Here is a 56,037-nt window from a genome sequence, read left to right as displayed (position 1 = left end):
TCGTGCAGTCTGGTGGCCGCCCCGTCTCGAGCGTCGATCAACGCCTCGACCACCGCTCGTCCACTCACAATTTCGTCGCCGCTGAATCCGGTGACGAACGTTCCGTGGCTGATCGCGACGCCGGTCTCCTCGTCGAAGTAGAGATCGTGCCCTGCGTGCGCTCCCGTCTCGACCGACTCTTCGTTCTCGGCCGCGTTAGCGGACTCCGCCCGCAGTTCGGTCGCGTCGAATCCGCCGAAGACGGCGACGCCGGATGCACCGCCGGGCCCCGGTCCGTGATTGACGGCGACGGCGCCGTCGACGTCGATTCCGTACTCGTCGATCATCGGCGGGACGTACTCGCCGATCAATTCCGTCGCCTTGTCGGCGATAAGTGGACTCGAGTGCAACCCGTACTCCATCGGGTTCACGAGCGCATCGCCGTCGACGTAGGCATACGTGTACGCGTTGCCCGCCGCGCCGGTCGCCGCCGGCGCGTACAGCCAGCGGTGAAACGACGGGAGGGGATCCCGCTCGTTGCTCTCGCGGTCCTCTTCGTCGGAACTAAGGACGGTGTCGAGACAGCCGGACAGCCCCACCAGCCCCCCGACTGCGATCGTTCCACCCCCCGAGAGAAACGCCCGTCGACTCGTGTCGTACATCTCTTCTTATGTCTTCTTACTGTGAATATAAATATTGTAGATAGTGACTATTACAGCGACCGGACTCGGTGGCGGCCGGTACGCGCTCGGTCGAGAACGATCCCTCGGCCGCAACGCAGGACAATTGTGAGAGCCATTCACTCACGCAAATTGGACAGTCTGGTGTTCGAACCGTGAAATACGACGGATTTCGTCCGGGACGAAACACTACCCTTTTGACCCCGCTACCGGTATTGGGGCGTATATGGGCCGACGCAAGAAAATCGTACAGGAGTGTGAACGGCTGATGGACAAACCGGAGAACATCCGGAACATCGCCATCGCCGCCCACGTCGACCACGGCAAGACGACCCTCTCGGACAACCTGCTCGCTGGCGCGGGCATGATCTCCGAGCAGACCGCCGGTGAACAGCTCGCGATGGACACCGAAGAGGACGAGCAGGAACGCGGGATCACCATCGACGCGGCGAACGTCTCGATGACCCACGAATACGAGGGAACGAACCACCTCATCAACCTCATCGACACGCCGGGCCACGTCGACTTCGGTGGCGACGTGACGCGTGCGATGCGCGCCGTCGACGGTGCGCTCGTCGTCGTCGACGCCGTCGAGGGCGCGATGCCCCAGACCGAAACCGTGCTGCGCCAGGCGCTTCGCGAGGGCGTCAAGCCGGCGCTTTTCATCAACAAGGTCGACCGCCTCATCTCCGAACTCCAGGAGGGCCCCGAGGAGATGCAACAGCGTCTCCTGAAGGTCATCCAGGACGTCAACGAACTCATCCGCGGGATGACCGAGGACATGGACGACGTCGAAGACTGGACCGTCTCCGTCGAAGAGGGCACCGTCGGCTTCGGCTCCGCCCTCTACAAGTGGGGCGTCTCGATGCCGTCGATGCAGCGCACCGGGATGGACTTCGGCGACATCATGGACCTCGAGCGTTCGGACAAGCGCCAGGAGCTCCACGAGCGAACGCCGCTTTCGGACGTCGTCCTGGACATGGTCTGTGAGCACTTCCCCGACCCGCTCGAGGCCCAGCCCCGTCGTATCCCCCGTATCTGGCGCGGTGACGACGAGTCCGACCTCGCAGAGCAGATGCGCGTCGTCGACGAAGACGGCGAGGTCGTCCTGATGGTCACCGACATCGAACTCGACCCCCACGCAGGCGAGGTCGCTATCGGCCGCGTCTTCTCCGGAACCGTCGAGAAGGGCCAGGAGCTGTACGTCTCCGGGACCGCGGGCCAAAACCGCGTCCAGAGCGTCGGCATCTACATGGGTGGCGAGCGCGAGGACGTCGAGCAGGTCCCCGCAGGTAACATCGCCGCCGTCACCGGCCTGCGCGACGCCATCGCCGGCTCGACCGTCTCGAGCATCGAGATGACGCCGTTCGAGTCGATCGAGCACATCTCCGAGCCGGTCATCACGAAGTCCGTCGAGGCTCAGAGCATGGACGACCTGCCGAAGCTCATCGAGACGCTCCGACAGGTCTCCAAAGAGGACCCGACGATCCAGATCAACATCAACGAGGACACCGGCGAACACCTGATCTCCGGGCAGGGTGAACTCCACCTCGAGGTCATCACCCAGCGCATCCAGAAGAACCAGGGCATCCCGGTCAACACCGGTGAACCGATCGTCGTCTACCGTGAGGCCGTCCAGCGTGCAAGCGACACGGTCGAGGGCATCTCGCCCAACCGCCACAACCGCTTCTACATCTCCGCCGACCCCCTCTCGGACGAAATCGTCGAGACGATCAAGATGGGCGAGGCGTCGATGGACATGCCCGAACAGGAGCGCCGCGAGGCGCTGCAGGAGGCGGGCATGGAGAAAGAAGACTCCCAGAACGTCGAGCAAATCCACGGGACCAACGTCCTCGTCGACGATACGAAAGGTATCCAGCACCTAAACGAGACGATGGAACTCGTCATCGAGGGGCTTGAGGAAGCACTCGACAACGGTCCGCTCGCCAACGAGCCGACCCAGGGGACGCTCATCCGCCTGCACGACGCGAAGCTCCACGAGGACACCATCCACCGCGGTCCCGCCCAGGTCATCCCGGCAACCCGCGAGGCCGTCCACAAGTCGCTGATCGACGGGCAGATCAAGCTGCTCGAGCCGATGCAGGACGTCCGCATCGACGTGCCCAACGACCACATGGGCGCCGCATCCGGCGAGATCCAGGGCCGCCGTGGCCGCGTCGACGACATGTACCAGGAAGGAGACCTGATGGTCGTCGAGGGCATCGCACCGGTCGAGGAGATGATCGGGTTCGCAAGCGACATCCGCAGCGCCACGGAGGGTCGTGCCTCCTGGAACACCGAGAACGCCGGCTTCGAGGTCATGTCCGACTCGCTCCAGCGTGAGAAGATCATGGAGATCCGCGAGCGCAAGGGCATGAAGCTCGAACTGCCGCAGTCGATCGACTACATCTAGACGCGTTTCTCTCTACTCTCACTTCTCACGCCGTTACCTGCACGCGAGACATATCTGTGCCGGTCGGTCTATTTTCGCGAGTGTCCTGATACGGACCGCCGTCCGTCCGTCCCGCAGCGACCGCCCGACGGGACGCGGTCGCTGCGGAAACTCGGGACAGCAGACCGTACGACGTCCCGAGCGTGGCCACTGCTCGAGCGTCGGAGAGTGAGAGAATTCGACCGGAAACCCCCTAGCGTCCGAGTTTCTCGCGCCCGATCCGGACGCCCGTCGGCGTGATGATGATCTGGTCGTCGCCTTTCTGGACGATGTCGCCGTCGACCTCCTGGGCGACCTGCCGGAGTTCGTCGATGATGTGCTCGGCCGTGCTGTCTTTCGTGCGCAGCCGGGTGATGTCTGCGATGACGACGTCACCGTCGTAGACGGCGTCTTTGATGTCGATCGCCGACGCCTGTCCGTCGATTTCCGCGATGTGGACGGACATCGCCGCCTCGCTGGCGCTCTCGCTGACGTCGTCGAGGTCGAGTTCGACGTAGTCCTCGGTGCTCCGTGACTGCGTGCCGCCGAGGATTTTGTTCATGAAGCCCATAGCCGACAGAGTCCGTCGCTGTGAGTATAGTTCTTACGTCAGACGGAATGTCCAGTCGTCGTAACTCTCACTCGAACCGTGAAGTGTCGGCGAGCGGATGCGAGAACGGCGAGTCGCTGGCAGTCGCCGATGGTCGCTCTTTTTATTCCGTAGACCTTGCACTCGAGACAGATGACGTTCAGCATCTGCGTCAGAGAGGAGTACGAGGACGACGCGGGAGAGTCACAGCGGCGGTTCGGCGTCGCGGTCACGACTCGCCTCGCGGGCGTCGGCACGCTCTGTCCGTTCGCCAGCGAGAACGGCGCGATCGCGACCCAGAGTCTCGTCAACGTCGACCTCGGCCGGCGGGGGATCCGGTACGTCGACGAGGGACTCGCCGTCGAGGACGCCGTACAGTCGCTTTTGAACGCCGACGAGGGCGCGCCGAGCCGGCAGGTCCACGGCGTCGACGCCGACGGCTCGTTTACCTTCTCCGGGGAGGAGTGTCGGGGCTGGTACGGCCACCTCGAGGGCGACGGCTACACTGTCGCCGGCAACCTCCTGACGGGCGAGTCGGTGATCGAGGCGACTGCGGCGAGCTACGAGGCGAGCGACCGCGACGAACCGCTCGCGAAGCGACTGATCGACGCCCTCGAGGCCGGTGACGCGGAAGGCGGGGACAAACGCGAGGAGCTATCGGTGCAAAGCGCCGCCGTCGTGGTCCGGACGACCGAAGAACGCGACCTCGAACCGCCCTACGACGACCTCCGCGTGGACGCGACCGAGACGCCGATAGCAGACCTCCGGGAGACGTACGAACTCGCCAGGCAGGGTCACGAGGACGCGATGGCGCGGTACGAGGACGCCTACGACGAGGACGACCTCGAGTCGGTCGAGGAGTAGCACTCGCGTGCGCCACCGCCGGTAACACGCCGGTCGAGTGGACGCGGTTCGATCGACCGACTCCCACACAATCAAATACCCCGACTCTGTACGGTCGTGGCACGTGCACGCACGAACCAGGGCGCTCGTCGTCACCTCCGTCGCGTTGTTCCTGTCGATTCTCGTGTGGTTCAACTACTCGGCGGTCCTCCCGCTGATCGTCGACGAGTGGGGATTGACGGGCACTCGAGCGGGAATCATCTTCGGCGTCTTCCAGGCGGGCTACCTCCTCGCGATCCTCCCCGCCGGGTGGCTGTCGGATCGATACTCGCCGCGGTGGGTGATCAGCGTCGGCGCGGCGGGAACCGGTCTCTTCAGCCTCGGATTCGCGCTGTTCGCGACGGGCTTTCTCTCCGGGACGGCGTTTCGATTTCTTTCTGGGCTGTTCATCGCGGGCGTCTACGTCCCCGGCATGCGCTTCGTCAGCGACTGGTATCCCGCCGACGTTCGCGGTCGGGCGATGGGGATCTACGTCGGCACCTTCTCGCTGAGCAGCGGCCTCTCGTTCGTCGCGGCGACCGTCGTCGCCGACGCGATCGACTGGCGGACCGCCGTCGCCGCGACGAGCGTCGGCGCGCTAGCCGTTCCCCCGTTGATGCTCGGACTGGCCGAGGACAGATCCGGGCGTAGCGCGCGTTCGATCGGTGGATTCGACCGATCGCTACTGAGCAACCGCGCCTACCTCGCCAGCGTGAGCATCTACTCGTGGCACAACTGGGAGCTGTTCGGCGTTCGAAACTGGCTGCTGGCGTTCCTGCTCGCGACGCCCGCGTTCGCCGCGGTCGACTCGGCTGGTGCGTTCGGAGTCGGTGCCGCAACCCTCGCCGGAGTGCTCGTCGGTGCCGTCACCGCGATGAGCGGCGTCGGGAATCTCGCGGGCGGCGAACTCTCCGATCGGATCGGTCGCTCGAGAACGATCGGTCTCGGACTCGGCGGCAGCGCCGTTTGCAGCGCGCTCCTGGGTGTCCTCGGCTGGCTTCCACTCCCGGCGCTCGTCGCGCTGTTGCTCGTCTACGGAACGCTACTGAGCGTCGACAGCGCGCCTACCTCGACGCTGGTCACCGAGGTCGTGGACGATTCCCAGGTCGGGACGGCGCTGTCGATCCAGTCGTTCGTCGGGTTCTCGACGACGGTCGTCTCGCCAGTCGTCTTCGGGCTGGCGCTCGACGTCGGCGGCTACGCTCTCGCGTGGCCGACGCTTGCTGCCGGCGCGCTGGCTGGCCTCGCCTCCGTCGCCGTGCTGGAACGAACTCTGTCGCGACAGCGGCCGTCGCGGACCGACCCGATCAGCCGGTGAACTCGTAGAGGTCGTCGCCGACGTGGTGCAGCGAGTCGACGACTTTCCCTTCGTCGCCGACCATCTCCGTTCCGTCGGCCCGGGCCCGCCCGACCGCCAGGACCTTTCCGTGGGTCTCCTCGGCGATCACGACCAGATCGCCAGTCTCGATGTCTTCGCTGGCCTCGGTGATGCCGGGTCGCATCACGTCCGCGCCGTCGCTGACGAACGAGATCGCGCCGGCGTCGACGGTGACGAGTCGCCGTTCGGGATCGTGGGCGTTTGCGCCCCGGACCGTGAGAAACTCCTCGTCGTCGAAGGTGGCGACCTGTGGCTCGCCGTCGACGAGGATCACCTCGAGGTCTTCGTCCTCGAACTCGACGCGCTCGTAGGTGTCCGCCTCGAGGTCGACGCCGAGTCCCTCGGAAATCCGCTCCTCGAGTGCAGCGACGGCGTCGCTGCGGAGGTGGTGTCTTGACTTGACCTGCATGTCCGGGAGGACGACCGGTCAGTGCATAAAACGACCGTTCTCCGGACCGGTCGGGGTCCGTGACGGTTCCGCCCGACGATGGGTGTGGTAATCGCTAAGTAGGTACACACCGACCGACGTACTATGTGGCCCTCCCGACGGCGCAAGGCGACGGTGACGTGTATCGCCTGTGGGACGTCGGTCGAGCGCGACCAGGCGCGCGAGTACGACAAACACGGCGATCGGTGGGACCGCGACGGCAAGGAGTTCGAGTACCTCTGTAAGCCCTGCGATCGCGACCTCTGTCATCACCCTCGCGGGGAACTCGAGGAGTTACTCGTCGAGATCGGAACCGGCGATCGAACGCAAGCGGAGTTTCTCTCGTGGTACGTCGCGCTGGTCGAGGAACGGTACGGCCCGCTCGAGGAGACCTGATACCAGCGCACGTCCGTCGGTATCGATGTAGCCGCGCTCGTCGCGTGAGTGCGTCGGAACACGCTCACGTCCGGTAGTACGAGTCGATCTAGAGGTCGCTGCGTTTGAACCGCAGGTAGCCGACCACTGGCGCGAAACACGTCCAGCAGACGAGTACCGCGAGCGCGTAGAGCGGTTCGACGACGCTTCCCTGCTCGAGGACGTACGCCTCGGCGACCTGTTCGTAGGCGACGCTCGGCGACAGCGCCCGCACGTAGGGGAGCCAGGACGGTTCCGTCGGGGGAACCTCGAAGCCGTGTACCAGGTAGGCGACGCCGCCGGGGACGAGTCGCCAGAGGAAAATAAAGAGCATGAAGGCACCGAACGCGCACACGGCGGCCCACGTCGTCGAGCGGACCGACGCCGACACCGCGATCCCGATTGCGACGTAGGCGACGCCGAGGATCGCGGTCGCGAGTGCGAACTCGCCGAGTGCGACGGTCGGGACCGTCGCGCCGAACAGCGCCGTGGCGGCTGCCGTGGCGACGACGCCGCCGACCAGCGAGATCGTCAGCGTCGTCACGCGACCCGCGTATGTCCCGGCGACGAGGTCGAGTCGGGAGTGGGGGAGTCCGAGCAAGAGCGCGTACTCGCCGCTCGTTCGCGGTTTGACGATCGCCTCGTGGGCGAGCATCAATCCCGTCGCGGGGACGAGCACGGTGGCGACGACGAGCAGTACCCGAACGATGTCGAGTGGGTCGGCGAACCCACGGCCGGCCTGTCTCGCGTGTGTCCACGCGAGCGCGACGCCCGTCACCCCGAACAGCACACAGAGGACGTACAGCTGTCTGCTCCGGATCGAGTCGCGGACGTCCTTTCCGGCGACGAGGCCCCAGTTCATCGTGACCTCCGGGTGTAGGCCACGAACAGGTCCTCGAGCGAGGCGTCGGCCGTGGTGAAGTCGGTGATCGTGCCGCCGGCAGCGCGAACCTCGTCGAGCACCGCGAGTTTCGTCCCGGCGCTGCAGGCGACGGTGAGTCCGCCGTCGCGGGTCTCGACCGTCGAGACGCCGTCGATTCGTTCGACGACGCCGCGTACCTCGTCGGGATCGTCCGCGAGGTCGACCCGGATCGTCCCGTCCGCGCCGACCGTCTCGCGCAGTCCCTCGATACTGTCGACCGCGACGAGTCGCCCGTCGTTCATGATGCCGACGCGGTCACAGACGGCCTCGACCTGCTCCAGGATGTGACTCGAGAAGAAGACGGTCGTCCCCTCGTCGACGGCCTCTCGGATGATCTCGCGCATCCGACGGACGCCGTGGGGATCCAGGCCGGTCGAGGGTTCGTCGAGGACGAGCAGGTCGGGATCGCCGACCAGCGCCATCGCGAGGGCGAGTCGCTGGGCCATCCCCTTCGAGTAGCCACTCGCGGGCCGGCTCGCGGCCTCGAGCAGGTCGACCTGCTCGAGGAGGGCCTCGGGATCGTCGTCTGCGTCCGTCGCCGCGATCGCGTACTCGACGTGCTGGCGGCCGGTCATCGTCCCGAGCGGACTGAAGCCTTCGGGGAGGAGGCCGACTCGCTGTCGGATCGCGACGGGATCGGCGACGGCGTCGTACCCGAGCACCTCGATCGTCCCGGCGGTGGGATAGCGGTGGTTCACCAGGAGGTCGATCGTCGTCGACTTGCCGGCCCCGTTCGGGCCGAGGAAGCCGAACACCTCGCCTCGCTCGACCTCGAGGTCGATTCCGCGGAGGGCTGGGACGTCGCCGAATCGCTTCTCGACGTCCCTGAGTTCGATAGCGGACATGTCCTCGAATCTGTAACGTCTGAAATATATAACTGTACCTGAATACCACGGGCCGTCGTCCCGACACGTCTTTGACGCTCTCGTTCGTAGGCCACGGTATGAGCGACGACGCACAGGCCGAAGCCGGGACGGCCGAAGGGCAGGGCCCAGTCGAAATCTCGGAGGACCTCGCCCGTCACCTCGAGAACAAACGCGAGGAACTGTTCGAGAAGTTCGAGATCCGCGACGAGTTCCCTGCCGAAGTGATGGCCGAGGCAAAAGAGCGCACAGAAGACGTCGGGTCGGAGATCGACGCGGAGATCGACGAACGGACCGATCTGCGTCACCTCACGACGTGGACGACGGACCCGATCGACGCCCAGGACTTCGACGACGCGCTCTCGGTCGAAGAGCGCGACGACGAGTACGTCCTCTGGGTCCACATCGCCGACGTCACCCACTACGTCAACCCCGACACGTCGATGTGGGACGAGGCCGTCGAGCGCGGGAACACCGTCTATCTACCTGGTTACACGATCCACATGCTCCCGCCGGTGCTCGCCGAGACGGTCTGTTCGCTCGTCCCCAACGAGGAACGACTCGCCCACACCGTCGAGATGCACCTCGACAAGGAGACGCTGGGGTACGAGTCGATCGACATCTACAAGTCCGTCATCGAGTCCGACGAGCGCCTGACCTACTCCCAGGCCGAAAACCGGCTGGACGACCCCGACGCGCCCCTCCACGAGGAGAACGCGCTCGTGTACGAACTCGCCGATCGGATGCACGAACAGCGCAAGGAAGACGGCTCGCTCGTCTTGAACCCGAGTCGCGACCGCGCACACACCATCATCGAGGAGTGCATGCTGAAGGCGAACAAGGCCGTCACGCACGAACTCATGTGGTCTCGGGGCGTCGAGGCGATGTACCGCGTCCACCCCCAGCCCAGTCCCGACGAGTGGTCCGAAGCCCTCCAGGAGATCCAGGACCTGGACGGCGTCTCGATTCCCGGCGACTCCTGGGACGACCCCCGGAAGGCCGTCAACGCAACCCTCGAGGAGGCCCCCGGCCGGCAACTCGACAAGATCCAGTGGGCCGTCATGAAGGTGATGCCCCGGGCACGGTACATGAACGATCCCTTCGGCGGCCACCACGCGCTCAACTTCGAGATCTACGGCCACTTCACGAGCCCCATCCGCCGTCTGTCCGACCTGATCAACCACTGGATCGTCTACAAGAACGACGTCCCGGAAACCCTCGTCGAGCTCTGCGATCGCGCGAGTGACAAGCAGAAGGCCGCGGAGCAGTGCGAACGTGAGTACAAGAACTTCCTCCAGGAGGTCGGTCTCGACCCGATGGCGGTCAACAACCGCGGTATCGAAGTGGTCGAGGAAGAAGAAGCCGAGAAGACGCTCTAGCTACGTTTTCGCACTCGCATCTCGAGACGTCCCGGATCGAGGGTGACCCCTACCGACGGGGAGAGCGACGCCGTGACGCGATCGAACTCGAGTCGGCGGGCGAGCGTCGCGAGCGCGAGCTTAAGTTCCATCGTCGCAAAGCGCATTCCGAGACAGTGGCGCGGCCCGCCGCCGAACGGGAAGTAGGCATACTCGGGTCGGTCGCGCTCCTCGAGCCAGCGTGTTGGCCGGAACGCCTCGGGGTCGTCCCACCACTGCCCGTCGCGGTGAATTCCGTAGGTCGAGAGCTGAACGGTCGTGCCGGCCGGGATTCGGTAGCCGCCGAGCGTGATCGTCTCGAGCGGTTCGCGGTAGAGCCCCACTACCGGCGGATAGAGCCGCATCGCCTCGCTGACGATCGCCTCCGTGAACGTGAGGTCGGAGAGATCCGCGAACGTCGGATCGCGGTCCTCGAGGACGGTCTCGAGTTCGCAATCCAGCCGACTGCGAACGCTCGAGTCGCCCGCCAGCAGCCAGCAGGCGAACGTAAGCGCGGTCGCGCTCGTCTCGTGGCCGGCAAAGAGGAACGTAACGAGTTGGTCTCTGACGGTCTCTGGTGACATTCGCGTTCCGTCGGGGTACTCCGCGGTGGCCAGCAGCGAGAGGAGGTCGTCGCCCGTCTCACTCGCCGCGCGGCGGTCGGCGACCAGTTCCGAGACGAGCGCCGAGAGGTCGGCCATCGCCCGTTCGTACTCGCGTTCGGATCGCATCGGCACCCACGAGGGGAGAATCGAGCGGAGCGCGAACCCGCTGGGGTCGGCGCTCGACGAGATCGCGCGGGTGGCCCGCCTGACGGTTTCGGCCCGGTCGTCGTCGATCGTGAGATCGAACAGCGTCCGGGTCAGCACGCGAAGGGTGAACGTCGACAGCGTCTCGCGGAGGTCGACGACCTCGCCATCGGCCCACCCGTCGGCGAGCCTCGCCGTCTCCGCGACAACCTCGTCGGCGTACGACTGGATTCGGTCCGGCGTGAACGACGTCTGTAGGAGCGTTCGCTGGCGACGCCACCGCTCGCCCTCGGTGAACGCCACGCCCTCGGAGGCGACGAGCTCGCCGAACTCGGTCTCGAACTCACCTTTGTGGAACGCGTCGCTTCGTGAGACCAGCACCTGTTCGACGATTTCGGGATCGAAGACCGCGACGAACTCGGTGCCGAACGCCTCGTAGGCGACGACGTCGCCGTACTCGCGTACCGTCTCGGCGAATCCGAGCGGGTCGCGGGCGATCGAGAGTGTGCTCCCGACGATCGGAATCCCACTCGGTCCGGGGGGCTTTGCCTCGAGTGTCGAATCCGTCGCTGTCGTCGACTCTGTGTCGCTCATACTCGAACAGACGGTCGGAAGTAACGTCGCCGTTTTCGCGAAGCACTGAACTTCTTTATGTTGGACGTCCGAATGTTCGGACGTGCAGTCGGCAGACCTGACGCTCCGACTCCCGCCATCGATGCAGCTCCCGGTTCCAGACCCCGGCGAGGCGGACGTCCACCGCGAGGAGTTACTCTCCTGGCACGTCGATCCCGGGTCGGAAACGGTGCACTTTCTCTCGCTTTTCGTCGGCGACCTCGAGTCGGTTCGCGCCGCTGCTTCCGACCTCGATGTCGTCCGACGGTTCGACCTCGTCCCCGTCGACGACGACACGTTCTACGGCTACGCCGTGATGGACGTTCGCAACGCCGACGCCGCCCTGATGGGCGCGTTCGACGAACCGGGTCTCGTCGTCGTTCCGCCGATCGTCTACACCGATCGGGCGACCGTCCGCGTCACCGTCCTCGGCGAACCCGACGCGCTCTCCGGGCTGCTCGAGCAGTTTCCGGCCGACGTCGACGTCGAGGTCAAACGCGTCAGCGATCACCAGCGCCGCATGGAGACCCTCGCCGGCAGACTGACGGCCCGCCAGTTCGAGGCGCTCGAGTCGGCACGAGAGCTCGGCTACTACGACGTGCCCCGGACTGCGTCGCTTTCGGCGGTCGCCGACGAACTCGACTGCTCGGAGAGCGCGGCCTCGACGCTGCTTCGCACCGCCGAGACGGCACTCGTCGACGCTGCGCTTGGCCGATGAGCGCTCACAGCAATTTTTCGTAGACGTACTCCTCGAGTCCCTCGTCCAGCCCGCTTTCTCGCGTCTCGACGCGCTCGAACCCCGTCGCCTCGTAGAAGGAGACGCCGACGTCGTTGTCCGCGAGGACGACCAGCCGCAGTCGGTCGAACGCGCTCTCGAGGTCGGCCTCGAGACGCTCGAGCAGGCGGTGTCCGATCCCCTCGTCCCACAGGTCCGGTCTGACGTAGATCCGGATCAGGTACGCGACCGCTGGATCGTCCTGCCACGGCTTCGCGTGGGCGAACCCGACGACGCCCTCGTCGGCGTCGTCGGCGACGAGGAAGGTCGCGTCCGCGCGCTCGCGTGCCTCGACGATCGACCGCTCGAGGTCGTCGACGGCGTACCAGTCGTCGACCGTCTTCGCGATCGTCTCGCGGTCGAGAACCTCGTCGTAGGTGGCGTGCCAGCTCTCGCGGGCGACCTCGCGGATCGACGCAGCGTCCGCCGGGACCACCTGTCTGACGTCGAGTGTCACGACTCGAGACGTCTCCGCCCACCGACGTAATACCCGGTGATCGAACAGCTATTTCGGCCTCCTCGACGTATTCGCGGCCGATGCTCGAACTCGACGGCGCAGCGGCCGGCGGGCAGTTCGTCAGGACGGCCCTCGCCCTCTCGGCGCTGGAAGACGAACCGATTCGCCTCGAAAACGTCCGCGGCGGGCGGTCGACGCCTGGGCTCCGACCACAGCATCTCGCGGCACTCGAAACGATGGCCGAGGTCTGTGCTGCCGACGTCGCCGGCGACGAGGTCGGCGCGGAGACGGTCGAGTTCGATCCCGACGGCATTGCGGGCGGCCACTACGCCGTTGACATCGGAACCGCCGGGAGCACGACGCTGCTGTTCGATACGCTGCTCCCGCTGGCGACGCGACTCGAGTCCCGACTCGCCGTGACCGTCTCGGGTGGGACGGACGTGAAGTGGTCGCCGCCGCTCGACTACGTCCGGCACGTCAAACTCCCGCTGTTGCGCCGCTACGGGCTCGACGCCGCCATCGATCTCGAGCGGCGGGGGTTCTACCCGAGCGGCGGCGGTCGGGCGACGCTCTCGATCGCACCCTCGACCCTCGAGTCGATCCACCTCGAGTCCCGAAGCGACGTCCGCGGCGTCCGGGTCTACTCGACGGAGGCGGCGGCGCTCGCCGACAGCGACGTCGCGACCCGACAGGCGGCGGGCGCACTCGAGCGACTCCAGCCCGCGGATCGCGACCTCGAGGTGCGCGAACGCGTCGAGACGACGGCGGCGAGCGACTGTCCCGGCTCTGCCGTCGTGATCCGACTCGACTGCATCGAAGACGAGCAGCGCCGGCCGGCGCTCGCGGGATTCTCGGCGCTCGGCGAGCGGGGGACGCCCGCAGAACGCGTCGGCGAGGACGCCGCCGACGCCGCGATCCGGTTTCTCGAGCGCGAGGCGGCGGTCGACCGGCACATGGCCGACCAGTTGCTCGTCTTCCTCGCGCTGGCTGGCGGCAGGGTGCAGATACCGGCCGTCACCGACCACGTCGAGACGAGCCTCGAGTTGCTCGAGTCGTTCGGCCTCGCGGTCGAACTCGAAGAGCGGCCCGCGCCGACGGTGGTCGGACGGTCGTCGTGACACATCATACGGACCGCTGTCTGTCCGTCCCGCAGCGACCGCGTCCCGTCGGGCGGTCGCTGCGGAAACGAGGAACAGCAGACCGTACAGGCGACCCTTGCTCGCGTGCTGGTGGCGCTTGAATCGACCGACGACGTCGCTGGGACTGCTTGTGGGCTCCGACTAACTACACCACTTATACCGTTCCGTTCCGTCTCGTGACGTATGACCGAGACTTTCGATACCGGACGACACGGCGTTCGGTGGTGGCACTCGTGAGCGACCTCGTCACCTTCGGCGAGACGATGCTTCGTCTCTCTCCGCCGGGGAACGAGCGCATCGAGTCCGCAAGCGAGTTCGAGGTCCGCGCTGCGGGTGCAGAGAGCAACGTCGCCGTCGCCGCCGAGCGACTGGGGGCCGTCTCGACGTGGACCTCGAAACTGCCAGATTCGCCTCTCGGACGGCGCGTCGTCGGCGAACTCCGCCAGTACGGGATCGACACGGACGTCGTCTGGAGCCAGTCGGGACGGCAGGGGACCTACTACCTCGAGCACGGCGGCAAACCTCGCGGGACGAACGTCGTCTACGACCGCGAAGACGCCGCCATCACGACGGCCAAAGCCGAGGAGTTCGACGTCGACCTGATCCAGGACGCCCGCGTCTTCTTCACGTCGGGGATCACGCCGGCCCTCTCGTCGACCCTGCGGGAGACGACGGTGAACATGCTGAAAGCGGCCAGAGAGGCCGAGACGACGACGGCGTTCGACGTCAACTACCGTCGCAAGCTCTGGTCGCCCGAGGAAGCACGAGAGACGCTTCTCAAACTCTTCCCGGGGATCGACATCCTGCTGATCGCCGCCCGCGACGCCCGCACGGTGCTCGGCTACGAGGGCGACCCGCGACAGCTCGCACACAAACTCGCCTCGCAGTTCGACTTCACCACCGTCGTCGTCACGCGCGGCGACCAGGGCGCACTCGCCTGGCACGACAACGTCGTCCACGACCACGAGGTCTACGACACCGAAACCGTCGACCCCATCGGCACCGGCGACGCCTTCACCGGCGCGTTCATCGCCCGCCGACTCGCCGGCGACGACGTCCCGAAGGCACTCGAGTACGCCTCCGCGACGGCGGCGCTCAAGCGCACCGTTCCCGGCGACGTCGCACTGGTCACCAAAGAAGAGGTCGACGCGGTCGTCTCCGATCGGACCGAAGACATCTCGAGGTAGCTCGAGCGCGCCGTTCTGTCGAACGAGTTCGGCCGAGAGACGGCCCACGAGAGGGAAGAGTCGGCGTCATCCGAGGAGGTACCGGGTCCACGGATAGCGCTCGACGAGCGGCTGGCCGTCGACCTCGTACCGTTCGATGTAGGCGTCGAGGCCGAGAATTCGACCGGCACCGAACGCGGCGACCGACAGGAAGACGAGCATGTAGGCGAAGTCGCCGTTGATGTATCCGTGGGCGACGTCCCAGTTTCCGAGGTAGAACAGGAGCATCATGAACGCGCCCCAGAACGCGGCGAGTCGCGTCAGCGCACCGAAGATGAGCCCGAGTCCGATGAGCACCTCCCCCCACGGGACCGCGATGTTCACGAAATCGACGAACCACGGCGTGTTCCCCATCGCGACGAACAGATCCGCGGCAGGGCTTCGGTTGCTCGGAACTGCCTGCGTCAGATAGCCGCCAGCACTGAAGTCCCCTGCGAGGACTTTGTCGAGCCCGCTCTGGAAGAACGCGATCCCCATCATCAACCGGAGTGCGAGGATGAACCAGACGCTGAGCGTGTGGAGTTTCCCGGTCGCGGTGTACCCGGCGACGGTACTCTCGAGCGTTACCTCTCGTGAAGCCATTCCGACCTAGTAGGACACAATATATCATGAAATCTTCCCTGATACGGGATTTGAAACGTTACTACTGCGATCGTGCTGTGGCTCGCGCTGTCCGGCGATCGATCACCCCGGTGCGCGAAACGCTTTGAGCCGGAACTGCAAGACAACCGGTTCGAGAACCTCCTCCTGGCCCGTCCACCTCACCGTGACTTCGGTGAGCCGGTACGACGGCCCCACGGGGACCTTCCGTGCCGAGAGTCGGGCCCGCCACTCGTCTCCGGCGATCTCGGTATCACTGGCTCGTTCGCCGCCGAGGTTCTCGAGATAGCCCATCGCCTGCTCCAGCGTCAGGCCACGAAACCGCCGTGTCACGCGCAAGACGCCGTTCTCGACCGAACGTTCTACCGGTGGAATCGCGTCCAGGGCTGCTCGCTGTTTTTGCATCTGCGGCGTGAGTCCGGATCGAGTCATAGTCGGGCTCCTTACCGCCGTTCTCCGCTGGCTGTGGGGATAACCGTTTGTTCGCCCACACGAGACCGTTCTTCGGCGATCGAGCGAACCCTCGCGGTCTCGCTCGCCTCGAGTCACCCGTGTCCGGGATAGTCGCGCTCGAACCGCTCCTCGAGTTCGCGTTCGTCGAGTCGGACGATCACCGGCCGGCCGTGCGGACAGGAGTAGGGGTTCTCGCAGTCGTCGAGGGCGGCCAGGAGGTCGACGACCGACCCCTCCGTCAGCGACGTGTTGCCCGTGATCGAGGGGTAACACGCGAGATCCGCGAGGAACTCGTCGGCGAGCGCGTCGACCGTTTCGGCACCCGACTCGCGGTCACCCTCGACGAACGACGCGAGGACGTCGCGGAGTCGATCCGGTTCGAGTGTCTCCTCTACGACGGCCGGCACCGTCGTCACCGCCACGGTGCGTTCGTCGACCCGGTCGGCGTAGAAGCCGAGCCTCGAGAGCGCCTCGCGGTAGCCCTCGAACGCCTCCGCCTCGGCGGCGGTGAGTTCGAGTTCGACCGGGGAGGCGAGCGCCTGCGCCGTGGAATCGCTCGCGAACGCGTCCCGGAGCCGCTCGTAGTTCACGCGCTCGTCGGCGGCGTGCTGGTCGATCAGCGCCAGGCCGTCGGGCGTCTCGCAGACGACGTAGGTGTCGTGCAGTTGCCCGAGGACGCGAAGCGGCGGCAGCGAGTCGAAGCGTGTCCCGTCGCCCGTCGCAGCCTCGCCCTCGAGGGTTCGCTGTTCGGTCGCCGCAGTGAACTTGCGGTCGGTCTCGCGCTCGCTGTGTGCGGCGGGAGCGCCGACGCCTCCCCGGTCGGGCGCTTCTCGACCGTGGATCGGCCTCTCGGAACTCGAGTCCGACTCTCGGGCCGTCTCGCGTTCCGGCGGTTCCGCCGTCGACGTCGACCCGCTCGAGGCGGCCGTCCCGTCGGGACTCGAGTCGGCGGCGGTCGCCGTCTCGGCGTCCGCCGCTCCGTCGTCTGACGTCGTCGACCGCTCGTCGTCGGTCGGCGTCGTGCGACTCGTGGCACTGTCGGGACCCGTTTCGTTCGTCGTCGACGCGTCGGCCGCGTCGCGCTCGAGCGTCGATTCCCTCCCGGCGGTCGGCCGTCGGCGCTCGTCTGCGTCCCCCCCGCCGGGTTCGATCCGGGCCTCGCCGGGTGCCGACCGGCCCCGCGGCGCTCGCGAGCGCAACAGACCGTGCTCGAGCAACGCCGCCTCCACCGCCGCGTCGACCTGGCGACGGACGGCGTCGTCGTCGTCGAACCTGACCTCGCGCTTGCGCGGGTGGACGTTCACGTCGACGGCGTCGCCCGGGGCCTCCAGAAATGCGACGACGAACGGGTAGCGGTCGCCGCCCAGCTGGTTGCCGTAGGCCCCCATGATCCCCTCGCGGATCGGATCGGAGCTGACTGCCCGGCTGTTGACGTACGTCGCGAGGTACTCGCGACTCGAGCGGTTGGTCTCTGGGTGGGAGACGAGTCCGGAGACCGACTCGAGTGGACCCGGCGGGAGGTCGTCGCCGTCGGCGTCGACGGGGATCATCGCCCGGGCGACCTCGCGACCGTAGACGGAGAGGACGGCCGCCTGCAGGTCGCCCTGTCCCGTCGTCGCGAACACCTCCCGGCCGTCGTGGGTGAGCGAGACGGCGACGTCGGGGTTCGCGAGCGCGTACCGCGTGACGACGCGGTTGACGTGGGCGAACTCCGTCGCCGTGGTCTTGAGGAACTTCCGGCGGGCGGGCGTGTTGTAAAAGAGGTCCGCGACCTCGACCGTGGTCCCCTCCGGACAGCCCGTCGGCTCGACGCTCGTCACCTCGCCGCCCTCGTAGACGAGTTCCGTCCCCGCCCCGTCGCCGTCTCGCGGCCGGGACCGGATCGTCAGCCGCGAGACGGAGCCGATGGTGTGTAGCGCCTCGCCTCGGAAGCCGAGCGTCGTGACGCCCGACTCGATGTCCTCGAGGCCGTCGATCTTGCTCGTCGTGTGCTGGCGGACGGCCGCGCGGACGTCGGCCTCGGTCATCCCGTGGCCGTCGTCGGCGACCCGGATCAGTTCCGTACCGCCCGCTTCGACCGTGACGTCGATGCTCGAGGCGTCGGCGTCTAAGCTGTTCTCGACGAGTTCCTTGACCGCCGAGGCTGGCCGCTCGACGACCTCGCCTGCGGCGATGCGGGCGACGGTGTCCTCGTCTAGCTGGTGAATCTCCGTCTCGTCGGCCGGGGCGTTCGGTTCGTCCGTCATGGGTGGTCCTCGAGTGCGACGCGTCGGTGTGGCGTCGTTCGATTGCGGTGCTATCCCGCCTTGGTTCGGGGTGTCAATAGTTCTGTCGCGTGAGCGGCGGTCGTACTCCTGGACAACAGTCAGTACACACCCGATCGCGACTCGAGTGTATCGCCACCGGCGACAGCGTCTCACGTGCGATCAGTGTGTGACCCGTTTTGTCCAGCAGTATCAGGTTCGACGGATCGCCTCGAGGACGTGCCCCCGGAGCGTCTCCGTCGCGAGCGATCCCGTGACGTGGCCCTTCTCGATCACCGCCATCGGGTGGTCGTCGTAGATCCCTCGCTGACGCTCGAACTCGATGATCCGGTCGTAGCGGGCCAAAAGCGGCGAGCAGTCGTCGGCGTCGCCAGCCGCGAACGCCCCCTCGAAGTCCAGCACGTTCCGCAGCCGATCCGGGTTCGCCCGCGCCCGTTCCCCGGTCATTTTGCGGTAGACCGACGAGACGAACATCTCGCCCAGGGCGGCCCCCGCGAATATCGGCGCGTAACGTTCGAGGCCCCCGACGCAGGCCCGGTGGATGTTCACCGCCCAGCCGCCGAGGCTGATCCCGGACGCGACGACGCCCGGGCTGCCCTGCTCGCGGACCCGTTCGGCCAGCGCCTCGAGCAGTCCAACCGAGGCGGCGAGCATCCCGACGAAGTTCTCGAGGTCGCCCATCGCCCGGGCGTACTCGACGCTCGAGCGATCGTGAAACGGTGCGCGGACGGCGACGACGTTTGCCGGAACCTCCCGATCGCTCGAGACGAACAGCCGTCGAAACGAGTTCGAACTGAACCGGCCGAAGTCGAACGGCCGCTCGCCGCTGCCGTGGTGGTAGAGGAGCGTCGGGTACTCCGTGCCGCGCCACTGCCAGGGGAGGTAGGCGGCCTCGAACTCGCCGACGGGCGTCTCGACGACAACCTCCTGGACGCCTGCGCTGCTGACGTCGTCGACGCGAACTCGCGTTCCGGCTGCGACGTCGGTGATCGGCGGCGCGTCGACGCTCCGGGCGAAGAATTTCGCGTTACGCAACAGGAGCGCACTCGAGCGGACCGTCGCGACGTCGAGGAGTTCGTGGTGTTTCATGGGTTCGGCTGCGTTCTCACGCCGGTCGACGTTCGAGCGGGCAATTAATCTACGTACCTGCGCGATGAGAGCCGACGGCTTCCGGACGCCCGTCGTCCACTAGTACCCTCCCACGCGTCGACTGCACGGTCGAATCGACCCGAACCGCCGGAGTCGACCTGCAGTGCAGGCCTGGGATGCCACTGGTCGTATCGACGCCCGCTATCGTCCGCTTTCCGTACGAATGCTGGTATACGTGGTGGAACCCAACGGACCGCTCATGGAGTCTCCGGACGACGACGCTCGCATCGATCCGACGGTGATCGACGCCATCGGTGCACTCGGAAACGAACGCCGCCTCGAGATCCTGTTCGCGCTGGCCGACCGGGAGTGGGAACGCCAGACCAACGGGCACGTCATGTCCTTCACGGATCTCTACGACGCCGTCGACGTCGACAGCACGTCCCAGTTCTCCTACCACCTCAAGCGGCTCGTCGGCCAGTTCGTCGCCGAGACGCCCGAGGGCTACCGGCTCACGTACGCCGGCGACAAGATCGTTCGCGCCGTCCGATCGGGGCTCTACGAGAGCACGCCGACGTTCGAGGCGGTCGACGTCGACGGGACGTGCCCGCTCTGTCGCGAGTCGACGCTCGTCGCTGACTCGAGCGACGAACGGTTCGTCGTCCGGTGTGCGGCGTGCGACGAGACGCTTCTGGTCGACTCCTTCCCGCGGAGTCAGGCGGCCAGCCGGTCGCCGTCCGAGATCGCCGAGAGCTTCGGCTCCCGCATCTGGAGTTCGTCCGTCGCGGTGCAAGGCGGCGTCTGTTCCGAGTGTTACGGCTCCGTCGACGCTACCGTCGAGACCCTCGAGCGGGACGAACTGACGCTTCACACGCTCGTCAGCACCTGTCGGGAGTGTCGGATGGTGACGCACCTTCCGCTCGAGGTCCCGGTCGCGTTCCACCCCGCGACAGTCGGGTTCCTCTGGCGACACGGGATCTCGATCCTCGAGACACCCCTCTGGGAACTGTTCGGCTACTTCACCGCCGACGACTGGACGACCGACGTCCGCTCTCTCTCGCCGCTCGAGGCCCGCTTCGAGATCACACTCGAGGATGAACGTCTCGTCCTCGAGATGGACGACGAGTTGACGGTGACGCCGGTCTCGGACGGCGATTCCCACGACCTGCCGGCGGGTGAGTAACGTCGGATCGTCACGACGATAGCCGACCGACGTTGGCAGGGTCTCGCCGGTATCACCGACGGCGATGACCGGTCCGTCGCTCGCTCAAACGTTTTTGAGTAACACCGCTGTCAATATGTAAGAGAGATAACAATACTTTTCACCTCCCCGGCGAACTGTGTGATCGATGAGCTCTCCGACGTACGACCGTGATCGACGACCGATACTCGCGGAGGCCCGGTAGCTATGGCCGCGATCGAACTCGACGGACTGACGAAACGGTTCGGCGACGTCGTCGCCGTCGACGACCTCGACCTGACGATCGAGGAGGGCGAGATCTTCGGCTTCCTCGGTCCGAACGGGGCCGGCAAGTCGACGACGATCGACATCTTGCTCGACTTCACCCGGCCGACCGACGGTACCGCGACGGTGCTCGGCCACGACGCACAGGCGGAGAGCCTCGCCGTCCGCCAGCGGACCGGCGTCCTCCCCGACGGCTACCACGCCTACGACCGCCTCACCGGCCGCAAGCACCTCGAGTTCGTCGTCGAGTCAAAAGAGGTCGACGAGGACGTCGACGCCTTGCTCGAGCGCGTGGGGATCGCCGAGGCGGCCGACCGCAAGGCCGGCGGCTACTCGAAGGGGATGCGCCAGCGACTCGTCCTCGCGATGGCGCTGGTCGGCGACCCCGACCTGCTCGTCCTCGACGAACCCTCGACCGGTCTCGACCCCAACGGCGCACGCGAGATGCGCGAGATCATCCGCCGGGAGAACGATCGGGGCACGACCGTCTTCTTCTCGAGTCACATCATGGAACAGGTCGAGGCCATCTGCGACCGCGTGGCCATCATCGACAGCGGGCGACTCGTCGCGGTCGACACGATCGACGGGCTGCGCCACGCGACCGAGGCCGCGACGACGCTGTCCGTCTCTGTCTCCGGCGTCGACGACGCCATGCTAGAGACCGTCGCTGGACTCGAGGGCGTCAGCGACGTCGCGCTCGACGGCGACCGACTCCGGGTGACGCTGACCGGCGGCTCGAAGTTCGCCGTGCTGAACACGCTCGACGACGCCGGCGCGTCGGTCGGCGACTTCTCCGTCGAGGAGTCCTCGCTCGAGGACCTGTTCGTGAAGTACACGACCGACGAGCAGGAGGTGCGAGCATGAGCTGGGTCGCCGTCGCCAAGAAGGATTTCCGGGACGCGGTCCAGTCGCGTGCGCTGTGGGCGCTGCTGGCCGTGTTCGTGCTGTTCTCGGTGCTGACGACGTACGCGTACGTCGAACTCCCCGAGGCGTCCGGTGCGACGGGAGAGGTGTCGTTCGCCGGACTGTTGTTCTTCCTGGCGGGGATCACCGGGCTGTTCGTCGCGCTGGCTGCGATCATCGTCGGGTACAAGTCCGTCGCCGGTGAGCGCGAACTCGGTAGCATCAAGCTGTTGCTCGCACTCCCGCACACTCGAGGCGACGTGTTCGTCGGCAAGGTGCTCGGTCGGGGTGCCGTGATCGCCGCCACGCTCGGGGTCGGACTCCTGGTCGGACTCGGCTTCGGCGCCGCGCTGCTCGGGACGGTCGACGTCGTCCCGCTGGTGACGTTCGTCCTCGCCGCGGTGGTCTTCGCCGTCGTCTACGCGACGATCGTCGTCGGCCTCTCGGCGACGACGGGTTCGACGTCGCGGGCGACGACGCTGGCGCTTGGCTTCTTCGTCGTGTTCGAACTGGCCTGGGACGTGGTGCCACTCGCCGTCGTCTACGTCGTCAACGGGTTCTCGCTCCCCCAGCAACAGCCCGACTGGATGTACGTCGTGATGCAGATCCCACCGTCTTCGGCGTACTTCTCGGCGCTCGTCGCGCTGTTGCCGGACGTCGCAGACGAAGCCAACGCGCAGACGCAGGCTGCCGGTTTCGACGCCTTCTACGCGACCCCGGCGATCGGGTTCGCCGTGCTCGCGCTCTGGATCGTCGTTCCGCTTGCGATCGGCTACGTCACGTTCAACGGGACGGATCTCTGATCGGTGTTCGTCTCGTTCGTACTCCGGCGATCACTCCTTTAGCCGCCGCTGCCACTCCTGGACTTTCGCCATCAACTCGACCGGCGGCGTCGCGTTGACGTCGATCGACTCGAGGTCCTCGACGATCTCCTCGAGTTCTGGATCGCGGTCGGACGTCGGATCGCCACCGTCGGCGTTGGCCGGCCCGCGAAACTGCCCGCTCGAGACGTCGAAGACGGTCTGGACGGGGTCGCTCGAGCCGCCGCCTTTCGCCTCGATGGCCTTCTCCTCGCGCAGCCGTTCCAGGACGTCCCGCGCCCGGTCGACGACGGGTTCGGGGACGCCCGCGAGGTCGGCGACGTGGATGCCGTAGCTGCGGTCGGTCGGGCCGTCTCTGACCGTGCGCAGGAAGGTGACGTCGCCGTCTCGTTCGTCAGCCGCGACGTGGACGTTCGCGACCCGGGGGAGGTGTTCTGCCAGCCCCGTCAGCTCGTGGTAGTGGGTCGCAAAGAGCGTCTTCGCCCGGATCTCGTTGTGCAGGTACTCCGTGGCGGCCCACGCGATCGAGATGCCGTCGTAGGTCGCCGTCCCCCGTCCGACCTCGTCTAAGATGACGAGTGACTCCTCCGTTGCCGTATGGAGGATGTTCGAGAGTTCGCTCATCTCGACCATGAACGTCGACCGACCCTGCGCGAGTTCGTCGAGCGCCCCGACGCGCGTGAAGATGCCGTCGACGAGGCCGATCGACGCGTCTCGAGCCGGGACGAAACTGCCCACCTGCGCGAGCAGGACGATCAGCGCCACCTGGCGCATGTACGTCGACTTCCCCGACATGTTGGGCCCCGTCACGACGAGAAAGCCCCGGTCGTCGTCCATTCGCACGTCGTTCGGGACGAACTCCGTGGTCTGTTCGACGACCGGGTGGCGACCCTGGTCGATCTCGAGGTCCTCGCCCCGGTGGAGGTCGGGTCGTACCCAGCGGTTTTCCGCCGTGTGGGTCGCCAGACTCGCCAGTGCGTCGACGGTCGCCAGCGCCCGGCCGACGTCCTGGAGCAGTTCCGCACGACCCGCGACCGCCTCGCGGAGTTCACAGAAAAGTTCGTACTCGAGGTCGCCGCGTCGCTCCTCGAGTCGCAGGATCTCGCGTTCTTTCTCCTCGAGTTCTTCGGTCGTAAATCGCTTGGAATTTTTCAGTGTCTTGATCTGCTCGTAGTGGTCCGGAACCCCGTCGGCGGCGGACTTGCCGACCTGGATGTAGTAACCGTCGGTCTTGTTCCGGTCGACGGTGACGTGACTGAGGCCGTGCTGGCGTTTCTCGCGGTCGGCGAGGGTGTCGAGCCACTCCCGGACCTCCTCGTGGCGGTCGATCACCTCGTCGAGTTCGTCGTCGTAGCCGCGCTCGAGCAGGCCGCCCTGGGTCACCGTCGACGGGGGGTCCTCGGCGAGGGCGTCCGCGAGCGCGTCGTGTAAGTCGGCGGCCGCCTCGCGGTCTGGCCGGTCGACGATCTCGGTGAGCGGCGAGTCGGAAAGCGCAGGCTCCGCCTCGATAGCATCTGCCAGCGCCGGCAGGACGGCGAGGGTATCTCGAACGGCGAGCAGATCCCGAGCGTCGGCGCTGCCGTGGGTCGCCTTCGAGGCCAGCCGTTCCAGGTCGTAGGCCTCACCCAGCGTCTCGCGGATCTCGTCGCGGGCGAGTGCGGCCGTCGAGAGCGCGGCGACGCTCTCCTGGCGTCGCTCGAGCGTCGACAGCGAGCGCCGGGGGCGACAGAGCCACTCCTTGAGCAGACGACCGCCCGCGCTCGTCACGGTGTGGTCGATCGTCGCGAACAGCGAGCCCTCGCTACCGCCGTGCATCGTCTCGCTCAACTCGAGGTTACGCTGAGTGGTCGCGTCGAGAGTGACGTGGTCGTCGCCGTGGTGGGCCTGGATGCGGGTCATCGAGGCCAGCACGCCCGCGCCGGTCTCCTCGACGTAGGCGAGGACGGCCCCCGCGGCGGCGATCGCCGGATCGGAGACGGCGAGCCGGTCGATCGTCTCGCGGCCGAACTGCTCCCGGACGACGTGGGTCGCCCGCTTTGGGGCGAATGCCTCCGCGTCGTGGAGCGTGAGCGTCGCGTCGGTCCGCTCTCGTACCCGGCTCAGCAGGTCGTCGTCGTTTCGCGCCTCGGGACCGGGCAGGATCTCGACCGGGCCGAACCGGTACAGTTCCGTCAGCACCTCGTCTGCGTCGGTCGCTCCCGCGACGAGAAAGCGACCGGTCGTCACGTCCGCGAACGCCAGTCCGTAGGTCCCGCTCGAGCCCTCGACGACGGCCGCGAGGTACTGGGCGTCGGCGTCGCTCGTCTCGAGCAAGGTACCCGGCGTGACGACCCGGACGATCTCGCGGGCGTGGCCGCTTTCGGTCTCGTACTGGTCGGCGACCGCCACGCGGTAGCCGCGCTCGACGAGCGCCTTGAGGTAGGGGGTGAGGTCGTCGACCGGCACCCCGGCCATCGGATACGACGAGCCGTGGGAGGACTTCTGTGACACCTTGAGATCGAGTTCGTCGCCGACGATCTCGGCGTCCTCGTCGAAGAACTCGTAGAAGTCGCCACACTGCATCGCCAACAACTCCGCGTCCGTCTCCTCTTTCAACGAGAGGAACTCTCCGACGATACCCGTCGCCTCGGTCATACTGGGCCAGTGGCCCTCGAGCGCAAAAGTCCTGCGGGTTCCGCGGTGAAAGTGGTCCGCGATCGTAGCACCGCGACCGCGGAACTGTCTCGGCCTTCAGCTGCTGTCACGCCCTCCGACGCTGGCGAAGACGACGGCGGACGCGAACAGCGCGAGCGAGATCGCGACCGCGAGGAGGTGGCTGGTTCTCGAGAGAGCCGGCACGACGCCAAGCAAGGCGACGACCGAGACCGTGACGGCGGTTACGCCGAGTCCGAGCCAGTACGTGCTCCACGAACGGTCGTTCTCCGATGTCGTCTCGAGGTACGTGTCGAACTCGGTGGCGACAGGCGTCAACGACACCGTTCCCCTGGCACGGTCGTAGTCGACGATCCCGTCTCTGTGCAGCGCCGGCAGGTGTGACTGGTACAGCGACGTGTACACCCGCTTTCGCTGTTTGTACGTCACTTGCCCCCTCGAGACGCCGTTTTCCTCCGCGGCGATCCACTCGGAGAGGTCGCGCATCCGAACCGTTTCGTCGTTTCGATGCTGGATCAAGTACCGGAGTGCGCGACGGCGACGACGGTTCGAGAGCGTCTGAAAGACCGTGTCTCTCGAGAGCGACTCGCCGTCCGGTGGTGTCGATTCGTCCGCTTCTGTAGTCTGTTCCGCGCTGGCCATAGCCTCGCCCCCCATGAGAACAGTGTACAGATTCAGAATAACATATGTGTTTTCGTTGTTATATTCTGTATCTTTATGATTATACAAAAGGACGTGCCGGTATGCAGTCAGGAGATAGAACTTATTTTTCTATATATTGTACGTAGTTAATTCATGTAGATATCAAGAGATTAATGTGATGGCATCGACTTCCACGCGCTGGTAACCGGCCGGTAGGCTGTCCAAACCGCTGGCGATACTATCCAGAGTGTACGTATTCGAGTATGTATTAAATTTTTACATTTCTGTTTGGGACGTCCGGTGATCGAGTCGGTCGTCGTCGGCCGGCGCTTCCGATCGGGAGCACCGTTTGGTGACCAGCAGGAACGGCGAGTCGAGTGAGTAGGGGGCATACAACTACCTCTCGAGGGTGTCGACGCGTGGTATGTACGTCGTCACACAGTTACACGCGGCTCTGGAAGCGATGAAACACCCCTCGTATACGGGCGAAAACCGGTGTCGTCCCTGTACGATTCTCAACCTCGTGATCGCCGCGGTCCTTGCGATCGCGGTCGCGAGCGCGGTCGCCGAGATCGACGGTGCGCTCGCGGTCGGTGCGGGCGTGGCGACGTTTGCAGGGGCGGTCACGATCGTCTACTTCCGTGGCTACCTGATTCCAGGCACGCCGACGATCACGAAGCGGTACGTCCCCGATCGGTTTCTCGCGCTGTTCGACGAGACGCCGACGCGGATCGACCGGGAACGACGCGATCCGGCGGAGTCGTTACTCGAGGTTGGCGTCGTCGTCGACGATCCGGACGCGGACGACCTGGTACTCGACCGCGCGTTTGCCGGTACGTGGGAGCGTTCGATCGAAGCCCACTGGACGGACGAGACGGAGATCCGGGAGAGTCTCGGCCAGTTCGCGAAGGTCGATTCGACGCGCCTCGAACTCGACGAACGCCCGCAGGCGGTCGTCGCGTGGGCGGACGACGCCCAGCTGGCGAACTGGCCGTCGCGGGCCGCGTGCGTCGCCGACGCAGCAGCAGCCGCAGAACTCCCAGCGTGGGACCCGAACTGGGAGCACTACCCGCTCGCGCTCAGGTGGGAACTGCTCGGTATGCTCCGGCTGTTCATCGAGCACTGTCCGGCCTGTGGCGGGACGGTTGCCCTCTCACAGGACGTCGTCGAATCCTGCTGTCGGCGTCGAGACGTCGTCGCCGCCACGTGCGTCGAGTGTGACGCCCGGCTGTTCGAGATGGACGTCGATCCCACCGAACTCGAGGACGAGTAGCCAGCGTCGCGCTCGGACGAACGGCCACTCGGAACCGACCGGTTTCCCTTCTCGACTGCCGGTGTCCGTTTCTGGATGCCAGTGCAGCCTCGCCTACGTCGACGAACGCGCTGGCGAATCGCTATCGGGGGCGAAGTGCCTGGAGCACGTACCAGCGGTTCGACCAGAGCTGGGAGGCGATCACGCCGGCGAACAGCGCGAGGAAGCCGCTCGTCCACAGCAACGGATCGACCGCGCTTACGAACGGCACCTCGAGCAAGGCGGCGACGACGACGAGCAGCGAGACGACGCCGAGACTGCGGTACAGTTCGCTCCAGGTGACGCCGTAGCGCGTGAGCACCTCCATATAGCGGTCGACCTCGCGTGCCCGCTCGCGCAGCGTCACCGTTCTCGAGTCACGATTGTACGTGACGACACCCAGTTCGTCGAGTTTCGGCAGGTGCGTCTGGTGAAGCGAGTTGTAGACGCTCTCGCGAACCCTTTTCGGGGGCGGTGACTGGCCGGTTTCGTCGGCGGCGATGGCGACGGAGAGCTCCCGGAGCGTGATCGAGCCGGCGCTCGAGTCCGTCAGGTACCGGAGCGTCTCGCGGCGGCGGCTGTTCGCGAGGACGTCGTAGATTTCTCCTTCGGGAAGGACGTTGGTTCTGAACATCGGCGTCGGCGCGTACCCCTGTCGTGAGGGACTCTCGACTGGACACACGTCAGCATGTGGACCGTACCGTCGGCGATACCGCTTCTTTTCGCGCTGGCAGGGGCGTCGAACCGGTCGCGTCGCGACCGACACGGGACCCGTACCGCCGCTCGAGGTCGTCGGTGTGAACCCGGCAGGGCGACCTTGCTGGCCCGATCGAGCGGACGATGATCCCGGTTGGACGGCCGTACGACGGTCGAATCGTCGATTCGACGCGGCCGTCAGGGATCGATCGTCTCGTTCGACGCCGACGTGTCGGCTCGTAACTACGAGGGCAGACACCACCTGTTTCGACGACTGAACGGCAGCCGACTCGCGAGGGTCCGTCGGCCGTTCGGGACAACCAACCATGACTGACGAACGAGAGAGAGACGACAGCGGAATCGGACTGTCTCGCCGACGCGTCCTCGGTGGGATCGGCGCGATCGGCGTCGCGTCTGCGGGTGCAGCGCTCGGAACCACGGCGTACTTCTCCGACGGGGAGGGGTTCGCGGGGAACAGCCTGAGTGCGGGCGAACTCGACCTGAAACTCGACTACAAGTCCACGTACACGGGTGGGCCGGGACGGCTCGCGGAGGTGGACGCGATGTACCCCGACTTCGACGTGGAGGACCTGGGCGACGGCGTCTACCTGACCGGTGAGGTGCCGGACGTGGGCTCGCTCGACTGGACCACCAAGGTCCAGGAGCTGGACCTGTGTGACCCGGAGCTCAACCTCGTCAACGGCGACGAGATCCCGGTGTTCACACTCGAGGACGTCAAGCCCGGCGACTCGGGCGAGGTGACGATCAGTTTCCACATCTGCGACAACCCCGCGTGGGTGTGGATGACCGGCGAACTCACCGAGAACGCCCAGAACGGCTACACCGAACCCGAGGTCGACGCGCTGGAAGCGATGGGCGTCTCCACGGACGACCCCGACGGCGAGGGACAGCTCGCCGACGCGATCGACGTCACAGTGTGGTACGACGAGGACTGTGACAACGTCTACGAACCCGGTAGAGGCGACGACGGGCCCGTCTGCGTCGAACTGGTACTCGACGCCTCCGGCTCGATGTCCGGAAGCCGCAACCAGCAGACGATCGCGGGCGCGAAGGCCCTCGCAGAGAAGATTCTCACGGAGGGCGATCCCGACAATCAGGTCGGCGTCACGTTCTTCAGCGCCGCCGGGTACGACGAGAGTGCACAGGTCGTCCAGTCGCTGACGGGCGACTACGCCTCCGTCGAGAGTGCGATCGACTCGTTGCCCGCCGACGGGGGTTCGACCGCGATCGGCGAGGGCCTTCTCACCGGACAGTCGGACCTCGAGAACTACACACACGACAACCGGGTGATGGTCGTCCTGACGGACGGACAGAACAACGCGGGAACGGCCCCCGCGAATGCGGGCGACACCGTCAAAAATGCCGGAACCGAGACCTACGCGCTCGGCGTCGGCGGCACCACCCAGGCGGATCTCGAAGAGTTCGCCAGCGAACCGACCGACGAGCACGTGTTCTTCGCGGTGGACGACGCCGCCATCGAGCAGGTGTTCGCACAGGTCGCGGAGACGCTCGCGGGCGAGACGCTCATCTACGAGGGGACGCTCCGGGAGACGATGGAGCACCTCTCGGAGGGCGTCGCACTCGACGGCAATCGGTCCAGCGAGGCGCGCGAGCCGTTCGCGGGCGGGCTGACCCAGTGTATCGGCCTCGAGTGGGAACTGCCGATCGACGTCGGCAACGAGGTCCAGACCGACTCCGTCTCGTTCGACGTCGGGTTCTACGCCGAACAATCTCGTCACAACGACGACCCGACGAACCCGTTCGCCGCCGACTCGAGCGCGCAGTGAGTCGACGACGCTCGAGCGACGCCCCGTGCCGGCACGTTTCGGGCGAACGTTACGGGCGGTTCGGTGGCCCATCCGTGACGGTAGGACCGTCTTGCCCCGTCCCGTTCGACGGAAGCACGACCCTGCCGTGATCGGTCGCGGACGGTACGGTGCTCATTCATATCCCCGTCGGTGTGCCACCACCGGCATCGACGGGGGCCGTGGCCGGCGCGAGGGCGAGCCACGATCGGCCACGACTGGACGACCGAACAACCGGAGGACAGACAGTGACACGACGAATCTCCGCCATCACAAGACGACAACTACTCGGCTGCGTCGGCACGACCGCGATCGCGACCGCCGGGGTCAGACGGGCGTCCGTCACGGCTGACGCACCCGCGTACACGAGCTACACCTACGCACAGACGGCGGGCGACGACGGCCCCCGGCTCCGCGTCGCCTGGTACAGCACCTACAACGGCGAACCGACGAACGCGACGTCGACCGGCGAGACCGGGGACGGCCCGCTCGAGGAGTACGTCGACGACTACGACGTGGAGACACACGGCCCCCTCGTCCGGGAGACGAACGTCCTCCCCGGGGACTCGGGAACGATCGGCATCGGACTGGTCGCCGAGGAGATGAACGCCCGCGTTCGGCTGTTCCCGTCCGTCTCGGGAAGACTGAGCGAGGTGATCGACGTCTCGCTGTGGTACGACACCGGGATCTTCGGCATCGGCGGCTGTGCCGGAACCGCGACGGTGCCGGCGAACCCCGACCTCGAGTGCTCGCTCGCCCAGTTCGGCGAGGCGTACGGTCCAGATACGGAGGGGCTGCTCCTCCGTCCCGGCCTCGACGACTGTCTCCCGGAGGGCGAGCGGCTCTGTCTCGGCATCGCCTGGCGGACTGCGACAGCCGTCAGCAACGAGTGGCAAGGCGAATCCGTCGAGTTCGGGATCGACGTCGGCGCAGAACAGTGTGGGGTGCGCCGATGATCACGAGGGGGGAGACGGAGCGGACGGCGACGTCACCGCCCGTCCGACGTGGAGGGACGCCGTGAGCCGCGACCCCACCCGGTTGAGCCGTCGCCGGTTACTCGCGGGCGTCGGTCTCGGCGCGTTCGGCGTCGCCGGCGGCGCTGGCACCGGTGCGTACCTGAGCGACCTCGAGTCGTTTACGGGCACACAGCAGGCGGGACGCGTCGGGATCGACGTTCGCTGTGACTCCGACGCGTGTTCCGAGACGGACGGCCGCATCGCGTTCGCGTTCGACGGGCTCCGTCCCGGCGACGCCGGCGTCGAGCGGTTCCGTCTGGCCGTCCACGACGACGGGAACCCCGTTCGCGTGTGGCTCCGGACCGACTGTCCACCCATCGCCGATCCGCTCGGCTCCGTCCTCGAGGTCCAGCTCGTCGTCGACGACTGCCGTTCCGGCGGGAGCACGACGTTCCCGGCGTCGGGGTGGGGAACCCTGGACGGTCTCCGTCGTGCGCTCGCCGACGGACTGCGCCTCGACGGTCCCGACCAGCCGTGCCTCTCTACGGGCGAGGAGCGCTGTCTCGTCTTTCGCTACCGACTTCCGTCCGACGCGACGTGGACGACTGCCGCCGAGAGCGGCCTCGAACTCGAGTTCTACGCCGAGCAGTGCCGGCACGTGTCCGAGGCCGACGTCGGAGACGGCCCGTTCGCGGACGTTCGTTGTCCCGAACTCGACTGCCCACCGGCGGACTGCGTCGAACTCGGCACGATCGACGTCGAGGGCGGTCGGCTCGAGGCCGGAGAGACGTACCTGATCACCGACGAGTACCAGCTTCAGGTCCTCTCCGTGACGGACAAGCGCGACGACGGCGAGCGCGAGACGGTCTGTGCGAGCTTCCGGCTGCTGAAAGACGGCGAGGAGCGAAATGCACCGCCGATCTGTGCGGTGGCAATCGGCGGCGGCATCCCTCGCGGCACGCCCCCGGCTGGCGACGAGCCAGGTGGGTCGGACGGCGGCGACCATCCCTCGGACCCCGAGTCGCGGATCGTCGAGTACGCGATCGAGCCACCGTCGACCCGGACGCGGGGCGAACTCTGTGCTGCCCACGGCGACCGGGACGATCCAGACGAGCGCGCGGACCACGAACGGCCCGGGATCAGTAACGTCACAGTCTCCGTCTGTGCCGACGGCGACGAGAGCGACGATGACGACGAATCCGATCTCGACTGCGTCCCCTGTGCGGACGGCAGCGACCACCGCGCGGTCGAGGCGACGTTCGAGTACGCGGGGCCAGCGGACGACGCGACCATCGTCGTCACTCAGGCTGGCAGGAACGGGTCGACGATCAGCGTCTTCGGAATCGACGCGGGCGAGTCGTTCACGCTCGAGCTCGCCGACAGTGGGCGACCGGACTTCGACGTGACCGTCGTCACGGCCGACGGAACCCGGTCGATCGGCGACTTTCATACGAGCTGTTCCGAGCCGTTCGGTCCCGGGACGGTCGTGACGGACGGGACGTACTCGCTGACCGTCCTCGAGGCGTTCGATCGGCGACGGAACCCACTCTGTGAGGTGACAGGACGATGAATACCAGACAAGTCGCGAACGTGCTCGGTTCCGTGCTGTTGATCGCCCTCGTCGTCCCGTTCGTCGTCTACGCGGTCCCGGGCGTGGTCGGTGCCGAGTACAGTTTCGTCGTGCTCTCGGGGAGCATGGAACCGACGATCGAACCCGGCGACGTGGTCGTCGTCGACGAGCGAGCGCCGACGGCGATCGCCGACGGGGACGTCATCACGTTCACTCGAGGCGACGCGAAGACGCCGGTAACACATCGCGTCGTCGACGTCCGCGAGACGGAGACGGGTCCCGTCTTCGAGACGAAAGGCGACGCGAACGACGACGTAGACTCGACCCCGATTCCGGCGGCGAACGTGATCGGCGTCGTCGTCTTCACGATCCCGTACATCGGATACGTGATCCGGGCGACGAACTCGACGATCGGGTTCGTCCTGCTCGTCGCCGTCCCGCTTTCGTTGCTCGTTCTGACGGAACTGTGGGCGCTCGTGCGACACGGTTCCGAAACGACGGAGTCGAATGGCCGGGTCGCCACCGACTCGACCGTGAGTTCCGCGGACGCGGCAGTGACGATCACCGCGAACGACCTCCTGTTGTCGACGGGAGTTCTCGCCCTGGTCACGCCGTACGCCGTCTACGTGGCCCTCGAGTTGCAGACGACGCTGACGACGGCGGTGGCGTTCGCGTCGGCGTTCTCGTTGCTCGCCGTCGGCGGGCTGTGGCTCTCGATGCGGCTGTCCGCTGGCGAAGGTGACACAGCGTCCACATCGGCCCGGGAAGCCGAGCCGCCGGAGCCGACGACCGAGACCGCGCATCCGACGGCCGACGGCGGAACGCTCGAGGAGGACGACCGATGACGTCGATTCGAGGCGTCGCCGTCGTCGTCCTCTGTGCGCTCGTCGTGACGGGTGGGTTCGCCGGCGGGTTCGTCACTGTCGGCCTGTTTACTGCGACCGAGTCCGTTTCGGGGACGTTCTCGACCGACGAGTCGTTCGCGGTGACCGTCGTCGGGGGCGACCGATCCAGCGACGACGGGCCGACCGACGAACCTGGTGATGACGAGGCCAGGCCCCACGCACACGGTGGCGTGGAAAACGAGACGAACGACGGCCAGAACGGCACCTCGTGGACCCCGACGAACGATACGCGATTCGCCGAAAACGAGTCGGATTCGAGCGCGGCTGGCGAGGAGAACGCCACACTCGAGGACGAGCCGCCGACCACGGACGGCGAGAGCGACGGCCTGGCCGCCACCGATCACCCCGACGAGACCGACGACGCGTCCCTCGAGTCGCCGAACGAGGACGCCGACGGTGGAGCGGACGCGGATGACCCCGACGCCGAGGACGCGTCGAGCGGGTGACCGATCCGCGGATCAGAACAGCACGCCGCCCAGCGGCACGTCTTCCGCCGGCGTCACGAGCACCGGGTTCCCGTCCTCGTCCGGGACGCCGACGGTCAGCGCCTCGGACTCGAAGCCGGCGATCCGTACCGACCCGAGATTCGTCGCACAGAGCACCTGCGTCCCCGGCAACTCGTCGGGGTCGTGGTGGTAGCCCAGTTGCGCACAGGATCGGATCTCCTCGTCGCCGAGGTCGATCCACAGCTTCGTCATCTTCGGCTTGTCCGTCTCCGGGAACGCCTCCGCCTCCAGTACTTCGCCGACGCGGATCTCGACGTCGAACGGACTCTCGACCATGCCTCGAGTGACGACCCACGCTGTCAAAAAACGCCGCGTCGCTCCGCGTCCGGCCGCGCGCCGCCCGCCTCGATGGCGACGTCTCCACCCTCGAGCGACCCCACGCCAACGGACGACCGTGAGACGAACGGGTACGTTTAACACCACGAAAAGAAACGAATCTGATATGAAACGCCGCCCGTTCCTCCGCTCGCTCGCCGGGTGCGCCCTCGCGACGGCGAGCGCTGGCTGTCTCGCCGCGATCGATCCCCGCCGTTCGGCGGGGTCGATCGGCGACCGCGACGCGACGCCGCTTACCGACGGCACCGACGCCTGGCCCGGCGACGGATTCGACTCCGCGAACACCGGCTACAACCCCGACGCGTCACTGCTCGAGGCCGACCCGACGACGAGGCAACTCACCCGCGGCGGGTCGGGTATCGACACCTCTTTCGGTGGTGGCGTCGCGGTCGGCGGGGACCGGTTTTACTTCGGGACCAACGCCGGCGACGTCCTCGGATACACGACGGGGGGCGAACGACTGTGGACGTACGAGGCCGACCCGAACGCCGGCGTTCGGTCGATCCCGTCGCTCACCCGCGAGGTGGTCTACGTCACCTCGGACAACGGGACGTACGCGCTCGACGCCGCCGACGGCACGGAACTGTGGACGAACGACGCGTTGATCCGTCGGGGATCGTCCGTCCTCGTCGACGATCGGCTCTACGCCATCGTCGGCGGTCCGGCCGCCGCCGCCGTCGACGCCGAGACGGGGGCGATCGAGTGGACGCTCGAGCCCAGTGGCGGCCGCCCGTTCGTCGCCTCGCTGGCCGTCGCCGACGGCGTCGTCTACACGACCGGCGTGTCGGGATCCGACGGCGAACTGTACGCGCTCGACGGCGAGGAGACGCTGTGGTACCGGGACGACCTCGGCGGCCTCTACACGCCACCGTCGGTCGCCGGCGACGTCGTCGTCGCTTCGACCCGTGGCGGCGACGTCTACGCACTCGACCGCGAGGACGGCGGAACCGTCTGGCGATACCAGACCGGTTCGGGCTCGTCGGTCATGCCAGCGCTCGCACACGGGCACGCGTACCTCCCGGGCGGTGCCACGAGAACGACGTGTCTCGACCTCGAGTCTGGCGACGAACTGTGGTCTATCGACACCGGCCAGTACGGGGGGCCGCCGGCAGCCGTCGCCGACGGGGTCTACTTCGGGACGCCCAACCAGGGGCTGTTCGCGGTCGACGTCGACGGGACGGTTCGCTGGCACGAGGAAGGCGTTCGGACGACCGGCCGGATGGCCGCCGTCGGCGATCGACTGTACGTCGTCCCGTTCGCCGGCCCGTTCGCGAGCGGCGACGTCCACGCGCTCGAGAACTGACTCCCTACTCGAGTCGATCGCACAGCACGAGCGTTCGCTCGGCGAGCGTCTCGGCGTCGGTCGCGACCAGTTTCGTCGTGGCCTCCTTGCCGACGTCGCCGCGGTCGATTACGGCGACAGGCAGCTCCTCGCGGTCGCCCAGCGTGCGCCGAGCGGCCCACTCCATCGTGCTCCCTTCGGTCTCTGTGACGTCGTCCGGTTCGGCGGCGCGGTCGTACTCCGCGACCGACCAGTCGAGGTCCTCGAGTGCGTCCTCGACGTCGGCGTCGAACCGGCAGTTCGCGGCGAACCGCAGTTCGGGATGAAACTCCCGGGCGACGAGCAGGAAGCGGGCGACGTGACTCGAGGCTCCGAAGCGGACGCCGCGGTTCGGTTTCACGCCGGAGAGCGTGCGGGTGATCCGCCCCTCGACGGCCGCCGTCTCAGCGACCGTCTCGGCGTACGGCGTCGCGCCGACGACGTTCGTGCCGACCTCCGGAATCAGCGGCGAGACGTCCGCCGCGACGAACCGGTCGACGACCGTCCGGACCGCTTCGGCCGTCCGCTCGCGTGCGGCGTCGTTCCGGAGCTCGACCGCGTGGTTGACCGCGCCGGGCCCCTGCCCGACGTCGTAGTGGTAGCGGATCGCCCGCGCGAGGAAGTCCGTCGCCAGACCGACGGCGGTCTCGAGGTCGTCGCCCCGTGCCAGCCGTGCTGTGATCGCCGCCGCGAGCGTACAGCCGGAGCCGTGGGTCGCGTCGGTGTCGACCCGCGGGTGCTCGAACGTCACCGTCCGTTCGTCGGTCACGAGCACGTCCCGGACGGTCTCGCCGGGGACGTGGCCACCCTTGATTAGCGCCGCATCGGACCCAAGTTCACACAGCCGTTCGCCGGCCTCCCGTGCGCTCGCCCCGTCCTCGACGTCGATTCCCGTCAGCACCGCCGCCTCGTCGGCGTTGGGCGTGACGACGGTCGCCTCCGCGATCAGTTCCTCGTACGCGCGTTCGGCCGCGGGCTCGAGCAGTCGGTCCCCGGAGGTCGCGACCATCACCGGATCGACCACGAGCGGGAACGCGAACTCGCCGGCGCGGTCGGCGACCGTCTCGACGATCTCGGTCGTCGCGAGCATTCCGGTCTTCGCCGCGCCGATCGCGAAGTCGTCGCGGACCGCCTCGAACTGGACCTCGACCTCCTCGACCGGGAGGACGAACGACCGCTCGACGCCACGCGTGTGCTGGGCCGTGACTGCGGTGACGACGCTCGTGCCGTAGACGCCGTGGGCGGCCATCGTCGCGAGGTCCGCCTGCACGCCCGCGCCGCCGCCGGAGTCGCTGCCTGCGATGGTGAGGCCGACGGGACGCTCGTCTGGCAGTGATCGTCTCATACCCGCTGGTATTCTCTGGTGGTACTAATCGGTGGTGGTCCGCCGCCGGTCACTCGAGCGTCGACGCGTCGTCTTCGGCCGGCGTCGTCGGTCTCCCGTCGCCACCGTCGGTCGGCGCGTCGGCGTCGAGTTCCGACTCGTCGCTCGACTCGTCGCTCGTCCGTTCGTCGTCGACCGGTCGAACTGGCTCACCCCGAACCAGGGCGGGGAAGATCGACCGGAGGAACTGTCGGATCGAGACGACTGCGATCGGCGCGAGGAAGACGCCGTACCAGCCGAAGATCGCGCTCCCGAGGACGTAGCTGAGGAGCATCACGCTCGAGGGCGTGCCGTGACTCGAGAGATACGGCCGAATGCCGTACCGGACGGTCGGATCGAGGACGAGCACGCCGGCGAGGCCGGTGGCGGCGGGGAACCAGAGCAGCCGCGAGTCGATCCGTAGCGCCAGTATCGCGAGGTACGCCACGAGCGGCACGTACACGAGCGATCGGCCGATAAGCGGGACGAACGAGGCGACGCCGGTGACGAGCGCGAGCAACAGCGGGAACGGGATCGACACGCCCGCGGGAGCGACGACGTTGAGTCCCGTGTAGAGCACCCACGCGAGCACGACGACGACGAGGATCGTGAGCATCTGTCCGCCGTAGATCCGGCCGAGTTCCCGATCGACCCCCCGCAGGTACGTCGCACCCGCCGTCTCCGATCCGAGGACGTTCTCGTGTACCCAGTCAGCTACCGTTCTCTCGTAACGCAACAGGAGGTAGACGAACGCGAAAAGCAGCGTGGTCACGAAGACGAGCCCGCCGATCTGGGCGAGCACGCCGGTTCCGATGTCGAGCAGCGTCGTCGCGTCTCGTGGCTTGAGTTCGTCGCCGACGATGGTGAACAGCTCCGAGGGCGACTCGGGAATCGTCTCGAGGCCGAGCGTCGGTTCGGCGACCTCGAGGAGGCGACCGACGTCGCCGCCGGCCAGCGCGAGCAGTTGGCCGATCGCGACGGCCGTGACGGCCCAGATGACGGCGAGCAGCGGGAGCAGGATGGCGACGATCGTCAGCGCCGCTGCCCGGCCGGCCGTTCCGACGATCGTCTCGAGCCGGCGGGAGACGGGTCGACCGACGTAGTACAGAAAGAGGCCGAAGGCGACGATACCGAGATAGCGCACGACGATCGCGAGAAAGACGGTGGCGACGGCGAGGGCCAGCGTCCACCAGACGGCCCGCGACCGATCGGGCAGTGTCGCCACGATCGAGTCTCCGCTGTCGGCCATACGTGATGGTCACGCCGGAGTGCCATAGGTACACAGGCTGCTCTCGCCCCTGCGGTGCAGTCACTTCTCGGCGAGGTCGGCGTACGCGTCCCAGGAGGGGTCGACGCCGGGATGGGCGAGCGACTCGCCGTCGACGACGACGCCCTCGCCGGACTCGACGCGGCCGATCTCGGCGACGACGGTGTCGCGAGCCTCGAGTGCCGCGAGCACGTCGTCGACGCCTGCGGGCTCGACGGCGAGCAGCAGCGAGCCACAGCTGGTGGCGTGCCAGGGGTCGATCTCGAGGTGCTCGCTGACCTCGCGGACGCCGGGCTGGACCGGGACGGCGTCGCGATCGACTGCGAACCGAACGCCGGCACCGTCTGCCATCTCGTTCAGCGCGCCCGCCAGCCCGCCTTCGGTGACGTCGTGCATCGCGGTGACGGGACCGGCGGCAGCAGCCGTGAGCGCGTCCCGGACGGCGTAGACGTCATCGAGGCGGTCGCGGGCGTCCGCGAGGACGTCGTCGGGGAGGTCCATCTCGTCGCCGAACAGCGTCGTCAACAGGCCGACCGCCTCCGCGGCGGGACCGGTCGTCAGCAGTAGCCGATCGCCGGGCCGTGCACCGTCGGGTCGGACGACGTCCTCGCGGTCGCCGACGCCGACGGCCGTCGCCGCACCGACCCACGGGTACGAGCAGTCCGAGTACCTGGCCGTGTGGCCCGTGACGACGGCGACGCCGAGGTCCGCACACTCTGCGTGGATCGTCTCCCAGACGGTCGCGAACTCCTCGTCGGTCATCTCCGGCGGGAGGGTGAAGGCGATCGAGAGGTGCGACGGGGGGACGCCGCTGACGGCGACGTCCGCCAGCACGAGGTCGAGTGCGAACCGCGCCGCCCGCTCGAAGCCCAGATCGGGGAGGATCGACAGCGGATCCGTCGCGGTGACGACGGCCCGCCCGCCCACCTCGAGGACGCCGAAGTCGACGCCGTGGCGCGGCCCGACGACGACGTCGTCGCGGTCGGCACCGAGGTTCGGCGCGACGTGCTGTTCGAAGAAGCTCCGGTCGATCTTTCCGAGCTCGGTCACGGGTCGACCGACTGCCCCGGCGGCCTTAGCCGTACTGATCCCGAACCGGCGACCGAATCCCCGACACTTTACTGGATGCGGTCGTACGCTTGCGCATGCATGGCACTGGCGTCCCACTCGTAACACCGTTCGACGAGTCGGGTCGTGTCGATCACGAATCGCTCCGCGAGCTGGCCACGTGGCTCGAGTCGAACGGCGTCGACTTCCTCGTCCCCTGTGGCTCGACCGGCGAGGCACCGTCGCTCGACCCGGCCGAACGCGCTCGCGTGATCGAGACCGTCGCCGACGCGACCGACCTTCCGATCCTGGCGGGAACCGGCCACGAAGGCTACGAACCGACGCTCGAGGCGACCGAACGCGCCGCCGAGGTCGGCGCCGACGCCGCGCTCGTGGTCACGCCGTCGTACTACAACGCCGACGACGAGTCACTCGAGGCGTACTACCGCGACCTCGCCGACGACTCGCCGCTCCCGATCTACCTCTACAGCGTCCCCAAGTTCACCGATCACGCACTCTCGCCGGAGACCGCCGAAGCCCTCGCGGACCACGAGAACGTCGCCGGGATCAAAGACTCGAGTGGCAGCCTCGAGTCGATCCAGCGACTCGTCCGCCTGACCGACGACGAGGCGTTCGACGTCCTCGTCGGCAGCGGCAGCGTCTACGCGGCGGGACTCGACGCGGGCGCGGACGGCGGCGTCCTCGCGCTCGCGAACGTCGTCCCCGAGCGCGCGAGCGATGTCTACCGGCTCCACCGCGACGGCGAGGTCGACGCCGCCCGCGAACTGAACGCCGCACTCGTCGAACTCAACCGGGCCGTCACGGCCCGCTACGGCGTCCCCGGCGTCAAGGCGACGCTCTCGCTGCGCGACCAGCCCGTCGGAACGCCGCGACGCCCGCTTCGTCCCGTCGACGCCGCCGTCACGCGCCAGCTCGAGACGCTGCTCGAGCGCGCACTCGAGGCGTAACCACTTCTCATCACACTACTCGCCGTCTGAAATGCAGGATAGTTACTGCAAACAGTGAAATGGAGCCGTCTCGTACCCCGGTCTAGATGGCTTTTTCGTGGGAAACGCCGACTCGACACGATCTCGAGTTCACGACGGGGGAGCTGACCGGCGCGCTAGGGGATTCGATTACGGTCCTCCCGCTGCTGGTCGCGCTCGCGATGACCACGACCATCTCGCTTCCGCACGTCCTCGTCGGCTTCGGCGTCTTCCAGATCGTCTGGGGGCTGTACTACGGGATGCCGATCTCGGTCGAGCCGATGAAAGCCCTCGTCGGGCTGTCGATCGTCGGCGTCCTCTCGTACGCGGAACTCGCCGCGGCCGGCCTCCTCGCGGGCGTCGCGCTGATCGTCGCCGGCCGCGCCGGACTGATCGGTCGCGTCCAGCGCGTCGTCGGCGAACCGGTCGTCCGCGGCGTCCAGCTCGCGGTCGCCCTGCTGTTGCTCGAGGCGGCCGTCGACCTCTCGATCGGGAACGTTCCCGTTGCCCTCGCCGGGATCGCCCTCGTGGGCGCTCTCGCCGTCGTCGGCTACCACCGGGTGAGTCCCCTGATCGTCCTCGCCGTCGGCGGGGTCGTCGCCGTCGTCGCCGCCGGCGTGCCGACGCTCCAGATACCGGCCGCCACGCTCTTTCCCGTCGGCGGACCGACGCTCACGGCGGGAGCGCTCGAGGGGACGGTCGCCCAGCTCGGAATGACGATCGGCAACGCAGCGATCGCGACGTCGTTGCTCTGTGCCGACCTCTACGGCCGCGACGTCTCGGCGGACGACCTCGCCGAGAGCATGGGCATCACGTGTCTCACGGCGGTCCCGATCGGCGGCGTGCCGATGTGTCACGGCAGCGGCGGCCTCGCCGGGAAGTACGCCTTCGGCGCGCGAACCGGCGGCGCGAACGTCCTGCTGGGACTTGGCTACCTCGCGCTCGCGCTCGTCGCCACCGGCGCGTTGCTCGCCGCGTTCCCGCTTGCCCTGCTCGGCGTCCTGCTCGCCGTCGTCGCCCTCGAACTCGGTCGAGCCGCATTCGAGCCCGTCGACGGACTACGGGCGTTCGCCCTCGTCGCCGCCGTCGGTCTCGTCGGCCTGCTGGTCAACGTCGGCGTCGCGTTCGTCCTCGGGGCCGTCGTCTACTGGCTCGGCTCGCGGTGAGACGCTCCCGCCGAACGCACCGCTTTTTCACCTCGAGCGTCGAACGTCCGGCGATGACCGAACGCTGGGATGCGCTGTTCGACCGCGCCGAGACGTACGAGGTCACACTCGAGGAGATCGCCGAGGAACTCGCCTGCCGGAGGACCGACGATGCCTGAGCGACCGAACCCGGCCCGTGTGGTCGCCGACGCCGACGTGCTCGCGGCCGATCTACTCGTCGGCGGCGACGCCCGCGAGGCGCTCGATCACGTTCGTCGCCACTCGTGGGCCGAACTGGTCGCGAGCGATCCACTGCTCGCCGAAACGGAGGCGCTCGTCGCCGACCTCGCCGATCCCGATCTCGCTGCAGACCACCGGGCACGACTCGAGGACGAGCGCGTCCGCGTCGAGCATCCGGAAGGGGACCACCCCGCGCTCGCCTCGGCCTACCGGGGAACGGCGGCCCACCTGCTCTCGTACGACGAGGGACTCCGGTCCGCGAAGGCGGGGCTGACGCTGCAGCCGCGAATCTCGGTCAGCGTTCGCCCGCCGGACGCCTTCGCCCGCCTGTTCGACGCCGAGAGCCTCTACGAGGCCGTCGAAGGCAGCACGTACCCGGGCCCGGACGTCGACCCGCGGGCGTGATCGTCGGCAGCGTCGGGCGCGCCTAGAAGCTGTAGGCCATCATGACCTCGTCGACGTACTCGCCGTCGATCGTGTAGTGGTCCCGGCGGATGGCCTCGGTGTCCCAGCCGTGGTCGGTGAGAAACTCGAGCGCCCGGTCGTTGGTCATCGGAACGCTGTTGTACACCTTCCGGTAGCCGTTCGCCTCGGCCCACTCGAGTCCGCGCTGGAGCAGTTTGCTCCCGATGCCCTTCCCGCGGTAGGCCTCGCGAACGCCGACGGTCTGGCGGGCGACCTCCTGGACCTGGTCGACCTGCGGACAGTCGAGGTGGGTCCACCCGACCACCTCGCCGTCGACGGTGGCGACGAAGAACACGCGCGACTCGACGGTGTTGTGCCGGGTCACGGCCTGCTCGTAGAGGAGTTGCTCGGCGATAGTCTCGGCGACGACGTACGTCTCCTCGGCGGTGACGTCGCGGATGGTCTCGACGAGTCCATCGAAGTCGGTCTGGCGTGCCGGGCGAACGGTAAAGTGGAGGCCGTCGGTCTCGTACTCCTCGATCGCGCCGAACTCGAGTGCGATCTGGAGCGTCCCGCCCTCTTCTTCCAGGTATCCTCTCGTCTTCAGCTCCTCGAGGTGCGTCCCGAACTCCTCGGCGGAGAGGTCGACGTGATCGCGAAGCGAGTTCCGTTTTACGGTGCCGTTTCGCTCGACGTACTCGTAGATCCGCCGACTGGCGTCGGACTCGAACGTTGGCCGCTCGATTGCGTCCATACCCTCCGTACGGCGACGGAGGGTTTAGTCATTGTCTACTGTTACCAATCTACACAAACTGTCGAACGGACCGATGTAGATCGGTGCCGGTCGGCCGACTCGTAACGACGGTTGCGAGTCAGGTCCGGAGCGCCCGTGGCCCCCGGCCCGGGACACAGTCGCAGTCGACACTATCACCGGTCGGCGTACCAGTCCGCGAATGCCGCCAGGGCGCGCCCTCGGTGGGAGATCGCGTTCTTCTCTTCGGTGCTCATCTCCGCCATCGTCGTCCCGTTGTACTCGAAGATCGGATCGTAGCCGAACCCGCCCTCGCCCCGGGGTGCGACGAGCGTCCCGGCGACCGATCCCTCGAACGTCTGTACGCCAAGCTCTCGTGGGTCGCTTCCGTCCCTGCTCGAGCGTTCCGCGGTGCGGAGCAGCTCGCCGTCGACGTAGGCCAGCACCGTCCGGAAGTGTGCCCGCCGGTTCTCCTCCTCGCTCGCGAGCCGCCAGAGGCGTTCGACGCCGACTGTGTCCTCGACGTACGCCGAGTACGGCCCCGGAAATCCTCCGAGCGCGTCGACGAACAGCCCCGCGTCGTCGACGAGCACGCCGTCTTCGCCGCCGAGTTCCTCGAACGCCTCGAGTGCGCCGTGTGCCGCGATTTCGCCGAGGTCGTCGCTCTGGATCTCCGTGTAGTCGAACGCGACCTGCTCGACTGGTTCGACGCCCTCGAGGTACTCGCGTGCTTCCCGGACTTTCCCCTCGTTGCCCGTGACGAACTGGATGGCCATGTTCGAGGGGCCGTCCGGCGGGGGCAAAGCGTCGTCGGTTACAACTCGAGGCTGTCGATCACTGTCTGCTCTGCCTTCCGGAGGTGTTCGGCGGCCGTTCCGGAGGCACAGCCGAGTTCGTCGGCGACGTCCTCGACGGGCTCCCGGCGAAGATCGACGAGTACCACGACCTGCTCGTTACCAACGAGGTGTTCCAGGCTCGCTGCGTCGACACCGGCGTTCTCGAGCCAGACGTCGCGAAACAGTACGGCTGTACCGGCCCCGTCGCTCGCGGTTCGGGGATCGACTACGACCTCCGGCGGGACGACCCCTACGGCTACTACCCCGAACTCGAGTGGGACGTCGTCAGCGAAGACAGGGAGGACAACTACAGTCGCGTCCTCGTGCGCATGTGGGAGATCGAGGAGTCAGCGAAGATCGTCGCGCAGTGTCTCGACGTACTCGAGGAGTGGCCCGACGACGATCGGACGATCCAGAGCAACGTCCCCCGGACGCTCAAACCCGACGACGACGCCGAGATTTATCGCGCCGTCGAGGCCGCGAAGGGCGAACTCGGCATCTACATCCGCTCGGACGGGACGGACACGCCCGCCCGGTTCAAGATTCGGAGCCCCTGTTTCTCGAACCTCTCTGCACTCCCCGAGATCGTCCGCGGCGAGTACGTCCCCGACCTGATCGCCGCGATCGGCAGTCTCGATACGATCATGGGCGAAGTCGATCGGTAGTCGTCCCGTCGAGTTCGGTCTCGAGTGGGTGACAAAGGCCGCTCAATCGGCGGCGGCGGGAGCGGAGGCCGTCTCGCCGTCTTGCATACTCTGTATGCTCGCCCACACGATGGCCCCGGTGACCACCAGTGCTGCGCCGAAGATGAGCACGATGCTGAGCTGGTTCAGCAACTCGACGTCGTAGGCGTTGCCGAGGTTCTTGCTTGCCACGGCGGCCGATCCTGCAAGCAGCATGGCGGCGAAGTACTCCGTGATGTCGTCTTCGTCTACGAGCGCGGTTGCGCCGGCACCGATACGAGCGCCCATCGCACTGCCCGTAAGCAGCGGGAGGACGATCGAGAGGTCGACGGCACCGGACTGCGCGTAGGTGAACGCACCGAACGCGCCGGAGGCCGTAATCTGGAACACGTCGGTACCGACGGCGACCGCCGCTGGCACGCCGAGGACGTACATCATGGCGGGCATCAGCAGGAAGCCGCCGCCGACGCCGAGGAAGCCGGAGAGAACGCCGATACCCAGCGCGATGCTCAGCGTTAGCCACAGCGAAACCTCCGCACCGCCTTTGATAGAGATCATCGGCGGAATCTGGAACGCACCCAGCCGTTCGGCGATCGCGGGCTCGTCGTTCGCGTCGTCGGGCTCGTCGCTTCGTGCGTCACGGAACATGAGCAGCCCCACGACCGCGAGCAAGCCGACGTACGAGACGCTCACGACGAGGTCGGCGATGCCGAGTTCCTTCAGGTAGAAGACGGCCTCCTTGCCGACCTCGATGCCGGCGGTCATCCCGACGATGAACATGAGGCCGAGTTTGTAGTCGACCTGCCCGTGATCGCGGTGGCGAAGGGCGGCGATGACCGACGTCCCGAAGACGAACGCCAGGCCACTCCCGACTGCAGTCGTGGAGTCGTAGCCCAGGACGAGCAGTGCGGGCGTCACGAGAAACGACCCGCCCATCCCGAAGAATCCAAAGAGCGTCCCGATGAGCAGCCCAAACCCGACGAACAGGATGAGCTGGACCATCGCGATGCCGAACAGTTCCATCGCCATCGACTACTCACCACCCACTGTTTGCCTGATCTTCCCGCCGAGAAGCGACGTCACGGCTCCGTAGACGACGTACAGCACGATCGCGTCAGCGAGTACGACGCCCACTTCGGTGAGCGCCTGTCCCGTCGCTCCGAACGATTCGATTCCTAGCATCTGCGGTCACCCGCTTTCTCGTGTGGCTGTGTGACTGCCATCGACGACTGACCGTCGATCGACTCGAGTTTAATAGCCTTACGGGACTCGCGAAATATAGTATCCGCGTTGGTTCAGCATCACCTCACGTGAGCGATCGATAACTTATCTAAGATAAAATATAATGATTGAAACTAATATACCACCGCTCGAGCGGCGAAGTCGTACTTATACCTTCGATCCGGCGCAATATTTTCGACGGCGTACACGCCGCTCGCGCGCCACGTCACACGAGCGACACCACGAACTGATCGCTCGTGGTCGCCGGGAGAACGAGAGATCGATCGTCGACCGATCGACGCTAGTCGTCGTCTTCGTCGACGATGACTTCGACGGGCTCGTCCGCTTTGGCCTCCTCGCTGGTGGCGGTCTTCGACTTCTCCTGTTGCCACAGGAGCCCGCCCGCGACGAGCACGACGATCCACGACCGCCAGTTGGCAAGATTCAGCGTGTAGCCGACGCCGAAGGGCTTCTCGACGAGCATTCCCTCGCCGGGCTGCCAGTACGCCGAGAGCATCCGTCCCAGGCTTGGCCGCTCGAAGTTGTACGGTACACCGAGAATCTCACCGGAAGTCGGTTTGTCCGCCATACTCGAGGGTACAGTCCCCTGTAATAAGAGCGTTGTGTGCTGGTCTCGGTTTGGGCTCGTCTCGTGGTCGAATTGCCCCCGTTCGCCCTCTCGAGTCGGCGTCGCCTATCGTCTGCGTGAAATCTGCGTCAAACCAAACGTTTATATCTTATCGTGCTAATTGATGTCACACCACATGTCCACCAGTGATACCGTCCGCCGAACGCTCTCGCTGCGACGAACCGACTCGGTTCACGCGGCGTCTCGAGTTCGCCACGTCGACGAACTGATACTCACGGACATAAGTACGTAAAGACATCTGGCACGTTGATCTCGTCCAGTGCACAGAGAGCAGCATCACGAAGTTCGTCAAGCGTTTCGAATAGGCGGTTGCCGAGTGATTGATCGAGTTGTCGCCAGCACTCTTCCGCGGGGTTCAGCTCTGGTGAACCCCGCGGAAGGTAACACAGTTCGATCGGAGTACCTTCAACGAACTCTTGGACTCTGTTCGCCGTGAAATACGAGGCGTTGTCGAGGACAACGCAGATTTTCTCGCCGAACTCGGTCTGGAGAGCGTCCAGAAAACGAATCGTCGTGTCGCTGTTGAAGTTCTCTTCGCAGGGGAGAAAGAACGTCTCATCAGTATCGCTGACTGCACCGAGAAGTTTGATGCTGTCCCACGCGCCCGTCACCGGGAGTGACGGGCGCTCACCCTTGGGAAACCATGCGTGAATCAGTGTCGAGAGAACCTGTCGCGTCTGATCAATGGCTAAGATCGTGTATTCGTCGTCCAGGTTGTCGCGCTTTTTTTGAACCCGTCTTGCCATGCTTCCTGTGCTCTCTCATCGGATTTGTGAAACTCCGGCCGGGCTGTCTTCCAGGACAGCCCGGCCTCGGTCATCAATCGTCGAACGTGACGCTCACTGTACTCAACGTCGAATTCCTCGGCGAGATAGTGACGAGCTAGTGGAACGGACCACGCAGGCGCGTCAAGTCCAACTTCCTCTGGAGACTTGTGAAGCGCTTCAACGAACTGTTCATGTTCTTTGTCGGAGAGTTTTGAGGGCCTTCCTGAACGGTGCTCGTCGTAGACGACCTCCTCGAACGGCTCGTCGGCGAGCCGTTCGAGTCGATCAAGCCACCGCGAGAGCCAGCCAGCAGTGTATCCATAGCGTTCAGCGACCTCTTGTAGCGTTGCACCGTCTTCTTCAAGGTAATTGATCGCCGCCATGAGCCGTTGTGATGGCTTTTTTCCCTCGACCTCCGCCAAGACCTGGCGGAGGTCTTCGGTAGAGACGTTGTCGAGAGAGGTCATATCGGAGTAACGTGCTTTTCTTTGAAATATTTTTGGCTGACAGTATGAGTGAGTCCGCCCTCGAGCGATTTCACGACCTGCTCGAGTCCGGCTCACCGTCTACGCTCGTCGACGACGCGGAGTTCGTCGACGGCGAAGTGATCGTCTTCACCGACTACTACAGGGTCGAACTCACCTGACTTCGCCAGACGGCGTGGACGAGCGGATGGTCCCTCTCGTCCGGTGGATTTTGGATCACGGGAGGCGCTTCTTACCGTATCGAAGCCGTTTTTGCCCGTGCGCGTCACCGTTCGTGCATGAACGGCGGCAGCGACATGACGCTCGCATTCGAACTCGAGGCGCTGAAAGAACTCGCCTCTCCGGAGGCCGTCTTCGACGACGCTCGCGGCTGGAGCCAGTACGTCGGCGTCGTCTCCGAGAAGCCGACCTACGTGGTCACGAACTTCACGCGCAAGAACCGCATTCGCCAGGACTTCTTCTCTGGTCCGCGAGGCAAAGCCGAGAGCCTCGAGAGCGTCAGGCGGCAGTTCGACACCGACCGGCACGTCTTCGTCGGCACAGACGAGGACGACGAAGCCCTCGCCGCCGACCTCGAGTGGGAGTACCTCGCCGTCGAGGACGCCGCCGAGGCCGCCGACTGGGAACTCGCCAGCGAGGACGACGGCGAGGACGACGACGCCGACCCGGTCCGGGACGACTGGCCCTGACCGATGGGGCTTTCGGTCGGTGAGGCGCTCGAGGACGGGATCGTCCGCCTGGCTGATGGCCGTCAGCTTGGCGTCTTCCTCGGTCTCTACGTCGCCCACCTCCTGTTGACGGTCGGGACACAGAGCCAACTCGCAGCCCAGCGCGACCAGTTTGGCGACGACGCTCTGTTCGAGGAGGCGCTGCTCCCCGACGAGTTGCCACTCGCCCTCGAGATGCCGGTCGGTGTCGCGACGCTGCTGTGGCTGCTCGCACTGGTCGGGCTGGTCGCGGTCTCGCTGGTTGCGTTCCGAACTCTGCTCTCGTCCGACGCGGTCGGTCGACCGATGGCGCTGTTCGTCGCGACGGCGAACGGTGTCGTCGCCGCGCTCGTGATCTCGACTGCGGTGTCGTTCGGCCTCGTCCTGTTCGTGCTCCCGGGACTCTTTCTCGCGAGCGCGCTCGCGTTTACCTACCCGTACGTCGCCGTCGACCGGACGAACGTCTTCGAGGCGATGCGACGGAGCTGGGAACTCACGCGCGGCCACCGACTGCGCGTGTTCGGCGTGCTCGTCGTCACCGCGCTGGGCTTTTTCGCCATCAGCGTGGTCGGCGGGCTGCTCGCGATCGGTCTCGGCGCTGTTCCCGTCCTCGCCGAACTGGTGAACGTCGCCGTGGGCGCGCTCGCGTGGCTGTTCACGCTTTCCGTCCTCGCGAGCGCGTTCGATCAACTCGAGACGTTCCGCACTGCGGAAGCCGAGAAGTGGGCGGGCGTCGACGACGAACTCCTGCCCTGACGCGGCGGTCGTGAGTCAGTTCCGGTGCAACTGCGAATCGCTCGCGATTGCACTGGTAACCGGCCTCGACTGCCGTGAGAAGTCGTCGCCCTTATGCAGACGCCGGCCGAACTACCGTCGATGGCAGAGCCCCGCGTTCCGGGTGACGATCGACAGACGCTCGAGTTGCCCTGTGGCGAGTCCCTCGATCCGAGAGAGATCGACCTCGGAATGCGCGAGTACGCGTGTTCCTGTGGCGACCGCCACGCGGTCGTGATGGACGTTCACCCACCCTCGCGCTTTTTCCCCGAGTCGCTCGTCGCCGTGTTGCGCGAGACCGTCGAGACCGCCGACGACTTCGACGAGTTCGGGACCCCACACTTGCTCGGCGTCGTCATGGAGGAGTTTCCGGAGCGCGTCGTCTCCTACGACGCCACGGAAGACGGTACCGTCGGCTACGCGATGCTGTGGATCACTGACTTCGACTCTCGACGACTCCACGAGATCGTCGTCGAACTCGTCGTCGAACTCATGGAACACGCCGTCAGCCACGCCGAGGACGAGACCGCGGTGACGGAGTTCGAGTCCCAGATGCTCGAGTTCGACGTCGAGGCGTTCGTCGACGAGTACCGCCAGGTCAGAGACTTCGAGACCGAACACGATCGCCCCGTCTGACCACGACTCGTCCCGCCGTCGAGACCGCTTTTCTCTCGTGTCAGTCGCGCCGCGCTGACTCTACGACTCGAGACGTCAGAGCCGAGTACGGGCCGACGGCTTCCTGGCAGTTGGTTCTCCGGCGTAGTCCCGAACCGGCGGTGGAACCCGTCCAGCGCCTGATTCGAATTTCGAAAAATCGCTACGGGAATCGTAATAGTTCGTGGGGCTTATTACGATGTACGAACTTCGGACGAACAACGACAAATGAGTACGGATCACGACGGTGCCGGGGACACCACGGCGGACGGACGCACAATCTTGCTGATCGGCAGCGGGCCGATCCAGATCGGCCAGGCCGCGGAGTTCGACTACTCGGGCGCACAGGCCTGTCGCGCGCTCCAGGAGGAGGGTGCGGAGGTCGTGCTCGTCAACTCGAACCCGGCGACGATCATGACCGACCCGGAGATGGCCGACCGGGTCTACATCGAACCGATCACGACCGAGGCGATCGCCGATATCATCCAGGAGGAGAACCCTGACGGCGTCATCGCCGGGCTGGGCGGTCAGACCGGGCTGAACGTCACCGCCGAACTCGCCGAGGAGGGCGTCCTAGAGGAGTACGACGTCGAGATCATGGGGACGCCGCTGGACACCATCTACGCCACCGAGGATCGCGACCTCTTCCGCCAGCGGATGGAAAAGATCGGCCAGCCCGTGCCCGCTTCGACGACGATCTCCCTCGAGGAGGGCGAGTCGGTCACGGAGATGACCGAGGCCGACCTGACCGAACGCGTCGAGGCGGCCGTCGACGAAGTTGGCGGCCTCCCCGTGATCGCCCGGACGACGTACACGCTCGGCGGATCGGGATCGGGCGTCGTCGAGGAGATGGACGAACTCCTCGCTCGCGTCCGCAAGGGGCTGCGCCTCTCGCGGAACAACGAGGTGCTCATCACCGAGTCGATCGCCGGCTGGGTCGAACTCGAGTACGAGGTGATGCGCGACGCCGACGACTCGTGTATCATCATCTGCAACATGGAGAACATCGACCCGATGGGCATCCACACCGGCGAGTCGACGGTCGTCACGCCCAGCCAGGTCATCCCCGACGACGGCCACCAGGAGATGCGCTCTGCGGCACTCGAGGTCATCCGCGAACTCGGCATCCAGGGGGGGTGTAACATCCAGTTCGCCTGGCACGACGACGGAACCCCTGGAGGTGAGTACCGCGTCGTCGAGGTCAACCCCCGCGTCTCCCGTTCGTCGGCGCTCGCCTCGAAGGCGACCGGCTACCCGATCGCCCGCGTGACCGCGAAGGTCGCCCTCGGAAAGCGGCTCCACGAGATCGAAAACGAGATCACCGGCGAGACGACCGCCGCCTTCGAGCCCGCGATCGACTACGTCGTCACGAAGGTCCCCCGCTGGCCCAAGGACAAGTTCGACGACGTCGAGTTCGAACTCGGCACGGCGATGAAGTCGACGGGTGAAGCGATGGCGATCGGCCGGACCTTCGAGGAGTCGCTGCTGAAGGCGCTTCGCTCCTCGGAGTACGAGCCAAGCGTCGACTGGGACGCGGTCAGCGACGACGAACTCGAGGAGGAATACCTCGAGAAACCAACGCCGGATCGCCCGTACGCGATGTTCGAGGCGTTCGACCGGGGCTACACCGTCGAGGACGTCTGTGAACTGACGGACATCCACGAGTGGTACGTCGAGCGCTACGAGAACGTCGCCGACGCCGTCACCGCAGCACAGGACGGCGACTTCACCACCGCCGCGATTACCGGCCACACCAACGCCTCGATCGCCGCGACCGCCGGCACCGACGTCGGCACCGTCGAGGAGGAGGTCCCCGGCCGCACCTACAAGCAGGTCGACACCTGCGCCGGCGAGTTCGCCGCGCAGACGCCGTACTACTACTCCGCGCGCAAGTCCGAGTTCGACCGCGGCCCGCTGGTCGGCGAGGCCGCCGCAGGCGAACTCGAGGTCGACCGCGACGTCGAATCGGTAGTCGTCGTCGGCGGCGGCCCGATCCGGATCGGGCAGGGCGTCGAGTTCGACTACTGTTCGGTCCACGCCGTCCAGGCGCTTCGCGAGGCGGGCATCGACGCCCACGTCGTCAACAACAACCCCGAGACCGTCTCGACGGACTACGACACCTCTGACGGGCTGTTCTTCGAACCGATCACCGCAGAAGAGGTCGCCGACGTCATCGAGGCGGCCGACGCCGACGGCGTGATGGTCCAGTTCGGCGGCCAGACGTCGGTCAACATCGGCGAACCCCTTCAGGACGAAATCGACCGTCGCGGCCTCGACTGCGAGATCATGGGCACGAGCGTCGAGGCGATGGACCTCGCCGAAGACCGCGACCACTTCAACGTCCTCATGGACGAACTCGAGATCGCCCAGCCCGACGGCGGGACGGCGACCAGCGAGGAAGAGGCGCTCGAACTCGCCCACGAAATCGGCTACCCCGTGCTCGTTCGCCCCAGCTACGTGCTCGGCGGGCGCGCGATGCGGGTCGTCCACAGCGACGAGGAACTCGAGGAGTACATCGAGGAGGCAGTCCGCGTCAGTCCGGACAAGCCGATCCTCGTCGACGAGTTCCTCGAGGACGCGGTCGAACTCGACGTCGACGCCGTCGCCGACGGCCGGTCGGTGCTCATCGGCGGCGTCATGGAACACGTCGAGAGCGCGGGCGTCCACTCCGGCGACTCCGCCTGCATGATCCCGCCGCGCTCGCTCGACGAGGAGACGCTCGGACGCGTCCGCGAGGTCACCGAGGACATCGCAGAGGCGCTGAAGACCGTCGGTCTGCTGAACGTCCAGCTCGCCGTCAAGGACGGCGAGGTCTACGTCTTGGAGGCCAACCCCCGCTCCTCGCGCACCGTTCCGTTCGTCTCGAAGGCGACGGGCGTCCCGATCGCGAAACTCGCCGCCAAGGTGATGGCCGGCGAGACGCTCGCGACGCTCGACGTCGACGAGCAGATCCCCGAGCACACCTCGATCAAGGAGGTCGTCCTGCCGTTCGACCGCCTGCCGGGTTCGGACCCGCGTCTCGGCCCAGAGATGAAGTCGACCGGCGAAGTGATGGGCACCGCCAGCGACTTCGGAACGGCCTACTGGAAGGCCCAGCAGGCCTCTGGCAACGTCGTCAGCGAGGGAACCGCCGTGGTCGACCTGGACGTCGACGGCTTCGAGCAGTTCTTCGACGTCCAGGAGTTCGACGACGTCCCGACGGCGATCCGCGAGGGCAAGGTCGACTTCGTCGTCAGCCGCAACCGCGACGCACTCGAGATGGCCGTCGAGGAGGAGATTCCGTACCTCTCGACGGTCGCCAGCGCCGAGGCCTACCTCGAGGGCCTCGAGAGCTTCGACGGTGAACTCGAGGTCGCCGCCGTGACCGACCGGCCAAAGCAGGTGGCCGAGTGGGGAGGCGCCGAGTAACTGCTCTCACGGCGGCTCTGGCCGCTGACTCCGTCTACGTCGTCGTTTTCTGATCGAGTCGCTACTCCTCGAGATACGAACAGGTAGTCTAGTATCGGTCACTGTGCTCGGAGTTCGATAACTAATCCGACTACGCCAGCGAGTAAGCCGAGCAACATATATACGTATCCGCCGCTGGTCCCTGCGCCGAGTTCGAGGAACCCGCCGAACAACAGCACGACCGTCGCAAATCGTTGAATTGCAGCACCAGACATTATCGAATAATTACAATCTACGCTCATAGACTTTGGCGATATTTATAAGACACCTGCCAGTGTCGACGGATTTCGATAGAACCACTACCGATCGACCAGAACCTGCTCGCCTCTCACCGGACGTCGACGTGTCGCTCGGTTCGCTCGCAAAATCTCGTTCCAAGACTGGGATTTATGACGCCGCATTCCACATTATTAATATGGAAATTCGCGACGCCACGGCCGACGATCGGGACGCGATCACCGAGATCGCCCGCCGATCGCTCGAGACGTCGTACTCGCTGAACCCCGGAACGATCGAGAACGCGGTCGAACAGTGGTACGGCCCCGATGCGTTCGAGGAGACGCTCGACGAACACGACGTCCTCCTCGCAGAACGCGACGGCGAACCGGTCGCGTTCTCCGAGAGCGTCGTCGTCACCGACGGCGGCGAGGGCGACCTCCTCTGGTTGCACGTCCACCCCGACTATCGCGGGCACGGGATCGGCGGCGACCTGTTCGAACGGACCCGCGAGCGACTGACCGAGGAGGGAGCGGCGTACCTGCGAGGGCGCGTCCTGTCGGACAACCAGACGGGCGCGTCGTTTTACGAGGCGCGTGGCTTCGAGCGGGTCGACGAGGAGGAACTCGAGATCGACGGCAACCGCTACTTCCAGTACATCTACCTCGACGCCGAGTCCGACCGCCTGCAGAGCGTCGTCAGCGAGGACGGCGAGGTCGTCTACGTCGACCAGCTCGACGAGGACGCCGGCTCGGACGCGCCGTTCAACCCCGTCTTTACCGATCCCGACAGGGAGACCCGGTACGGATACTACTGCGCCGGCTGTGGGACGCTCGCGACCGCGATGGACCCGATGGGACGTATCCAGTGTTCCGGCTGTGGAAACGCCCGGAAACCGACGCGGTGGGACGCCTCCTACCTCTAACCGCCCACCGTCGCCGAGCCTCGGCTGACCCCTCGTTCCGACTATCTCTCATCATCAATCCTTAAGAGTGTCCTGCCGAAACGAATGCGTATGAGTGACACGTCAGTACGCCAGATCATGACCTCGCCGGTCGTGACGATCCGTCCCGACGACCCGATCACGGACGCCGCACAGGCGATGCAAGACGCCAGCATCGGCTCGCTCGTTATCGTCGACGACGACAACAGCCCGCAGGGTATCCTCACGCGAACCGACTTCGTGCGACTCGCGGCCGACGAGACGTTCCTGACCGGAAGCGACGTTCCCTCTGTCCGCGCGGTGATGGAGACGGACGTCGTCACCGTCACGCCGGACGAACCGCTCGAGACGGCAGTCGAGACGATGCGCGAGCGTACGTTCCACCACCTGCCGGTCGTCAACGAAGGCGGTGAGATCATCGGCGTCGTCACGACGACCGACCTGGCGGACACCTCCGTCGCCCTCTGAGCGGCCTTCGGGGGTTCCGCTCGCGGTCGCCGAATCGCCGCCGGCAGCGTCTCTCGAGTCGCGACGCCGTCGCACGGAGCCGCGAGTTCGACACCCTAAAGCGGCCGGACTCTGTGGTTCGAGTATGGAGTATCACGAGGCGGCGAACTTTCTCTTCGACCTGCGTCGCTTCCGGCCCAGGCCCGGCACGGAGTCGACGGCGGAGTTTCTCGCACACCTCGAGGATCCCCACGAGGGCGTCGACTACGTCCAGGTCGCCGGCTCGAACGGGAAGGGGAGTACGGCCCGGATGCTCGAGCGGACGCTCCGGGAGGCCGGCCTCTCCGTCGGGCTGTACACGTCGCCACATCTGGCGGACGTTCGCGAGCGGATCCGCGTCGACGGGCGGAAGATTCCCCGCAGCGCGATCTGTGAGTTCGTCGACGCCGCACGCGAGTACGTCGTCGACCAGGCTGCCGACGGCCAGTCACCGACGTTCTTCGAGACGATGACCACGCTCGCCCTGTGGCACTTCGGCCGCGAGGACGTCGACGTCGCCGTCCTCGAGGTCGGCATCGGCGGCCGGTACGACGCGACGAGCGTCGTCGACCCGGTCGCAAGCGCCGTCACGAGCGTCAGCCTCGAGCACACGAGCGTCATCGGCGAGACCGTCGAGGAGATCGCCCGCGACAAGGCCCACGTCGCACCCGACGACGCGCCGCTCGTCACCGGTCTCTCCGGGAGCGCACTCGAGGCCGCCCGCGAGGTCGCCGGCGACGTCGTCACCGTCGGCACCAGCGAGGCGGACGTACGGGTCACCTACGGCGGGCGGACGAACCACACCGAAGCGGTCGTCTCGATCGAGGGACCGGACTGGGACCTCGAGACGCGGATTCCGCTGCTCGGGGAACACCAGGCCGAGAACGCGGCCATCGCGGCGACACTCGCCCGCCAGGTCGCCGACGTTTCCCGGCGCGACGTAGAGCGCGGGCTGCGAAACGCTCACTGGCCCGGCCGATTCGAAGTGATGGACACCGAGCCGCTGGTGGTCCTCGACGGCGCGCACAACCCGGGGGCCTGCGAGCGCCTCGCCGAGACGCTGTCGTCGTTCGAGTACGACGACCTCCACCTCGTCTTCGGCGCGATGCACGACAAGGACCACCGCGAGATGGCGGCGATGCTGCCGACGCCCGACTCGGTGATCGCCTGCCGGCCGACCCTCGACCGCGCCGAAGACGAGGCGACGCTCGCGGAAGTGTTCGACCGTGCCGGCGCCGGGACCGTCCGGACGCAGCGGGCCGTCGAGGACGCGTTCGCGAGCGCACTCGCGGACGCCGACGCGGACGATTGCGTGCTGGTCACGGGCTCGCTGTTCGCCGTCGCCGAAGCCCGAAGACGATATACTCGAACCGAGATTCCCAAACGGATTCGGGACGAGGACGACGCCCGCCGGGCGCTCGAGGACGCGGCCGTCGCCGAAGGGGACGCCACTCGCCTGCACGGGAAGGCGGTCCACCGGGTCGTCGAGACGAGCCTGCAGTACCCGCAGGCGATCGCGCTCAAACAGGAACTGCTCGGTCTCGGCGGCGAGTGTGCTCTCTCCGGCCTCAAGCGGGGCGACGAGCCCGTCGACGCCGTGTTGATGGGCACGCTCTCGCAGTTCAGGCGACTCGTCGACCGACTCGAGACTCGATCCGACGGCCTCGCGGAGGTCGCCCGCGAACTTCGGGAAACTCTCGATCTCGACGACGAGGCGCTCGAGGTGCGCTACCCGTGGCAGGGCGGGAC

At 66.6% G+C, this 56,037-nt stretch carries 54 protein-coding genes and 1 pseudogene (2 of these 55 cut by a window edge); 30 read left to right on the top strand and 25 right to left on the bottom strand.

The genetic code is table 11. The features are described from left to right. Nucleotides 1-641: the 5' end (the start) of a hypothetical protein gene (locus MU558_RS05225; RefSeq protein ID WP_246972565.1), read on the bottom strand. It extends 1,216 nt beyond the left edge of the window; the window shows 641 of its 1,857 coding nt (coding positions 1-641); its start codon is at nt 639-641; the stop codon falls past the left edge of the window. A gap of 244 nt (nt 642-885) precedes the next feature. Here MU558_RS05225 and MU558_RS05220 point away from each other — a divergent pair, with 244 nt between their 5' ends. Next, the gene (locus tag MU558_RS05220; RefSeq protein ID WP_246972563.1) at nt 886-3,072 is read left to right on the top strand and encodes an elongation factor EF-2; all 2,187 of its coding nucleotides are present in this window, start codon (nt 886-888) and stop codon (nt 3,070-3,072) included. Nucleotides 3,073-3,304: 232 nt separating this feature from the next. Here the strand turns inward: MU558_RS05220 and MU558_RS05215 are convergent, their stop codons facing one another. Beyond that, nucleotides 3,305-3,661, bottom strand: a complete 357-nt coding sequence (locus MU558_RS05215; protein WP_246972562.1) for a cell division protein SepF — start codon at nt 3,659-3,661, stop codon at nt 3,305-3,307. Nucleotides 3,662-3,832: 171 nt separating this feature from the next. Here MU558_RS05215 and MU558_RS05210 point away from each other — a divergent pair, with 171 nt between their 5' ends. Beyond that, nucleotides 3,833-4,543, top strand: coding sequence for a DUF1028 domain-containing protein (locus tag MU558_RS05210; protein WP_246972561.1), 711 nt, complete (start codon nt 3,833-3,835; stop codon nt 4,541-4,543). A 103-nt stretch (nt 4,544-4,646) separates the two neighbouring features. After that, nucleotides 4,647-5,879 carry an MFS transporter gene (locus MU558_RS05205; protein ID WP_246972560.1) on the top strand — a complete coding sequence of 411 codons (1,233 nt, stop codon included), beginning with the start codon at nt 4,647-4,649 and terminating at the stop codon, nt 5,877-5,879. Here the strand turns inward: MU558_RS05205 and MU558_RS05200 are convergent. After that, nucleotides 5,869-6,348, bottom strand: coding sequence for an RNA-binding protein (locus MU558_RS05200; protein ID WP_246972559.1), 480 nt, complete (start codon nt 6,346-6,348; stop codon nt 5,869-5,871). The two genes, MU558_RS05205 and MU558_RS05200, sit on opposite strands and share 11 nt — an antisense overlap. Nucleotides 6,349-6,471: 123 nt before the next feature. Between MU558_RS05200 and MU558_RS05195 the strand changes: the two genes are divergently transcribed. Then, entirely contained in the window at nt 6,472-6,762 is a 291-nt protein-coding gene (locus tag MU558_RS05195) for a DUF7562 family protein (protein WP_246972558.1), read from the top strand. A gap of 88 nt (nt 6,763-6,850) precedes the next feature. Here the strand turns inward: MU558_RS05195 and MU558_RS05190 are convergent, their stop codons facing one another. Both MU558_RS05190 and MU558_RS05185 read right to left on the bottom strand, forming a co-directional pair. After that, nucleotides 6,851-7,642, bottom strand: coding sequence for an ABC transporter permease subunit (locus MU558_RS05190; RefSeq protein WP_246972557.1), 792 nt, complete (start codon nt 7,640-7,642; stop codon nt 6,851-6,853). Next, entirely contained in the window at nt 7,639-8,547 is a 909-nt protein-coding gene (locus MU558_RS05185; protein WP_246972556.1) for an ABC transporter ATP-binding protein, read from the bottom strand. Before MU558_RS05185 ends, MU558_RS05190 begins: the two co-directional genes overlap by 4 nt. Before the next feature lie 98 nt (nt 8,548-8,645). On the opposite strand from MU558_RS05185, the gene MU558_RS05180 reads away from it, so the two are divergent. Continuing rightward, nucleotides 8,646-9,944 carry an RNB domain-containing ribonuclease gene (locus MU558_RS05180; RefSeq protein ID WP_246972554.1) on the top strand — a complete coding sequence of 433 codons (1,299 nt, stop codon included), beginning with the start codon at nt 8,646-8,648 and terminating at the stop codon, nt 9,942-9,944. Here MU558_RS05180 and MU558_RS05175 read toward each other — a convergent pair. Then, the gene (locus tag MU558_RS05175; RefSeq protein WP_246972551.1) at nt 9,941-11,305 is read right to left on the bottom strand and encodes a cytochrome P450; all 1,365 of its coding nucleotides are present in this window, start codon (nt 11,303-11,305) and stop codon (nt 9,941-9,943) included. The two genes, MU558_RS05180 and MU558_RS05175, sit on opposite strands and share 4 nt — an antisense overlap. An 82-nt stretch (nt 11,306-11,387) precedes the next feature. On the opposite strand from MU558_RS05175, the gene MU558_RS05170 reads away from it, so the two are divergent. After that, on the top strand, nt 11,388-12,041 hold the full coding sequence (locus MU558_RS05170) for a helix-turn-helix domain-containing protein (protein WP_246972548.1): 654 nt from the start codon (nt 11,388-11,390) through the stop codon (nt 12,039-12,041). 4 nt (nt 12,042-12,045) lie between these two features. Here the strand turns inward: MU558_RS05170 and MU558_RS05165 are convergent, their stop codons facing one another. Next, nucleotides 12,046-12,555, bottom strand: a complete 510-nt coding sequence (locus MU558_RS05165) for a GNAT family N-acetyltransferase (protein WP_246972545.1) — start codon at nt 12,553-12,555, stop codon at nt 12,046-12,048. 80 nt (nt 12,556-12,635) lie between these two features. Between MU558_RS05165 and rtcA the strand changes: the two genes are divergently transcribed. Together rtcA and kdgK1 are read left to right on the top strand one after the other, a co-directional pair. Further along, nucleotides 12,636-13,673, top strand: coding sequence for an RNA 3'-terminal phosphate cyclase (gene rtcA / locus MU558_RS05160; protein ID WP_246972543.1), 1,038 nt, complete (start codon nt 12,636-12,638; stop codon nt 13,671-13,673). Between the two features lie 254 nt (nt 13,674-13,927). After that, on the top strand, nt 13,928-14,881 hold the full coding sequence (kdgK1, locus tag MU558_RS05155; protein WP_246972542.1) for a bifunctional 2-dehydro-3-deoxygluconokinase/2-dehydro-3-deoxygalactonokinase: 954 nt from the start codon (nt 13,928-13,930) through the stop codon (nt 14,879-14,881). 66 nt (nt 14,882-14,947) lie between these two features. Here the strand turns inward: kdgK1 and MU558_RS05150 are convergent, their stop codons facing one another. From MU558_RS05150 to MU558_RS05135, 4 genes are all read right to left on the bottom strand, one after another. Further along, a complete protein-coding gene (locus tag MU558_RS05150; RefSeq protein WP_246972541.1) occupies nt 14,948-15,502 on the bottom strand; it encodes a DoxX family protein in 555 nt (184 codons plus the stop codon). A 102-nt stretch (nt 15,503-15,604) separates the two neighbouring features. Next, nucleotides 15,605-15,904, bottom strand: coding sequence for a MoaD-like domain-containing protein (locus MU558_RS05145; RefSeq protein WP_345781513.1), 300 nt, complete (start codon nt 15,902-15,904; stop codon nt 15,605-15,607). A 161-nt stretch (nt 15,905-16,065) separates the two neighbouring features. Beyond that, nucleotides 16,066-18,219 carry a DNA mismatch repair endonuclease MutL gene (gene mutL / locus MU558_RS05140; protein WP_246972539.1) on the bottom strand — a complete coding sequence of 718 codons (2,154 nt, stop codon included), beginning with the start codon at nt 18,217-18,219 and terminating at the stop codon, nt 16,066-16,068. A 210-nt stretch (nt 18,220-18,429) separates the two neighbouring features. Further along, on the bottom strand, nt 18,430-19,326 hold the full coding sequence (locus tag MU558_RS05135; RefSeq protein WP_246972538.1) for a hypothetical protein: 897 nt from the start codon (nt 19,324-19,326) through the stop codon (nt 18,430-18,432). Between the two features lie 259 nt (nt 19,327-19,585). Here MU558_RS05135 and MU558_RS05130 point away from each other — a divergent pair, with 259 nt between their 5' ends. The 3 genes from MU558_RS05130 to MU558_RS05120 all read left to right on the top strand — a co-directional run bounded on the left by MU558_RS05130 (nt 19,586) and on the right by MU558_RS05120 (nt 22,497). After that, complete coding sequence (locus MU558_RS05130; RefSeq protein ID WP_246972537.1) at nt 19,586-20,509, top strand: ArsR/SmtB family transcription factor; 924 nt, start codon at nt 19,586-19,588, stop codon at nt 20,507-20,509. Between the two features lie 225 nt (nt 20,510-20,734). Further along, nucleotides 20,735-21,655 carry an ABC transporter ATP-binding protein gene (locus MU558_RS05125; protein WP_246972535.1) on the top strand — a complete coding sequence of 307 codons (921 nt, stop codon included), beginning with the start codon at nt 20,735-20,737 and terminating at the stop codon, nt 21,653-21,655. Further along, complete coding sequence (locus MU558_RS05120) at nt 21,652-22,497, top strand: ABC transporter permease subunit (RefSeq protein ID WP_246972532.1); 846 nt, start codon at nt 21,652-21,654, stop codon at nt 22,495-22,497. The genes MU558_RS05125 and MU558_RS05120 overlap by 4 nt, the downstream gene beginning before the upstream one ends. A gap of 30 nt (nt 22,498-22,527) precedes the next feature. Here the strand turns inward: MU558_RS05120 and mutS are convergent, their stop codons facing one another. Both mutS and MU558_RS05110 read right to left on the bottom strand, forming a co-directional pair. Next, on the bottom strand, nt 22,528-25,149 hold the full coding sequence (gene mutS / locus MU558_RS05115; RefSeq protein WP_246972529.1) for a DNA mismatch repair protein MutS: 2,622 nt from the start codon (nt 25,147-25,149) through the stop codon (nt 22,528-22,530). Nucleotides 25,150-25,245: 96 nt separating this feature from the next. After that, nucleotides 25,246-25,824 carry a DUF7344 domain-containing protein gene (locus MU558_RS05110; protein ID WP_246972527.1) on the bottom strand — a complete coding sequence of 193 codons (579 nt, stop codon included), beginning with the start codon at nt 25,822-25,824 and terminating at the stop codon, nt 25,246-25,248. 409 nt (nt 25,825-26,233) lie between these two features. On the opposite strand from MU558_RS05110, the gene MU558_RS05105 reads away from it, so the two are divergent. Next, nucleotides 26,234-27,082: a DUF8054 domain-containing protein gene (locus tag MU558_RS05105; protein WP_246972525.1), complete on the top strand. Its 849-nt coding sequence runs from the start codon at nt 26,234-26,236 to the stop codon at nt 27,080-27,082. 121 nt (nt 27,083-27,203) lie between these two features. Here MU558_RS05105 and MU558_RS05100 read toward each other — a convergent pair whose 3' ends face one another. After that, a complete protein-coding gene (locus MU558_RS05100) occupies nt 27,204-27,734 on the bottom strand; it encodes a DUF7344 domain-containing protein (protein WP_246972523.1) in 531 nt (176 codons plus the stop codon). Nucleotides 27,735-28,122: 388 nt separating this feature from the next. Between MU558_RS05100 and MU558_RS05095 the strand changes: the two genes are divergently transcribed. The 5 genes from MU558_RS05095 to MU558_RS05075 all read left to right on the top strand — a co-directional run bounded on the left by MU558_RS05095 (nt 28,123) and on the right by MU558_RS05075 (nt 33,499). Then, nucleotides 28,123-29,604: a vWA domain-containing protein gene (locus MU558_RS05095; RefSeq protein ID WP_246972521.1), complete on the top strand. Its 1,482-nt coding sequence runs from the start codon at nt 28,123-28,125 to the stop codon at nt 29,602-29,604. A 266-nt stretch (nt 29,605-29,870) separates the two neighbouring features. After that, nucleotides 29,871-30,578 (top strand): hypothetical protein, encoded by a 708-nt coding sequence (locus MU558_RS05090; RefSeq protein WP_246972519.1) that lies wholly within the window; start codon nt 29,871-29,873, stop codon nt 30,576-30,578. Beyond that, a complete protein-coding gene (locus MU558_RS05085; RefSeq protein WP_246972517.1) occupies nt 30,562-32,148 on the top strand; it encodes a hypothetical protein in 1,587 nt (528 codons plus the stop codon). The genes MU558_RS05090 and MU558_RS05085 overlap by 17 nt, the downstream gene beginning before the upstream one ends. Continuing rightward, on the top strand, nt 32,145-32,993 hold the full coding sequence (locus MU558_RS05080) for a signal peptidase I (RefSeq protein ID WP_246972514.1): 849 nt from the start codon (nt 32,145-32,147) through the stop codon (nt 32,991-32,993). Before MU558_RS05085 ends, MU558_RS05080 begins: the two co-directional genes overlap by 4 nt. Next, on the top strand, nt 32,990-33,499 hold the full coding sequence (locus MU558_RS05075) for a hypothetical protein (RefSeq protein ID WP_246972512.1): 510 nt from the start codon (nt 32,990-32,992) through the stop codon (nt 33,497-33,499). The genes MU558_RS05080 and MU558_RS05075 overlap by 4 nt, the downstream gene beginning before the upstream one ends. 12 nt (nt 33,500-33,511) lie before the next feature. Here the strand turns inward: MU558_RS05075 and MU558_RS05070 are convergent, their stop codons facing one another. Continuing rightward, nucleotides 33,512-33,835 carry a tRNA-binding protein gene (locus tag MU558_RS05070; RefSeq protein WP_246972510.1) on the bottom strand — a complete coding sequence of 108 codons (324 nt, stop codon included), beginning with the start codon at nt 33,833-33,835 and terminating at the stop codon, nt 33,512-33,514. A 166-nt stretch (nt 33,836-34,001) separates the two neighbouring features. Between MU558_RS05070 and MU558_RS05065 the strand changes: the two genes are divergently transcribed. Next, a complete protein-coding gene (locus MU558_RS05065; protein WP_246972508.1) occupies nt 34,002-35,198 on the top strand; it encodes a PQQ-binding-like beta-propeller repeat protein in 1,197 nt (398 codons plus the stop codon). Between the two features lie 4 nt (nt 35,199-35,202). Here the strand turns inward: MU558_RS05065 and thiD are convergent, their stop codons facing one another. From thiD to MU558_RS05050, 3 genes are read right to left on the bottom strand one after another with little or no spacing between them, the layout of a single operon-like run. Beyond that, nucleotides 35,203-36,561, bottom strand: a complete 1,359-nt coding sequence (gene thiD, locus MU558_RS05060) for a bifunctional hydroxymethylpyrimidine kinase/phosphomethylpyrimidine kinase (protein WP_246972506.1) — start codon at nt 36,559-36,561, stop codon at nt 35,203-35,205. A gap of 49 nt (nt 36,562-36,610) precedes the next feature. Next, the gene (locus MU558_RS05055; protein WP_246972504.1) at nt 36,611-37,828 is read right to left on the bottom strand and encodes an AI-2E family transporter; all 1,218 of its coding nucleotides are present in this window, start codon (nt 37,826-37,828) and stop codon (nt 36,611-36,613) included. Nucleotides 37,829-37,888: 60 nt separating this feature from the next. After that, nucleotides 37,889-38,896, bottom strand: a complete 1,008-nt coding sequence (locus tag MU558_RS05050) for an AIR synthase family protein (protein WP_246972502.1) — start codon at nt 38,894-38,896, stop codon at nt 37,889-37,891. Between the two features lie 95 nt (nt 38,897-38,991). Here MU558_RS05050 and MU558_RS05045 point away from each other — a divergent pair, with 95 nt between their 5' ends. The 3 genes from MU558_RS05045 (at nt 38,992) to MU558_RS05035 (ending at nt 41,669) form a co-directional block, all read left to right on the top strand. Further along, on the top strand, nt 38,992-39,861 hold the full coding sequence (locus MU558_RS05045; RefSeq protein WP_246972500.1) for a dihydrodipicolinate synthase family protein: 870 nt from the start codon (nt 38,992-38,994) through the stop codon (nt 39,859-39,861). Nucleotides 39,862-39,947: 86 nt separating this feature from the next. Next, nucleotides 39,948-41,045 (top strand): putative sulfate/molybdate transporter, encoded by a 1,098-nt coding sequence (locus tag MU558_RS05040; protein WP_246972497.1) that lies wholly within the window; start codon nt 39,948-39,950, stop codon nt 41,043-41,045. Nucleotides 41,046-41,195: 150 nt separating this feature from the next. After that, a complete protein-coding gene (locus MU558_RS05035) occupies nt 41,196-41,669 on the top strand; it encodes a DUF7384 family protein (RefSeq protein WP_246972494.1) in 474 nt (157 codons plus the stop codon). Nucleotides 41,670-41,691: 22 nt separating this feature from the next. On the opposite strand, the gene MU558_RS05030 is transcribed toward MU558_RS05035, so the two are convergent. Continuing rightward, nucleotides 41,692-42,423 carry a GNAT family N-acetyltransferase gene (locus tag MU558_RS05030; RefSeq protein WP_246972492.1) on the bottom strand — a complete coding sequence of 244 codons (732 nt, stop codon included), beginning with the start codon at nt 42,421-42,423 and terminating at the stop codon, nt 41,692-41,694. 173 nt (nt 42,424-42,596) lie between these two features. Then, a complete protein-coding gene (gene rdgB / locus MU558_RS05025) occupies nt 42,597-43,196 on the bottom strand; it encodes an RdgB/HAM1 family non-canonical purine NTP pyrophosphatase (RefSeq protein WP_246972490.1) in 600 nt (199 codons plus the stop codon). 119 nt (nt 43,197-43,315) lie between these two features. Between rdgB and MU558_RS05015 the strand changes: the two are divergent. Continuing rightward, a pseudogene (locus MU558_RS05015) lies at nt 43,316-43,921 on the top strand (NADH-quinone oxidoreductase subunit D-related protein); the annotation flags it as partial. A 42-nt stretch (nt 43,922-43,963) separates the two neighbouring features. Here the strand turns inward: MU558_RS05015 and MU558_RS05010 are convergent. The 4 genes from MU558_RS05010 to MU558_RS04995 form a co-directional block, all read right to left on the bottom strand. Continuing rightward, nucleotides 43,964-44,962 carry a sulfite exporter TauE/SafE family protein gene (locus tag MU558_RS05010; protein WP_246974831.1) on the bottom strand — a complete coding sequence of 333 codons (999 nt, stop codon included), beginning with the start codon at nt 44,960-44,962 and terminating at the stop codon, nt 43,964-43,966. 9 nt (nt 44,963-44,971) lie between these two features. Next, a complete protein-coding gene (locus MU558_RS05005; protein WP_246972488.1) occupies nt 44,972-45,121 on the bottom strand; it encodes a DUF7512 family protein in 150 nt (49 codons plus the stop codon). A gap of 340 nt (nt 45,122-45,461) precedes the next feature. Then, complete coding sequence (locus tag MU558_RS05000; RefSeq protein ID WP_246972487.1) at nt 45,462-45,749, bottom strand: DUF5808 domain-containing protein; 288 nt, start codon at nt 45,747-45,749, stop codon at nt 45,462-45,464. Between the two features lie 272 nt (nt 45,750-46,021). Continuing rightward, nucleotides 46,022-47,043, bottom strand: a protein-coding gene (locus MU558_RS04995) for an IS630 family transposase (protein ID WP_425607624.1) whose coding sequence is annotated in 2 segments (ribosomal slippage) — nt 46,022-46,539 and nt 46,539-47,043 — 1,023 coding nt in all. Because the reading frame shifts where the segments join, the coding sequence is not laid out codon by codon here. A gap of 44 nt (nt 47,044-47,087) precedes the next feature. Here MU558_RS04995 and MU558_RS23130 point away from each other — a divergent pair. The 5 genes from MU558_RS23130 (at nt 47,088) to carB (ending at nt 52,604) form a co-directional block, all read left to right on the top strand. Then, nucleotides 47,088-47,222, top strand: a complete 135-nt coding sequence (locus tag MU558_RS23130; RefSeq protein WP_265781571.1) for a hypothetical protein — start codon at nt 47,088-47,090, stop codon at nt 47,220-47,222. A 117-nt stretch (nt 47,223-47,339) separates the two neighbouring features. Then, nucleotides 47,340-47,750 (top strand): DUF7124 domain-containing protein, encoded by a 411-nt coding sequence (locus tag MU558_RS04990; protein WP_246972483.1) that lies wholly within the window; start codon nt 47,340-47,342, stop codon nt 47,748-47,750. Nucleotides 47,751-47,753: 3 nt separating this feature from the next. After that, nucleotides 47,754-48,524, top strand: a complete 771-nt coding sequence (locus MU558_RS04985) for a glycerophosphoryl diester phosphodiesterase membrane domain-containing protein (RefSeq protein WP_246972481.1) — start codon at nt 47,754-47,756, stop codon at nt 48,522-48,524. A 120-nt stretch (nt 48,525-48,644) separates the two neighbouring features. After that, a complete protein-coding gene (locus tag MU558_RS04980) occupies nt 48,645-49,178 on the top strand; it encodes a DUF5815 family protein (protein ID WP_246972479.1) in 534 nt (177 codons plus the stop codon). A gap of 246 nt (nt 49,179-49,424) precedes the next feature. Then, entirely contained in the window at nt 49,425-52,604 is a 3,180-nt protein-coding gene (carB, locus tag MU558_RS04975) for a carbamoyl-phosphate synthase large subunit (protein WP_246972477.1), read from the top strand. A gap of 98 nt (nt 52,605-52,702) precedes the next feature. Here the strand turns inward: carB and MU558_RS04970 are convergent, their stop codons facing one another. Beyond that, nucleotides 52,703-52,858 carry a hypothetical protein gene (locus MU558_RS04970; RefSeq protein WP_246972476.1) on the bottom strand — a complete coding sequence of 52 codons (156 nt, stop codon included), beginning with the start codon at nt 52,856-52,858 and terminating at the stop codon, nt 52,703-52,705. Between the two features lie 200 nt (nt 52,859-53,058). On the opposite strand from MU558_RS04970, the gene MU558_RS04965 reads away from it, so the two are divergent. From MU558_RS04965 to folP, 3 genes are all read left to right on the top strand, one after another. Then, nucleotides 53,059-53,784, top strand: coding sequence for a GNAT family N-acetyltransferase (locus tag MU558_RS04965; RefSeq protein WP_246972474.1), 726 nt, complete (start codon nt 53,059-53,061; stop codon nt 53,782-53,784). A gap of 90 nt (nt 53,785-53,874) precedes the next feature. Beyond that, the gene (locus MU558_RS04960; RefSeq protein ID WP_246972472.1) at nt 53,875-54,270 is read left to right on the top strand and encodes a CBS domain-containing protein; all 396 of its coding nucleotides are present in this window, start codon (nt 53,875-53,877) and stop codon (nt 54,268-54,270) included. A gap of 124 nt (nt 54,271-54,394) precedes the next feature. Beyond that, nucleotides 54,395-56,037, top strand: the 5' portion of a protein-coding gene (folP, locus tag MU558_RS04955) for a dihydropteroate synthase (RefSeq protein WP_246972470.1). 805 nt of this gene lie beyond the right edge of the window; the window shows 1,643 of its 2,448 coding nt (coding positions 1-1,643); its start codon is at nt 54,395-54,397; its stop codon lies off the right edge, out of view.

Origin of the sequence: Natribaculum luteum, assembly GCF_023008545.1 — an archaeon.
Classification (GTDB): domain Archaea; phylum Halobacteriota; class Halobacteria; order Halobacteriales; family Natrialbaceae; genus Natribaculum; species Natribaculum luteum.
This window is presented reverse-complemented; position numbering and strand designations above follow the sequence as displayed.

Excerpts from the sequence above, each read along its gene's own strand:
- MU558_RS05220 (WP_246972563.1), top strand. The coding sequence starts at position 886 with ATGGGCCGACGCAAGAAAATCGTACAGGAGTGTGAACGGCTGATGGAC.
- MU558_RS05215 (WP_246972562.1), bottom strand. The coding sequence starts at position 3,661 with ATGGGCTTCATGAACAAAATCCTCGGCGGCACGCAGTCACGGAGCACC.
- MU558_RS05210 (WP_246972561.1), top strand. The coding sequence starts at position 3,833 with ATGACGTTCAGCATCTGCGTCAGAGAGGAGTACGAGGACGACGCGGGA.
- MU558_RS05200 (WP_246972559.1), bottom strand. The coding sequence starts at position 6,348 with ATGCAGGTCAAGTCAAGACACCACCTCCGCAGCGACGCCGTCGCTGCA.
- MU558_RS05195 (WP_246972558.1), top strand. The coding sequence starts at position 6,472 with ATGTGGCCCTCCCGACGGCGCAAGGCGACGGTGACGTGTATCGCCTGT.
- MU558_RS05190 (WP_246972557.1), bottom strand. The coding sequence starts at position 7,642 with ATGAACTGGGGCCTCGTCGCCGGAAAGGACGTCCGCGACTCGATCCGG.
- MU558_RS05185 (WP_246972556.1), bottom strand. The coding sequence starts at position 8,547 with ATGTCCGCTATCGAACTCAGGGACGTCGAGAAGCGATTCGGCGACGTC.
- MU558_RS05180 (WP_246972554.1), top strand. The coding sequence starts at position 8,646 with ATGAGCGACGACGCACAGGCCGAAGCCGGGACGGCCGAAGGGCAGGGC.
- MU558_RS05175 (WP_246972551.1), bottom strand. The coding sequence starts at position 11,305 with ATGAGCGACACAGAGTCGACGACAGCGACGGATTCGACACTCGAGGCA.
- rtcA (WP_246972543.1), top strand. The coding sequence starts at position 12,636 with ATGCTCGAACTCGACGGCGCAGCGGCCGGCGGGCAGTTCGTCAGGACG.
- MU558_RS05150 (WP_246972541.1), bottom strand. The coding sequence starts at position 15,502 with ATGGCTTCACGAGAGGTAACGCTCGAGAGTACCGTCGCCGGGTACACC.
- mutL (WP_246972539.1), bottom strand. The coding sequence starts at position 18,219 with ATGACGGACGAACCGAACGCCCCGGCCGACGAGACGGAGATTCACCAG.
- MU558_RS05135 (WP_246972538.1), bottom strand. The coding sequence starts at position 19,326 with ATGAAACACCACGAACTCCTCGACGTCGCGACGGTCCGCTCGAGTGCG.
- MU558_RS05130 (WP_246972537.1), top strand. The coding sequence starts at position 19,586 with ATGGAGTCTCCGGACGACGACGCTCGCATCGATCCGACGGTGATCGAC.
- MU558_RS05125 (WP_246972535.1), top strand. The coding sequence starts at position 20,735 with ATGGCCGCGATCGAACTCGACGGACTGACGAAACGGTTCGGCGACGTC.
- MU558_RS05120 (WP_246972532.1), top strand. The coding sequence starts at position 21,652 with ATGAGCTGGGTCGCCGTCGCCAAGAAGGATTTCCGGGACGCGGTCCAG.
- mutS (WP_246972529.1), bottom strand. The coding sequence starts at position 25,149 with ATGACCGAGGCGACGGGTATCGTCGGAGAGTTCCTCTCGTTGAAAGAG.
- MU558_RS05110 (WP_246972527.1), bottom strand. The coding sequence starts at position 25,824 with ATGGGGGGCGAGGCTATGGCCAGCGCGGAACAGACTACAGAAGCGGAC.
- MU558_RS05105 (WP_246972525.1), top strand. The coding sequence starts at position 26,234 with ATGTACGTCGTCACACAGTTACACGCGGCTCTGGAAGCGATGAAACAC.
- MU558_RS05100 (WP_246972523.1), bottom strand. The coding sequence starts at position 27,734 with ATGTTCAGAACCAACGTCCTTCCCGAAGGAGAAATCTACGACGTCCTC.
- MU558_RS05095 (WP_246972521.1), top strand. The coding sequence starts at position 28,123 with ATGACTGACGAACGAGAGAGAGACGACAGCGGAATCGGACTGTCTCGC.
- MU558_RS05080 (WP_246972514.1), top strand. The coding sequence starts at position 32,145 with ATGAATACCAGACAAGTCGCGAACGTGCTCGGTTCCGTGCTGTTGATC.
- MU558_RS05075 (WP_246972512.1), top strand. The coding sequence starts at position 32,990 with ATGACGTCGATTCGAGGCGTCGCCGTCGTCGTCCTCTGTGCGCTCGTC.
- MU558_RS05070 (WP_246972510.1), bottom strand. The coding sequence starts at position 33,835 with ATGGTCGAGAGTCCGTTCGACGTCGAGATCCGCGTCGGCGAAGTACTG.
- MU558_RS05065 (WP_246972508.1), top strand. The coding sequence starts at position 34,002 with ATGAAACGCCGCCCGTTCCTCCGCTCGCTCGCCGGGTGCGCCCTCGCG.
- thiD (WP_246972506.1), bottom strand. The coding sequence starts at position 36,561 with ATGAGACGATCACTGCCAGACGAGCGTCCCGTCGGCCTCACCATCGCA.
- MU558_RS05055 (WP_246972504.1), bottom strand. The coding sequence starts at position 37,828 with ATGGCCGACAGCGGAGACTCGATCGTGGCGACACTGCCCGATCGGTCG.
- MU558_RS05045 (WP_246972500.1), top strand. The coding sequence starts at position 38,992 with ATGCATGGCACTGGCGTCCCACTCGTAACACCGTTCGACGAGTCGGGT.
- MU558_RS05040 (WP_246972497.1), top strand. The coding sequence starts at position 39,948 with ATGGCTTTTTCGTGGGAAACGCCGACTCGACACGATCTCGAGTTCACG.
- MU558_RS05035 (WP_246972494.1), top strand. The coding sequence starts at position 41,196 with ATGCCTGAGCGACCGAACCCGGCCCGTGTGGTCGCCGACGCCGACGTG.
- MU558_RS05030 (WP_246972492.1), bottom strand. The coding sequence starts at position 42,423 with ATGGACGCAATCGAGCGGCCAACGTTCGAGTCCGACGCCAGTCGGCGG.
- rdgB (WP_246972490.1), bottom strand. The coding sequence starts at position 43,196 with ATGGCCATCCAGTTCGTCACGGGCAACGAGGGGAAAGTCCGGGAAGCA.
- MU558_RS05010 (WP_246974831.1), bottom strand. The coding sequence starts at position 44,962 with ATGGAACTGTTCGGCATCGCGATGGTCCAGCTCATCCTGTTCGTCGGG.
- MU558_RS05005 (WP_246972488.1), bottom strand. The coding sequence starts at position 45,121 with ATGCTAGGAATCGAATCGTTCGGAGCGACGGGACAGGCGCTCACCGAA.
- MU558_RS05000 (WP_246972487.1), bottom strand. The coding sequence starts at position 45,749 with ATGGCGGACAAACCGACTTCCGGTGAGATTCTCGGTGTACCGTACAAC.
- MU558_RS23130 (WP_265781571.1), top strand. The coding sequence starts at position 47,088 with ATGAGTGAGTCCGCCCTCGAGCGATTTCACGACCTGCTCGAGTCCGGC.
- MU558_RS04990 (WP_246972483.1), top strand. The coding sequence starts at position 47,340 with ATGAACGGCGGCAGCGACATGACGCTCGCATTCGAACTCGAGGCGCTG.
- MU558_RS04985 (WP_246972481.1), top strand. The coding sequence starts at position 47,754 with ATGGGGCTTTCGGTCGGTGAGGCGCTCGAGGACGGGATCGTCCGCCTG.
- MU558_RS04980 (WP_246972479.1), top strand. The coding sequence starts at position 48,645 with ATGGCAGAGCCCCGCGTTCCGGGTGACGATCGACAGACGCTCGAGTTG.
- carB (WP_246972477.1), top strand. The coding sequence starts at position 49,425 with ATGAGTACGGATCACGACGGTGCCGGGGACACCACGGCGGACGGACGC.
- MU558_RS04970 (WP_246972476.1), bottom strand. The coding sequence starts at position 52,858 with ATGTCTGGTGCTGCAATTCAACGATTTGCGACGGTCGTGCTGTTGTTC.
- MU558_RS04965 (WP_246972474.1), top strand. The coding sequence starts at position 53,059 with ATGGAAATTCGCGACGCCACGGCCGACGATCGGGACGCGATCACCGAG.
- MU558_RS04960 (WP_246972472.1), top strand. The coding sequence starts at position 53,875 with ATGAGTGACACGTCAGTACGCCAGATCATGACCTCGCCGGTCGTGACG.